Annotated in this window: 42 protein-coding genes and 1 tRNA gene (1 of these 43 running past the window's edge); 18 read left to right on the forward strand and 25 right to left on the reverse strand. The window is 41.5% G+C overall.

What is annotated here, in order from left to right; genetic code table 11:
- From J0X13_RS06545 to J0X13_RS06590, 10 genes are all read right to left on the reverse strand, one after another.
- A partial coding sequence (locus J0X13_RS06545) for an SGNH/GDSL hydrolase family protein (protein WP_493506335.1) occupies positions 1 to 2,385 on the reverse strand: 2,385 nt, incomplete at its 3' end.
- A gap of 105 nt (positions 2,386 to 2,490) precedes the next feature.
- A complete protein-coding gene (locus tag J0X13_RS06550) occupies positions 2,491 to 3,660 on the reverse strand; it encodes an OmpA family protein (protein WP_207070616.1) in 1,170 nt (389 codons plus the stop codon).
- A gap of 114 nt (positions 3,661 to 3,774) precedes the next feature.
- Entirely contained in the window at positions 3,775 to 4,143 is a 369-nt protein-coding gene (locus J0X13_RS06555; RefSeq protein ID WP_207070617.1) for a hypothetical protein, read from the reverse strand.
- Positions 4,144 to 4,238: 95 nt separating this feature from the next.
- The gene (gene bshA / locus J0X13_RS06560) at positions 4,239 to 5,381 is read right to left on the reverse strand and encodes an N-acetyl-alpha-D-glucosaminyl L-malate synthase BshA (RefSeq protein WP_207070618.1); all 1,143 of its coding nucleotides are present in this window, start codon (positions 5,379 to 5,381) and stop codon (positions 4,239 to 4,241) included.
- Between the two features lie 29 nt (positions 5,382 to 5,410).
- The gene (locus J0X13_RS06565; RefSeq protein ID WP_207070619.1) at positions 5,411 to 8,323 is read right to left on the reverse strand and encodes a serine hydrolase domain-containing protein; all 2,913 of its coding nucleotides are present in this window, start codon (positions 8,321 to 8,323) and stop codon (positions 5,411 to 5,413) included.
- Positions 8,324 to 8,414: 91 nt separating this feature from the next.
- Positions 8,415 to 8,897: an ABC transporter ATPase gene (locus J0X13_RS06570; protein ID WP_207070620.1), complete on the reverse strand. Its 483-nt coding sequence runs from the start codon at positions 8,895 to 8,897 to the stop codon at positions 8,415 to 8,417.
- Between the two features lie 55 nt (positions 8,898 to 8,952).
- Positions 8,953 to 9,744 (reverse strand): (Fe-S)-binding protein, encoded by a 792-nt coding sequence (locus tag J0X13_RS06575; protein WP_207070621.1) that lies wholly within the window; start codon positions 9,742 to 9,744, stop codon positions 8,953 to 8,955.
- 10 nt (positions 9,745 to 9,754) lie between these two features.
- Complete coding sequence (locus J0X13_RS06580; RefSeq protein WP_207070622.1) at positions 9,755 to 11,083, reverse strand: 4Fe-4S dicluster domain-containing protein; 1,329 nt, start codon at positions 11,081 to 11,083, stop codon at positions 9,755 to 9,757.
- Entirely contained in the window at positions 11,084 to 12,070 is a 987-nt protein-coding gene (locus tag J0X13_RS06585) for an MlaD family protein (RefSeq protein ID WP_207070623.1), read from the reverse strand.
- Positions 12,071 to 12,135: 65 nt separating this feature from the next.
- Positions 12,136 to 13,332 (reverse strand): N-acetylmuramoyl-L-alanine amidase family protein, encoded by a 1,197-nt coding sequence (locus tag J0X13_RS06590; protein ID WP_207070624.1) that lies wholly within the window; start codon positions 13,330 to 13,332, stop codon positions 12,136 to 12,138.
- A 128-nt stretch (positions 13,333 to 13,460) separates the two neighbouring features.
- On the opposite strand from J0X13_RS06590, the gene J0X13_RS06595 reads away from it, so the two are divergent.
- Entirely contained in the window at positions 13,461 to 16,154 is a 2,694-nt protein-coding gene (locus J0X13_RS06595; protein WP_207070625.1) for a putative LPS assembly protein LptD, read from the forward strand.
- Between the two features lie 43 nt (positions 16,155 to 16,197).
- Positions 16,198 to 16,578, forward strand: a complete 381-nt coding sequence (locus J0X13_RS06600; protein WP_207070626.1) for a RidA family protein — start codon at positions 16,198 to 16,200, stop codon at positions 16,576 to 16,578.
- Here the strand turns inward: J0X13_RS06600 and J0X13_RS06605 are convergent.
- The 4 genes from J0X13_RS06605 to J0X13_RS06620 form a co-directional block, all read right to left on the reverse strand.
- Positions 16,571 to 17,422, reverse strand: a complete 852-nt coding sequence (locus J0X13_RS06605; RefSeq protein ID WP_207070627.1) for an N-acetylglucosamine kinase — start codon at positions 17,420 to 17,422, stop codon at positions 16,571 to 16,573. The genes J0X13_RS06600 and J0X13_RS06605 overlap by 8 nt on opposite strands.
- Positions 17,423 to 17,493: 71 nt before the next feature.
- Complete coding sequence (gene gap, locus J0X13_RS06610; protein WP_207026188.1) at positions 17,494 to 18,495, reverse strand: type I glyceraldehyde-3-phosphate dehydrogenase; 1,002 nt, start codon at positions 18,493 to 18,495, stop codon at positions 17,494 to 17,496.
- A 22-nt stretch (positions 18,496 to 18,517) separates the two neighbouring features.
- The gene (gene pfkA, locus J0X13_RS06615) at positions 18,518 to 19,504 is read right to left on the reverse strand and encodes a 6-phosphofructokinase (protein ID WP_207026187.1); all 987 of its coding nucleotides are present in this window, start codon (positions 19,502 to 19,504) and stop codon (positions 18,518 to 18,520) included.
- 144 nt (positions 19,505 to 19,648) lie between these two features.
- Positions 19,649 to 24,076, reverse strand: a complete 4,428-nt coding sequence (locus J0X13_RS06620) for a translocation/assembly module TamB domain-containing protein (RefSeq protein ID WP_207070820.1) — start codon at positions 24,074 to 24,076, stop codon at positions 19,649 to 19,651.
- A 102-nt stretch (positions 24,077 to 24,178) separates the two neighbouring features.
- Between J0X13_RS06620 and tsaD the strand changes: the two genes are divergently transcribed.
- From tsaD to J0X13_RS06645, 5 genes are all read left to right on the forward strand, one after another.
- Positions 24,179 to 25,207, forward strand: coding sequence for a tRNA (adenosine(37)-N6)-threonylcarbamoyltransferase complex transferase subunit TsaD (gene tsaD / locus J0X13_RS06625; RefSeq protein ID WP_207070628.1), 1,029 nt, complete (start codon positions 24,179 to 24,181; stop codon positions 25,205 to 25,207).
- Between the two features lie 18 nt (positions 25,208 to 25,225).
- Positions 25,226 to 25,933 (forward strand): 16S rRNA (uracil(1498)-N(3))-methyltransferase, encoded by a 708-nt coding sequence (locus J0X13_RS06630; RefSeq protein ID WP_207070629.1) that lies wholly within the window; start codon positions 25,226 to 25,228, stop codon positions 25,931 to 25,933.
- Between the two features lie 64 nt (positions 25,934 to 25,997).
- Positions 25,998 to 26,648, forward strand: a complete 651-nt coding sequence (locus tag J0X13_RS06635; protein ID WP_207070630.1) for a DUF4159 domain-containing protein — start codon at positions 25,998 to 26,000, stop codon at positions 26,646 to 26,648.
- Between the two features lie 3 nt (positions 26,649 to 26,651).
- Positions 26,652 to 27,752: an AI-2E family transporter gene (locus tag J0X13_RS06640; protein ID WP_207070631.1), complete on the forward strand. Its 1,101-nt coding sequence runs from the start codon at positions 26,652 to 26,654 to the stop codon at positions 27,750 to 27,752.
- Positions 27,753 to 27,825: 73 nt separating this feature from the next.
- Positions 27,826 to 28,944, forward strand: coding sequence for a class I SAM-dependent methyltransferase (locus tag J0X13_RS06645; RefSeq protein WP_313786494.1), 1,119 nt, complete (start codon positions 27,826 to 27,828; stop codon positions 28,942 to 28,944).
- On the opposite strand, the gene J0X13_RS06650 is transcribed toward J0X13_RS06645, so the two are convergent.
- From J0X13_RS06650 to J0X13_RS06665, 4 genes are read right to left on the reverse strand one after another with little or no spacing between them, the layout of a single operon-like run.
- Positions 28,941 to 29,867, reverse strand: a complete 927-nt coding sequence (locus tag J0X13_RS06650; protein WP_207070633.1) for an alpha/beta hydrolase — start codon at positions 29,865 to 29,867, stop codon at positions 28,941 to 28,943. The two genes, J0X13_RS06645 and J0X13_RS06650, sit on opposite strands and share 4 nt — an antisense overlap.
- A 16-nt stretch (positions 29,868 to 29,883) precedes the next feature.
- Positions 29,884 to 30,612, reverse strand: a complete 729-nt coding sequence (locus J0X13_RS06655; protein WP_207070634.1) for a M15 family metallopeptidase — start codon at positions 30,610 to 30,612, stop codon at positions 29,884 to 29,886.
- A 5-nt stretch (positions 30,613 to 30,617) separates the two neighbouring features.
- Positions 30,618 to 31,337 carry a carboxylesterase family protein gene (locus tag J0X13_RS06660; protein WP_207070635.1) on the reverse strand — a complete coding sequence of 240 codons (720 nt, stop codon included), beginning with the start codon at positions 31,335 to 31,337 and terminating at the stop codon, positions 30,618 to 30,620.
- Between the two features lie 12 nt (positions 31,338 to 31,349).
- Positions 31,350 to 31,871, reverse strand: a complete 522-nt coding sequence (locus J0X13_RS06665; RefSeq protein WP_207070636.1) for a 5' nucleotidase, NT5C type — start codon at positions 31,869 to 31,871, stop codon at positions 31,350 to 31,352.
- Positions 31,872 to 32,116: 245 nt separating this feature from the next.
- On the opposite strand from J0X13_RS06665, the gene J0X13_RS06670 reads away from it, so the two are divergent.
- Genes J0X13_RS06670 through J0X13_RS06690 form a run of 6 tightly spaced genes read left to right on the forward strand, consistent with a single transcriptional unit; the run spans position 32,117 to position 38,613 of the window.
- Entirely contained in the window at positions 32,117 to 32,995 is an 879-nt protein-coding gene (locus J0X13_RS06670; protein ID WP_207070637.1) for an aminotransferase class IV, read from the forward strand.
- Between the two features lie 11 nt (positions 32,996 to 33,006).
- Positions 33,007 to 34,596 carry an N-acyl-D-amino-acid deacylase family protein gene (locus tag J0X13_RS06675; protein ID WP_207070638.1) on the forward strand — a complete coding sequence of 530 codons (1,590 nt, stop codon included), beginning with the start codon at positions 33,007 to 33,009 and terminating at the stop codon, positions 34,594 to 34,596.
- A gap of 9 nt (positions 34,597 to 34,605) precedes the next feature.
- Positions 34,606 to 35,910, forward strand: coding sequence for a M20/M25/M40 family metallo-hydrolase (locus J0X13_RS06680; RefSeq protein ID WP_242535627.1), 1,305 nt, complete (start codon positions 34,606 to 34,608; stop codon positions 35,908 to 35,910).
- Between the two features lie 7 nt (positions 35,911 to 35,917).
- Positions 35,918 to 36,520, forward strand: coding sequence for a serine hydrolase domain-containing protein (locus J0X13_RS15655; protein WP_262896909.1), 603 nt, complete (start codon positions 35,918 to 35,920; stop codon positions 36,518 to 36,520).
- Positions 36,463 to 37,539 (forward strand): serine hydrolase domain-containing protein, encoded by a 1,077-nt coding sequence (locus tag J0X13_RS06685; RefSeq protein ID WP_262896916.1) that lies wholly within the window; start codon positions 36,463 to 36,465, stop codon positions 37,537 to 37,539. Before J0X13_RS15655 ends, J0X13_RS06685 begins: the two co-directional genes overlap by 58 nt.
- Before the next feature lie 15 nt (positions 37,540 to 37,554).
- Positions 37,555 to 38,613 (forward strand): serine hydrolase domain-containing protein, encoded by a 1,059-nt coding sequence (locus J0X13_RS06690; protein WP_207070640.1) that lies wholly within the window; start codon positions 37,555 to 37,557, stop codon positions 38,611 to 38,613.
- Between the two features lie 2 nt (positions 38,614 to 38,615).
- On the opposite strand, the gene J0X13_RS06695 is transcribed toward J0X13_RS06690, so the two are convergent.
- Both J0X13_RS06695 and J0X13_RS06700 read right to left on the reverse strand, forming a co-directional pair.
- The gene (locus J0X13_RS06695) at positions 38,616 to 42,122 is read right to left on the reverse strand and encodes a VCBS repeat-containing protein (protein WP_207070641.1); all 3,507 of its coding nucleotides are present in this window, start codon (positions 42,120 to 42,122) and stop codon (positions 38,616 to 38,618) included.
- Positions 42,123 to 42,137: 15 nt separating this feature from the next.
- Positions 42,138 to 42,368 (reverse strand): hypothetical protein, encoded by a 231-nt coding sequence (locus J0X13_RS06700; protein ID WP_207070642.1) that lies wholly within the window; start codon positions 42,366 to 42,368, stop codon positions 42,138 to 42,140.
- A gap of 306 nt (positions 42,369 to 42,674) precedes the next feature.
- Between J0X13_RS06700 and J0X13_RS06705 the strand changes: the two genes are divergently transcribed.
- From J0X13_RS06705 to J0X13_RS06720, 4 genes are all read left to right on the forward strand, one after another.
- Positions 42,675 to 45,875: a SusC/RagA family TonB-linked outer membrane protein gene (locus J0X13_RS06705; protein ID WP_207070643.1), complete on the forward strand. Its 3,201-nt coding sequence runs from the start codon at positions 42,675 to 42,677 to the stop codon at positions 45,873 to 45,875.
- Between the two features lie 6 nt (positions 45,876 to 45,881).
- Complete coding sequence (locus J0X13_RS06710) at positions 45,882 to 47,573, forward strand: RagB/SusD family nutrient uptake outer membrane protein (RefSeq protein WP_207070644.1); 1,692 nt, start codon at positions 45,882 to 45,884, stop codon at positions 47,571 to 47,573.
- 131 nt (positions 47,574 to 47,704) lie between these two features.
- Complete coding sequence (locus J0X13_RS06715; RefSeq protein WP_207070645.1) at positions 47,705 to 50,014, forward strand: glycoside hydrolase family 3 protein; 2,310 nt, start codon at positions 47,705 to 47,707, stop codon at positions 50,012 to 50,014.
- A gap of 183 nt (positions 50,015 to 50,197) precedes the next feature.
- Positions 50,198 to 50,782, forward strand: a complete 585-nt coding sequence (locus J0X13_RS06720) for a Crp/Fnr family transcriptional regulator (RefSeq protein WP_207070646.1) — start codon at positions 50,198 to 50,200, stop codon at positions 50,780 to 50,782.
- A gap of 66 nt (positions 50,783 to 50,848) precedes the next feature.
- On the opposite strand, the gene J0X13_RS06725 is transcribed toward J0X13_RS06720, so the two are convergent.
- The 5 genes from J0X13_RS06725 to J0X13_RS06745 all read right to left on the reverse strand — a co-directional run bounded on the left by J0X13_RS06725 (position 50,849) and on the right by J0X13_RS06745 (position 54,642).
- Positions 50,849 to 50,922 (reverse strand) — tRNA-Arg (locus tag J0X13_RS06725).
- 105 nt (positions 50,923 to 51,027) lie between these two features.
- The gene (locus J0X13_RS06730) at positions 51,028 to 51,894 is read right to left on the reverse strand and encodes a sugar phosphate isomerase/epimerase family protein (protein WP_207070822.1); all 867 of its coding nucleotides are present in this window, start codon (positions 51,892 to 51,894) and stop codon (positions 51,028 to 51,030) included.
- A 167-nt stretch (positions 51,895 to 52,061) separates the two neighbouring features.
- Positions 52,062 to 52,661 carry a YceI family protein gene (locus J0X13_RS06735; RefSeq protein ID WP_207070647.1) on the reverse strand — a complete coding sequence of 200 codons (600 nt, stop codon included), beginning with the start codon at positions 52,659 to 52,661 and terminating at the stop codon, positions 52,062 to 52,064.
- Between the two features lie 80 nt (positions 52,662 to 52,741).
- Positions 52,742 to 54,004 carry a hypothetical protein gene (locus J0X13_RS06740; RefSeq protein ID WP_207070648.1) on the reverse strand — a complete coding sequence of 421 codons (1,263 nt, stop codon included), beginning with the start codon at positions 54,002 to 54,004 and terminating at the stop codon, positions 52,742 to 52,744.
- 35 nt (positions 54,005 to 54,039) lie between these two features.
- On the reverse strand, positions 54,040 to 54,642 hold the full coding sequence (locus tag J0X13_RS06745) for a YceI family protein (RefSeq protein ID WP_207070649.1): 603 nt from the start codon (positions 54,640 to 54,642) through the stop codon (positions 54,040 to 54,042).
- A gap of 334 nt (positions 54,643 to 54,976) precedes the next feature.
- Between J0X13_RS06745 and ppdK the strand changes: the two genes are divergently transcribed.
- Positions 54,977 to 57,671, forward strand: the 5' portion of a protein-coding gene (gene ppdK, locus J0X13_RS06750; RefSeq protein ID WP_207070650.1) for a pyruvate, phosphate dikinase. The gene runs 26 nt beyond the window's last position; 2,695 of the gene's 2,721 nt are visible here — the first part of the coding sequence; it begins with the start codon at positions 54,977 to 54,979; its stop codon lies off the right edge, out of view.

The following is a 57,671-nucleotide window of genomic DNA, read 5'->3' on the forward strand; positions in this document are numbered from 1 at the left end:
GTCAGCGGAAACTGCATAAGGGTCGGTGCCGTTGGTGAACTCATCACCGTTGGTCACACCATCACCATCACAGTCGGCAGCGGCCCAAATGGCATTGCTGCTGTCGTAGCCCGTATACCCTGCAGCCTGTACCGGAGAACATGGGTCGTTCTCATCGGTTCCGTTATTGATCTCGTTGTCATCATCGATACCATCGCCATCGGTGTCAGCGGAAACTGCATAAGGGTCGGTGCCGTTGGTGAACTCATCACCGTTGGTCACACCATCACCATCACAGTCGGCAGCGGCCCAAATGGCATTGCTGTTGTCGTAGCCTGTATATCCTGCAGCCTGTACCGGAGAACATGGGTCGTTTTCATCGGTTCCGTTATTGATTTCGGTATCGTCATTGATACCATCGCCATCTGTATCTGTATTACTATAAGGATCAGTACCGTTGGTAACCTCATCTCCATTGATTACGCCATCACCATCACAGTCGGCAGCGGCCCAAATGGCATTGGCGTTGTCGTACCCCGTGTATCCCGCAACTTGGACAGGGTCGCATGGGTCTAATGGGTCATTGGTATCAGCTACTTCCTGACCATCATCGACCCCATCACCATCAGTATCTGGATTCAATGGGTCAGTAGTCAAGCTAGCTTCTTGATCATTTGTTAAACCATCACCATCATCGTCGCATGCACCACTTGTCACTGTATCATCCGTACTGCTTACATCGGCTTGACCAGCACTTGCGATAACTGGAATACCATTGGCATCTACATCACCAACAAGTCTACCATCTCCATCAACATCGGCTAAAGTAAAACCACCATCTCCTTCAATTGCATCGAAACATCCATCGCCATCACTGTCATTATCCAAATGGTCTGGAATAGTATCTCCATCGGTATCAACAACTGCACAGGACCAGGAAATGTCTGAAATAAGAATTGCCATATTACCAGGAGTAGCAGCTGTTGTTGTAGGGTCTACGTTCGCCAACTCAATAAAAATATCATCTACTGGCTGATTCAAATTATACACTACATCACCTATATCAGGGGTCCCATTAACCCAGGAATTACCTCTAAAAAAACCTCCTCCTAAATCAGTAACTGCAGAACCAACTGTATAATCGGTACCGGCAGTTGGTGTAATTACTTGGCCTTGGTTCGAAATAGTCACTTTTACCTGACCAATATATGGATCTCCATCTGCTAACTCCCTTAAATCGATATCCACTATACGGAAGGACACGTCGGTCACCGGTCTATCAAAGCTAACACGGTATCGCAAAATATTTACACTATCCAAAAATTGAGCTGTAGGTGCTTGTAAAAGCAAACCATCTATGCCATTGAAAGCGGTACCCTCAGTGGCAAAAGCAGAATTTTGAAGTTGAGGAAAATCAGTCTGTGAATTATCCGCTGTCACCACGGTACCATCAATGGTCGTGGTAGCTGTTGAGGAAACATCATCATCCGGATCCCCTCCACTCCATGTGGGATTCCCCCAAACTAAAGAAGAACCTCCAACGGCACAATCGGCAGCCTCATCCACATCCAATATACCATCGTTATCATCGTCCAAATCCTGGCTGTCCACGATAAAGTCTCCATCATTGTCATCTGCCGGTGCTATAGGGTCAGGAGGCGTAGCTTCACTATTGATAAAATAGGATGCCCCCTGGCTCATGTAGTCAGAAAGTAATATCTCCCCATCAGGAATTGTTGGATGAATATTATCATCTGAATAGGTTTCTGGATTATTCCTATTGAAATTATATAAATCCACGATTGGATTACCATCCGAATTTATTTGTGCCGGGGTGTTGGCCAATATTTTCGGAATCAAGATATTTTGGTTATAAGGCAAACTACCCAGCTCTTGATTATTGTATACATCATCACCAGCATATTCCCTAAAAGTTATGGGCATTACGATGACATCATCGAGACGACCAGCATCTATAATAGCTTGGTACAACGCATCATAAGCATCACTAATATCTTGTAACTCTTGGGCTGTTGCCGTATCATATGGTCTGGTAGCAGTCACATCATTACCCCCAATATGGATCATAAAGAGCGTATTGGATGTAAAAGTGCTCATGGCTGTTTGTACTTCGGGAATGATTTGGTTAATATTATAACCCGTAAATCCATATCCGTAGACATCCACAGCTACGCCATTATTCTGCCATTCGGTGGTTCTAGTTGCATTTGGAGTGACCAAATCACGTCCATATACTTGCTCCATGATAGAGGCTCCAATGACCACCACCTTGTCATACTGGCTATACGAAAAGGGGGAAATTAAAAGTACAAGTAGCAGTAAAAATTTACCAAACACCTGCTTTTTCTTGTAAATAAAACAGTTTAATAAATTAAGTAGTGTCATTATAAAAAGTTAAGGTTATTTTCCATTTTAACTAGTCTTCCCAATTGTGCTTTTTACAATCAGTTTGTATAATTATTTTTCTTCTATCTTTTAATCAAGTTATTCTCAATCAAAAGCAGTTATCTCAAAATCAGACCTTCTATTCTTGGCATGTTGTTCTTCCGTACAGTAAACCCCATCTCCACACTCATTCACCAATTGGGTTTCACCAAAAGCTTCATGACTTATCCTATCTTCGGAAATTCCTTGGGAAATTACATATTCTACCGTTCGCTCCGCTCTACGTTCAGAAAGCCATTGGTTATACTTTTTGGTTCCCCGGGAATCGGTATGTGCTGTTACTTTTATCATCAAATTGGGCTCATCATTCATAATAGCAACCAGTTGGTCTAACAACTCTTCATCTTTAGAGGTCAAATAGGACGAGTTCAACTTAAAGTAAACATTCCCTAAATCATTGATTTTGTTTTGAAGTGCAGCTCTACGAGCTTCTTCGGCTTCTTTTTTTGCCTTTTCGGCAGCTGCAAGTGCTGCAGCCTCTTTTTCTTTTTGAAGACGTTCCGCCAATCGCTGGGCCTCTTTTGCCTCTGCGATGGAATCTTGGATTCTTTCCTGCTCTTTTTCCATTTCCTGTAATAGAGCCAGTTTTTCCTGTCCTTTTCTCGAGAGTCCTTTTTCAACTTCAAACCTATAAGCTACACCTAGTGCGTGCTGTATATGATTTGTTGCATTCTCCGCGTCCATCGCCCATTTTCCGGTCGAATTGAAATCCAATCCCCAATGGTCCGAGAACCATGTGCGAAAACCGATTATCGCATTATATGTGCCCCTTCCCTGATTGTTGGCATCTGTATAACCAGCCCCAATCCCGATATATGGGTCAAAAAAACCAGTTTCCCCGAGTATCATATTAAGGTCATAACTCAATCGAAAGTCCAACCCGAAATAGTCTACGTCTTCTTGCATAATTACTCCATCGACCCGCTTCCCTTCTTGGTATTGGTTATAACTTCCAATTGCCTCCATACCTATACCATTCTTGAAATAACGCCCAATACTTACCCTTGATGGATATGGCGCTATGTTCCAAGCGTTTTCAATGTCGAAAAGTTTATTGAATTCATGGCCGGAATCATCTACAGCATTGGCTCCAAGGGAAACCAACCAGTAGCTTTGTACAATACTGTCTTTTTTGGTGAGTTCTACATCTTGAGCAAAGATGGAAACGGTACTGAATAGTACAAGAACTGCAAAAGCAGTTTTTAAAGCGTTCATAATTTTCGATTTGAGGTTATCGAAATCAAATCTAAGTTAATCAAAACATAAATTTGACAATGAACTTTTAACTACCGTAAAATTCGATAAGTGGTAATTTCTCCCTTCAATTATCTATTTCCCTACTTTTTGAAAAGCTATGGTTTTATCGATTAAAGGCAGTTTATAGAGATAAAATGGAAAATATAAAGGCTGTATTGTGATTTCCCCCTTTTGCTCTTCATCAAGGATTTCCACTGCTATAGAAACCTCATTATCAGTCTCTTTTATTTTTGACAACCTTGCTGTTTTTTTTCCTCGCTGTTCCCCTAAACAAACTAAGACTACCGTTTCTTTGGAAAAATCGATAATCGGTACAGGGAGTCCAGGTTTACGGGTTTTATTTATCTCAGCATAAAACTTCCGCAACGATTTTACATCTTGTATCACTCGGGTTTCATAGACTTCAATATTGCTAAAATCATCATGATCCACTAGTACCATATCGGCTATTTGTTCACCTACAGGAGCATTTTCTTTCTTTTGTGCCTTGCAGGAAAGTAAGCAAACAAACGATATGAACAAAAGCGACCTGATCACTAAAACGTGTTTTTAAATCGGGATTTGAAAGCTTTCTCATAAAGGTCTTCGTACAAGGGTAAAATATGGACAATATCAAATTTCGATGCTACGTTGAATGCATTTTCCTTGAACTTGTCCAAAACTTCATCATCCCTTAAAATGGCAATAGCTTTTTCCGCCATGGTATCCACATCGCCCACATTTGCCAAATAACCTGACACCCCATCAATATTTACTTCGGGTATACCTCCCGTATTACTTGAAATTACAGCTACTTTATTGATCATGGCCTCCAAGGCAGCCAATCCGAAACTTTCTGTTTCAGAAGGGAGCAAGAATAAATCTGAAAAACAAAGTATCCGATCTATTTCATTGCTGTTTCCCAAGAACAATACCTTATCCTTGATACCCAAGTTATCGCACATATCTTCGGCCCTTTCTTTTTCAGGACCTTCCCCTACCATAATGAGTTTGGCCGGAATTTCTTGTTGAATGCGATAAAATATTTTGACCACATCAGGTATCCGCTTTACTTTTCTAAAATTACTGATATGGGTAATGATCCTTTCATCTTCCTTGGCCATCATCGAGCGTTGGCAATCGGTAAAGCTATTTTTATATTTTGTGGTTTCTATAAAGTTGGGAATCACTTCGATTTCCTTTTCAATGTCAAAAAGCTTCAAGGTATCTTTCTTCAAGGCCTCCGAAACAGAAGTTACTACATCGGACTTGTTGATACTGAAAGTCACCGCTGGTTTATAAAAAGGATGTTTGCCCACCAAAGTAATGTCCGTACCGTGGAGTGTGGTAATCATAGGGATGAAAATGCCGTACTCCTGAAGCATCTTTTTGGCCATATACCCTGCATAAGCGTGGGGAATGGCATAATGTACGTGCAACAGTTCAATATCGTAAAGCTTGATGGTATCCACCAACTTACTGGAAAGTGCCAGCTCGTAAGGTTGGTAATGGAACAAAGGATATTCCGGCACATGTACCTCATGAAAATGAATGTTGTTTCCCAATAGTTCCAATCGAACAGGTTGACGGTAGGTTATAAAATGTACCTCGTGTCCACGTTCTGCAAGGGCAATACCCAATTCCGTGGCCACTACTCCACTACCGCCAAATGTCGGGTAACATACAATCGCTATTTTCATAAGAACAAATCTACTGCAATATTTTATACCTAATTGATAATGGAATCATAAATGGCCTGCTGAATACGAGTCCGCAATCCAGATTTGATCAACAATGTGTTGGTTGCGGACGGATAGGTTCGATTGGAAAGAAATACATAAACGATTTCTTCATCCGGGTCTGCCCAGGTATACGTACCTGTAAAACCACTATGCCCAAAGCTTTTTCTGGAAACACATCCACAGGTGGGGCCTTTTTCCTCCAACTGAGGTTTGTCAAAACCAACTCCTCTTCTCACATTTTTATTACAGAAATAGCACGTATTAAATCTTTTTATAGTTCTAGCGCTAAAAAATCGTTCGCCTCCGTAATAACCGCCCTGTAAATACATCTGCATAATTTTGGCAACCTCATTTGCCGTGCTAAAAAGCCCTGCATGTCCACCAACACCCCCTTGCATGGCAGCGCCCATATCGTGGACATAGCCATGCACTGTCTGATATCTATAATAGTCGTCCTCTTCGGTAGGAACTATCTCGTTCTTAGAAAATTTTTTCAATGGGTTAAAGGTTGTCCGTTGCAGTCCCATAGGCTTGTACAAGAACTCGTCCACCAATTTATCAATGGATTTTTGATAGGTCTTTTCGATATATTCTTTAAAAACATAGTACCCAACATCACTATAGCGGTATCTATTGGATTTAAGACTCTGTCTCCCTATTTTATTATAAATGGAATCTTTATAAGACCTTGTCAGGTAAAGATGCTCGGCCACTTTGTACGGAAAAGCTTCGGATGGGTTTTTCCTGTAAAATTCCGAGGAGGGCCTTCGGTCTTCAGAAAGAGTATCCAGATAAAAGGCTATCCATGAGGGTAAGCGCCCATAGTGGGACAAGGCTTTTAAAACCGATACATCCTTCAAATCAGTGTCATCATATTCTGGAATCAAATCCTTGAAGGTATCGTTCAAAGCTATTTTCCCTTCTTCCTCCATCTTCATGATCATGGGCAATGTGGACAAAATCTTGGTCAAGGACGCCAGGTCATAAATGGACTCTTCTTCAATAACTTTATCCGATTGATAGGTAGGTTTGCCAAAGTTCTTGTTATAAATCACCTTTCCCCTTCTGGCAATTAGTACCTGTGCCCCCGGAAACATTAAGGAATCCAGTCCATCTTGAACAAGGGTATCCACTTCCGCCAACATTTCGGAACTCATCCCAACCCGTTCTGGAATACTGTAACCCAACCGTTGTATCGGATTTACATCCACTCCAGTCCCCACTGGAAACTCGTCATGGGCCGATACAGGTAATTTTCCTGTTGCTCCGATGGCACCAAAAATGACCTCGGCTACTTTTTCCTGGGCAATCTTACTATTCTGATAACCGACCACTACCCCATCAACAGTATCAAAATTGAGGATGTCCAATAAAGCGTAGGGTCTGGCAAATAGGGCCAAAATGGTGTTGCTTGTTCGCAATCGGGATATTTCCTCCAGCCAAAAAAGTTCGTTTTCAGAAAATTTATACCCTTTCCAAGGACTTGAATTATCTTTATGAAAACCGATGATCACCAAATTATAATTGGCCAATTCCTTTTTGTAGGCGGCAATATCCTTGGCTTTGATATGGGTAACTTTATGATATTTGTTCAATGATGAGTGAAACATAGTTCCAGAATCATCACCAAAATGTACATAAGCGATTTTCTTGTTGTCCAATTTTTTGATGGGCATCAACGAAAAGTTGTTTTTTGCGACTGTTATGGCTCCTTCAATGGCTTCCTCGTATACCACATCATTTTCAATTCCATTTAAATCCTCAAGAAGATTTTCCAACTCCACGGGTCGGTAATTGTAAAGACCTGCCTTGTATTTGGCCATCAATATTTTTTTGACGGATTCAGCCAGTCTTTGCTCTGTGATCACTCCATTATTATAAGCTTCCACAAAGGTTTCCTTTGCCTTTAGCACATTTTGGGGCATCAACAGCAAATCATTACCAGCTAAAAACGCTTCCAGTTCTACCTTGCCCTCAGGAGCAAATTCGGAGACCGCCTTCATATTTAAGGCATCGGTAATAACCAATCCTTCAAATTTCAGTTGATTTTTTAAAACTCCGGTCACTATGTTTTTTGATAAGGTTGAAGGGTGCCCTTCCCTCGGCTCCAAACTTGGAACATCCAAATGAGCCACCATGGTGGAGCTCAATCCAGCTTCCATTACTTTTTTAAAGGGATAAAGTTCTATAGAATCCAATCGCTGTAATGACGAATTGATTATCGGCAAAGATTTATGGGAGTCCGTAGCAGTGTCACCATGTCCAGGGAAATGTTTACCGCTGGAAAGTACACCTGCTTTTTCCATACCCCGAACAAAAGCACGCCCCTTTTGAGCCACGTTTTTGGGGTCCTCGCCAAAAGAGCGGTTTCCAATAATTGGATTTTGTGGATTGTTATTCACATCCAAATCGGGGGCAAAATTGATGTGGATTCCCAAACGCTTCGCATGCTTTCCTATCTGATAGCCAACTTTTTCCACAATGGAGCTATCCTGAATAGCTCCCAAAGTCATGTTCCAAGGAAATGCATACGTGGAATCCAATCGCATGGCCATGCCCCATTCGGCGTCGGAGCCAATAAGTAGGGGCACTTTAGCGACAGATTGATACTCGTTGGTCAATTTTGCCTGCTGAACTGGTCCTCCGACCAAAAAGATGACCCCTCCAATGCCTTGCTCCTTTACAAGAGTTTTCACTCTATCGGTGGCTGTTTTATTTTGGTTGGATGCAACGCTCACCATAAACAACTGTCCCATTTTTTCCTGTAGGGACATATTTGCGTACTGGTTTTCGACCCAAGCCATTTGAGCTACGGAGTCTTTAACAACCAATGGACTGTTCTGTCCATTGGCCTGTATACAAAATAGTAGTAAAAAGGTAAGGTAGAGATTTATCCGCATAAAAATCTTGTCTAAGACCTGAACTTAATGCCGATAAAAATATTGCATTTCATCGAGGAAAGCATAGAAATTAAGATAATTTAAGAATTTGCTACACAAATCTGGAGTGCCAACTCTCACTGGCCGGAACCTCCCAATTCTCTAAATATTCTTGTTTGGTCGCTACCAAATTGTTAAAAACTATGGTGTTTGGGGAAACAGATTTGGCCTTGGCCAATTTCTTGAAATCTTTCAGCGGTTTGTAAGCTATATATTCTCCTTGTTTGAAAGAGACATTCATCCTATCCAACAATTGCACATTGTATTTCTGTTCCAAGCTTTGTATAAAATGCACGGAGGCATCTATAGAGCAGCCTGAAGCACTGGCATTGGTCTGATCTAACCCAATTACAATAAATCTCTTGTACTTTATCTCGAATCCTGCGTGCAAATCACTACCGTGGGCCGTCCATTCCTTTAGGAAAGCTGTTAGACTCGCTCTCAATTCCTCCAGTTCTTCATCCGTAAAACTCCTATTGGCTTGATAAATCCAAATTCGGGAGTGATCGGGCAATTCATTAAAATCCACTAGCATATTATTTGTCTAAAATGGCCTAGATCTAACTGGGCCCAACATTCATCACATATTTTTATAAACCTTGGGAGTTTGCCAACAATTCGGCTACATCCATTACCGTAACGCTATCTTCCTTTTCGTGCGCTTTAATACCGTCTGTCATCATGGTATTGCAATACGGACAACCTGTTGCTATTATATTCGGTTTGGTTTCCAAGGCATCTTTGGTACGCATAACATTGATGTCCATATCCCCTTTTTCAGGCTCTTTGAACATTTGGGCCCCACCGGCTCCACAGCATAGAGCTGTTTTCTTGTGCCGTTTCATTTCCACCAACTCGGCATTGGTTTTGGAAAGCACCTCTCTTGGAGCATCAAAAACTGAGTTGGCCCTACCTAAATAACAAGGATCGTGAAAAGTGATTCGCTTTCCCTTGTACCCGTCCCCTGTAATGGTTAAGCGTCCATTATCTATAAGTTCCTTTAAGAACTGGGTATGGTGAACAACGTCATAATTACCTCCTAAACCGGGATACTCGTTTTTAAGGGTATTAAACGAATGTGGATCACATGTTACAATACGTTTTATCTCGTAGCCGTTAAGCAATTCAATGTTCATCATGGCCTGCATCTGGAACAAAAATTCGTTACCTGCTCTTTTGGCCACATCACCAGTTGAACTTTCTTCGGTGCCCAAAACAGCAAAATCAACATTGGCTTTGTTCAACAACTTTACAAAAGCCCTGGAAATCTTTTTGGCACGATCATCATAACTACCGGCAGAGCCAACCCAAAACAATATTTCTGGCTGTTTGCCTTCAGCCATAAACTCCTGCATGGTTTTTACCTTTAATTGCTCACTCATAGTCTTAGATTTATTCGTTTACCCAATTTAAACGGTCCATTTGATTATAGGGCCAAGGGGCTCCGTTATTCTCTATATTGGACATCATGTTGTTCAACTCTGTTGGCGCCGCTGATTGCTCCATGACCAAATATCTTCGCATTTCCATAATAATGGACAATGGGTCTATGCTTACGGGGCATGCCTGCACACAAGCGTTACAGGTGGTGCAAGCCCATAATTCTTCATGACTGATGTAATCGCCCAACAACTGTTTGCCATCCGGAACAAACTCTCCTTTGTTCGCATCCATAATCTTACCCACTTCTTCCAGGCGGTCGCGGGTATCCATCATAATTTTACGTGGAGATAATTTTTTGCCCGTTTGGTTGGCCGGACATTCGGAGGTACAACGGCCACACTCGGTACAGGTATAGGCGTTCAACAATTGGACCCAGTTCAAATCCATAACATCGGAAGCCCCGAACTTTTCGGGCTCTGCAGCATCCTCCTCCTCGGCAGGAGCTGCAAATGGATCGGCATCGGGGTCCATCATCAATTTCACCTCTTTAGTTACGGATGCCAGATTATTAAATTGTCCCTGCGGCTTTATTTTTCCATAATAGGTGTTCGGGAAAGCCAACAGGATATGCAAATGTTTTGAATAATACAGATAGTTCAAAAAGGCCAAAATCCCCAAAATATGCAGCCACCATGCTGTTCTTTCCACCAAAATCAAAGAAGATTCCGAAAGCCCGTCCAGCAAAGGAACAATAAATTGGCTTATAGGAAATGTGCCTGCCCTAAGGTAATGGTCAGCTCCCAATTGCTGCAACTGAAAATCTGCGGCATTCATGGTCAGGAACAAGATCATAAGTACAAACTCGATGTAGAGAATCATATTCCCATCGGTTTTGGGCCAACCTTTCATTTCGGGCTTTATAAATCGTTGTATTCTGATAACGTTTCTTCTGATCCAGAAAACGATTACAGCGACAATTACCAATAATGCCAATACCTCAAAAGACCCTATCAAAAAGTTATAAACGGAACCAAGTGGGGAAAACAGTCTATGTGTTCCCAAAAGTCCATCCAGGATAATCTCCAACACCTCTATATTGATAATGATGAATCCCACATAAACGATGACGTGCATTAAGCCGGCAATAGGTCTCACCACCATTTTGGTCTGACCCAAGGCTATCTTGGCCATATTTTTCCACCGCTGGGATTTGTTGTCGCTTACATCAACATCCTTTCCCAGTTTAATGTTCCTGGATAACTTTTTTACGTTACGGGCAAAAAAGCCAATACCCCCTATTAGGGCTATGGCAAAAATGATATTGGGTATATATTCCATTTATTGATTCTCTTTTTGTTGAATAGAATCCTGCTGCTCCGCCGGATCGTTCTCGGGAAGTGTGTACTCTTTTTGCTTTTTACCAAAAACGGAAACGTTTACATATCGTTTGGGATTGAGCCTAAAGTCTTGTAAAAGAAGGTCCAACTCTCTCGAAGCTTCTGCCAAATTGTTGTAAAGCGCATCATCTTTATGCAATTTACCCAACGAACCCTCTCCTCTTTCAATTTTGGCCAAGATATCGTTCAATTGGCTTACAGTGGTTTGGAACTCTGTCAAGGTTCCGCCCAGATCAGAATTCACTAGAGAATCCGACAGTTTGGAAAAATTTGAAGTGATATGACTGACATTCTTCAAAGAACTATCCAGTTGCATTTTGTTGTTGTCCAATAAAATATTCAAATTATCCGCACTTCCCTTAAAGGATTTAACCAGTTCGTTCAACGATACTATGGTTTGTTTGAGTTGGTTCTTTGTAGGCTCATCCAATATTTGATTTACGTTCATCAACAAAGAATCGGCATTGGATACCGCTCCTTCCACCTTTAGCTGCAATGGAGTAAGTTTTTGTTGGACCAATTCGGTAAGTCCAGGTTTAATTTTTGATGGCAAGGTATCCCCTGATTTTGCTGTGGCGCCATTATCGAAGACTGGAACAATCTGAATTCCCTTACCTCCGATGATACCAGTGTCAAAAAGTTCTGCTATACTATTTTTGGAAAACTCAAAGTCGTTGCTTACCGTTAAAGTGACCAACAATTTTCCCGAACTGTCCTTAAATTTAATATTGGTGACATTCCCCACATTGAATCCGTTTATGGAAACCGTAGTGCCCGGCTGAAGCCCACCGACATCATCGTAAACAGCGTAAAACGTCTTGTTATTTTCAAAAAGAGGAGAGGATTTTAAGTAGCTAAGCCCAAAAATGAAGGCTACGATTCCAGCGACTACGATAATCCCAGTTTTGATTTCCCTGGATAGTTTCAAAAGATTCGGTTTATGGTTTAAACAAAATTAGGAATAATTTTCACAAGAGGCTTTCAGATACAAATCTACTTCATCCTTGCCGTTATTGGCACCCTTTCCCCATTCTTATATGCCACTATATATGAAGTGGTGTATCCCTTGGCATCGGCATTTTTCTTCAATCGCTTTGCCTCTTCATACGTACTTGCATTTCCGTACATATATCGGAAAAGATTTTTATATGGCTCTTTTGACAGGTCATTTAAACCATTAAAGTTGCTTCCCGTCAGCGCTATGCTTTTTCCACTGGCCATCAACTGTACTTTAAACACCAATCCTTTGTTGGAGGCTTGAGAACCATTTTGCACAGGGGTTTCAGTGGAACTGGATGTTTGTTTTGGTGGCTCAACTTCCACAACTTCTTCTTTTGGAGCCTCTTCCTTTACATCAACATCCACCTTAGTATCCTCAATCTTGGGCGTACTGGCAATAGGGGCCGCAGTAAAGCCCATATCATCTTTGTAGGCAAGAACAGCATTTGCAATGGCCTTCCCCATTTCATCTTGCCCCTTTTTGGAATTAAGATAGCTTCCTTCGTTTTTATTGGTCAAAAAACCTGCCTCCACCAAAACACTTGGCATAAAGGTTTGGTGCAATACGATAAATCCTGCCTGTTTTACTTTTCTGTCCTTTCGTTTGAGGCCTTTGGTAAAATTATCCTGTAGTTTTTTGCCCAATTGTATGCTTTGATCGAGAAATTCCTCTTGCATAATTGTTAATCCGATAACGGATTCAGGTGAATTGATATCGTATTCGGCATAGCGTTGTTCATAATCATCCTCCAAATAAATTACCGAGTTTTCCTTTTTCGCCACCTCAAAGTTCTGACGGTTCGCATGCAAACCGAGCACATAGGTCTCTGTTCCGTAGGCATCCGAATTGTGTGCATTACAGTGCACTGAAACGAAAAGGTCTGCATTGGCTTGGTTCGCGATTTCTCCCCTCACGAACAAATCAACAAAAGTGTCGTCATTACGAGTATACACCACTTTAATATCTGAATGCTTTTCGAGTTCCTTGCCCACTTTTAACACTATGGCCAGTGCAATTTCCTTTTCCAAATATCCGTTACCAATATTTCCGGGGTCATGGCCACCATGCCCTGCATCCAAAACCACAACGAATTTATCATTCGGGGAAACCTCGGTATCATTTTTGTTGAACGAGGTCAATGGAAGGACCAGAAGTAGAAAAACTAAAAATGCAAACCGACTTTTATTCATAAGAACTGAGTAATTATAGTGTTCAGTAATGGTTAAAAATATTGTAATCCCCAATTAGTAGAACAAAAAATATATGTAAGTTTGACCCCAAAACTGGGCCGACTAGCACAAAAATAGGATTTATCACGTTGCAACCAAATAAACATCTTTTACTTTTCCTATTTGTTCTTCTTTGTGGCATAGCTACCTTAAGTGCTCAGGAAGACCCAATTACCCCTTTGCCGATCAAGGCGACCAAGGACACGATTTTTGCTCCCTTGCTCCCTCCAAACATTCTTAACGACTCTATCAAAACCGATTCTGTTGAAACAGATACCGTGCCAAAAAAGCAACCTTTACTTTTAGATAAAATAGAATATAAGGCAAAAGACTATGTGAAACTTAGCCAAAAAGACAATAAAATCTATTTGTACAATGAGGCTGAAATCTATTACCAAGATACTGAGCTTAAAGCAGGTGTAATTGTAATGGACTATGTTAAAAACGAGGTTTATGCGGGTCGTATGAAGGATTCGTTGGGAAATTATTCCCAATTGCCATTTTTTAAACAGGGGGACAATGAGGTGCGGCCCGACTCCATTCGCTTTAATTTTGATACGGAAAAGGCACTTATCTGGAACTCACGAACCGAACAACAGGCCGGTTTGGGGCAACTGGGGAGCGATGCCATGAAGGTGTATGCTGAAAAGACCAAAAAAGAGAACGACTCTGTTTACTTTTTGAGTGAAGGTAAATTGACCACATCCAATGATACCGTGAACCCCGATTACTATATCAGGGTCCGAAAAGCCAAATTCGTACCCAAGAAGAAAATTATTGCGGGCTACAGTAATATGTATATTGTGGATGTACCCACTCCCGTTGCCCTACCTTTTGCTTATTTTCCCTTGACGGGAGGAAGAGCACCGGGAATACTCTTCCCTACCTTTGGTAACGACCCCAGACGTGGCTACTTTATACAAAATGGAGGATACTATTTGCCTATCAGTGATTATGTGGATTTGAGTGTTACCGGGGATTATTACACTAACGGGAGTTATGGTTTGCAGGGAAGGTCCGTTTATACCAAACGCTATAAGTTTAGGGGGAATATAAGTATCAGTTATGAGAATTTGGTAAACAGCCAAAAAGGATTCGATGATTACAGCCGAACGAGCAATTATAACATTCGAATATCTCATTCCCAAGACACCAAAGCAAGTCCCAATTCACGTTTTTCGGCTTCGGTGAACCTAGGTTCCAGTCAATACTATACAAATTCCCTCAACCAGGTTAACCGTAACAATTCGCAGACCAATACATTTGCATCGTCCATAAGTTATTCCAAGACTTTTCCAGCCTATCCCTCGGTAAACACCAGTTTAACGGTGAGCCATACGCAAAATTCAAGAACACAGGTAATCAATATGTCCTTACCCACCTTTCAGGCAAGTATGGAACGTATTTATCCATTTGTAAAGCGTGATGAAATCAAAAAAGGAATCTTTGAAAATATCAATTTCCAATACGATGTCAATGCTCAGAACAGTATTACGACCGATGAAGAAAATTTCTTTAAAAGCGGTATGTTCGACGAGGCCCGGGTCGGAGCCAGACATAGAATTCCCGTAGCCACCAATTTTAAACTGGCGAAATACCTAAGTGTTAGTTTAAGTGGTAATTATGAAGATATATGGACCTTGGAAACGGTAAGAAAGCAATATGACGCGGAAACAGAAGAAACTGTGACCGATACCATAGCCGGGTTCGATCGTTTTAATAGATATAGCCTTGGAACCAGTATCGGTACCACCATGTACGGTACATGGAATTTTGGAGAGGATAAAAAAATACAGGCGTTACGACATGTTATGCGCCCGTCGGTAAGTTATAACTATACACCTTCCTTTGAGCAATTTTATGAGTCCTATACAGATGGGGAGGGCGAAGAGGTGGAGTACACGCCTTTTGAGACCAGTATTTACGGAAGACCATCTTTAAACAAAGGGAGCTCATTGAGTTTTTCACTTCAAAACTCGCTCGAGGCAAAGGTAAGGGACAAAGATTCCACGGCCACCGAACCCAGGAAAGTGAAGATTTTGAGCAACCTTACCTTTTCTGCGAGCTACAATTTGGAAGCGGATTCCCTTAAGCTTAGCCCTATTAGTATGAGTGGCGCCACGGAAATCATCAAAAATGTGCCCATCAACTTTGCGGCCACTTTTGATCCTTATGCCATAGACAACAATGGCCGAAGAATAAATACATTGAATGTGAACAATGGTGGTGGTATCGCTCGTTTAACCTCGGCCAGGGTAAACACCAGTTTTTCCCTTAACAGCGAAATGTTCCAAAAAGGTGGGGCAAAGGAAAAGGATGACGAAGAAAAACAATCAGATTTTAGTGAAAACCCATTTGCCATGGACGATGTCCGCGGTGAACAAGGCTCTCGTTTCAATAACAGAGGGAACAGTAATCGGGGCAATCGCAATACCAATAATAATCCGATTTACAACAATAAATTGCCATGGGATGCCCGATTCACCTATGTAGCCACCTACAACAACAGTAATCGACAAGGGGAAATCACCAACCACTCTTTAATGTTCTCCGGAAACGTTCAGCTTTCCCCAAAATGGGAAGTAGGTTTCAACTCTGGCTATGATATAAAAAATAAAGGTTTTGCCGATACCCGTTTTGCCTTTAAACGTGATCTTGGCAGTTTTAACCTGAGTTTTGATTGGACCCCCTTTGGTAGATTTGAACGCTGGTATTTCTTTATTGGAATCAAGAGTTCATTGTTGAAAGATATTAAATGGGAAAACAGAAGTCAGCGCCGATAGCATTGGTATATTTTTTACCTTCAACCAACATAAATTCACCACTATGAAAAAAATAATCAATACCACAAAAGCACCTGCTCCCATTGGCCCATACAACCAGGCAGTTTTTATAAAAGATACGCTTTACATTTCTGGGCAAATCCCAATTGACCCGGCAACAGGCCATCTGGTTGAAGGGGATATCAAAAAGGAAACCAAGCAATCCATGGAGAACTTAAAAGCCATTCTGGAAGAAGCTGGGATGTCTTTTGAACATGTAATCAAGTCCTCAATTTTTATCAAGGACATGAATCAGTTTGCAGAAATCAATGAAGTATACGGAACTTATTTCAATGCCGATACAGCTCCAGCAAGAGAAACGGTGGAGGTTGCGAACCTTCCGAAGTTCGTAAATGTCGAAATATCGATGATAGCCGTTAAATAGTCTCCCTGTGGAATTCCACCAGACCTTCGATAGGTCTGCGGCGGATAACACCCAAAATTAAGTCGTTGCGCTCCAAACACGCGGTTAGCTCGTCTCTTAAGAAATGGGCTATACTGCCCACAAAACTAACAGGTACTTTGGTGGCCAGCTCATATTGCATAATGTAATTGTTAACAAACTGTTGAAGTCCTTTTTCAATTACACCCTTGCAATACGGATGCTCTTTGTTTTCGATAATAAATCGTGCGAATGTGGCCAAATAGGTATTTGGATTAGGTTGCTTGTACAGGTGGTCTTTAATCACGTCTGCATCAAGATCGTATTCCTTGGCAAATTTCATCCCAAGGTCTTGTGGCATTTTATGGAAGTAATAATCCCTGATCAGTTTTCTACCAAAGAAATTACCACTGCCATCATCCATTAAAATATAGCCTAAGGAGGTTACCTTTTGAATGAGTTGATGACCATCATAATAACTGCAATTAGATCCTGTTCCAAGAATACATACAATGCCTTGTCTACCGATCTTGGTGGTAGAATAGATCGCGGCAAATGTATCTTCCCTTACCTCTGCTTTGGCATTGGGAAAGAAATCCTTGAAAATGGCCTTTAAAAAAGTCTTCATTCTATCGGTTCCACATCCGGCACCGTAGAAATATAATTGACGTACGTCTTCTTTATTTTGGGAAAGTTCAAAATTGTTGGCCAATCTGTCCTCTATTACTTCTTTGGTCAACACTTCTGGGCTTAGGCCCAAAGTTTGGGTCACAAACAATTGTTCCCCCTTATCGTCCAGGGCAATCCAATCGGATTTAGTGGCACCACTATCCACAATTAAAACCATACGTCAAGATTTAATACTGAAATCCTGAAGAGCGAAATACGCTCTTCAGGATAAAAATTTATAGCTAAAAATTATAGGCTTGCTGCATGCAGTGCCAAATCAACCAATTTGTTGGAGTAACCTGTTTCGTTATCGTACCAAGATACTACTTTAAAGAAGTTGGAGCTCAATTCGATTCCAGCCTCTGCATCAAAAATACTTGTTCTGGCGTCTCCCACGAAGTCTTGGGAAACAACGTCTTCATCCGTGTAACCCAAAATACCTGCCAATTCACCTTCGGAAGCTTCTTTCATTGCTTTCTTGATTTCATCGTAAGAAGTCTCCTTTTCCAATCTTGCAGTAAGGTCAACTACGGATACATCGGCAGTAGGAACCCTAAATGCCATACCTGTAAGTTTACCATCGAGCTCGGTAATTACTTTACCAACAGCTTTTGCTGCTCCAGTTGATGTTGGGATAATGTTCAACAAAGCGGAACGACCCAATCTGTAATTTTTTCTAGATGGGGAATCCACAGTGAACTGAGTTGATGTGGAAGCGTGGATAGTTGTCATCAAAGCTTCCTCGATACCAAACTTGTCGTTAAGTACTTTGGCAATAGGTGCCAAACAGTTGGTAGTACAAGAAGCATTGGAAATAATCGTATCAGTAGCTTTTACATCTTGATGATTCACCCCCATTACAAACATAGGAGCATCTTTGGATGGGGCGGAGATTACAACTTTCTTGGCTCCACCATCAATGTGGCTCTGTGCCATATCCAAAGTGGTGAAGATACCGGTACATTCAGCAACGATTTCGGCACCTACTGCGTCCCACTTCAAGTTTTTAGGATCGCGCTCTGCAGTTACCCTGATTGTTTTTCCATTTACAACAAGGTTACCATCCTTTACCTCGATAGTTCCATCGAACTTACCGTGCACAGAATCGTATTCCAATAGATAGGCAAGATGTTCTACATCCAACAAATCGTTGATTGCAACAACATCTACATTGTCTCTACTAACGGTTGCCCTGAATACCAACCTTCCAATTCTTCCGAATCCGTTGATTCCTATTTTCAAATTTGACATGTTTTTCGTTTTTGTGTTTAAATTAAGTTGTCATTATATCGGAAACTCTAATGAGTTCTTCGTCGATTTCTGTATGTGCCTTAATGGCTTCGGCCAATGGTGTGAGCACTAAATTTGTATCCCTTATACCCACCATTAAGTTTGATTTGCCCTCTAAAATGCTTTCCACCGCTTTCACTCCCATTCTACTGGCCAAAACGCGATCATAACAAGTTGGGTTACCTCCACGCTGCATGTGGCCCAATACGGATACCCGTACATCGTATATAGGTAAATGTTCCTCTACATATTCCTTTAGTTCAAAAACATTTTTACCGATTTTATCACCTTCGGCAACGATCACGATACTGGAAGATTTTCCAGATGCCTTACTCCGCTTGAGGGAATCGAGCAAACGTTCCAATCCCAAGTTCTGCTCTGGTATCAAAATCTCTTCTGCTCCTGCTCCTACGCCGGCGTTAAGAGCGATATGGCCAACATCCCTTCCCATTACCTCAACAAAGAACAAGCGGTTATGGGAGCTTGCTGTATCACGAATCTTATCGATGGCATCTACAACAGTATTGATGGCCGTATCGAAACCTATGGTAAAGGATGACCCCAAAATATCGTTGTCGATCGTACCTGGAATCCCAATTACCGGAAAATCGTATTCCTGGGTGAATAAAAGTGCTCCTGTAAAACTACCATTTCCCCCAATCACAACAAAGGCATCTATTCCTTCTTTGGTTAATTGGTCGTAAGCTTTCTTCCTTCCTTCCTTGGTTCTAAAATCGTCGCAACGGGCAGACTTTAAAATGGTTCCTCCCTTATTGATAATGTTATTTACACTACGTGCATCCAGGGTTTTAAAATCACCTTCGATCATCCCTTGATAGCCACGATATATACCTACACATTCAATTTTTAAGTATGCACAAGTACGGACAACGGAACGGATTGCGGCATTCATTCCAGGAGCGTCTCCTCCTGATGTAAAAACACCTATTTTTTTAATTTCTGAAGCCATTCAAATTTTTAAGGGGTCAAAGCTAGGAAACTTTATTCAAATTTTGAATATCTTAATAATTTATTTGTTTTCCAGAACTTTCTCAAACGTTTTCGTAATAAATTAATACAAAAACCCTTAAAAATATAAATTTTATTAAATTGATTATGGGCGGTTTACAGACTTTTCCGAAAAACGGATCAAGCTATCTTTTCCCATTACTTGCGTAGGCTGTTTTCTTGGTGATGGTTCCGTTTGCTCTTCTGCCTTTTCCTTTTTATTGAACACTTTTTGCATTAGCTCCCTAAAGCTATTAAAATCCACTTGGTAAGATAGTCCAACTCCTTGCGTGTAGCCCTGTCGTTCAGATAAGAATTGTTGCGCCTGTAATTGGTTTTCCCTATTGAATATCTTGGCACTCAACGTTCCTTGTTCATTCAACAGTATTTGTACCTCAACATCCCCCGCAACAACAGTTTCGGATACACCGCCCACTGGCACCCCTACCCTTCCGTTCACCAAAATACGATCAGATAGTTGCGTAGAAACCGTTACCCCGATCCTATCTTCCGTTGTAATGTCCGCATTAGGATCGTTATAGCCCTGCTCGTAGGATAGCCCTAAATTAAGTTTATCGTTATTTCCCGATAGTATCTGATTAAACAGTCCGGAAGCTGTTTGAATCAGGTTCCCTGTAACGGCCTGTTGATTGATTCCTCCCGACTGTGGGTTGACGAAGGTTCCCTGAGCCAATAAGAAGAAAGCATTTCTCTCTTTTATTGTGGGATCTTGCAAACGATATTCCAATTCTGATTGCACGACAGAACTAGTACCTGGAAACTCGATGTCAAAATCTATATTCGGGCTTTCTAGTTCCCCTGTCAACCTGACCACCACATCTGTTCGTATTCTTCCCGTGTACCCTGCGTTGTCTAAGAGCGGAGCAGGATTAGCATTGAGCTCATATACCGCTTCTAAATTCAACTGTGCGGCCAAAGGATCACGCTCCCAAAGAATAGTGCCTTCGGGACGGACCTTGAATTTCTTGTCAATTACACCACCATACTTAAAATTATACTCTCCAGTAACCACCACAAAATCTCCATACATATTAAATTTTCCATTGGTATTGATTTCCATTAACAAAATACCCTCCCCAGTTCCCTTCAAAGAGCTACCGGAATCCTGATCCACAACAATCTCCACCTCGGCATCTCTGGTAACGGCAAGGTCAAATTTCATTTCCAGACCTTGGTATTCCTCTAGCACCCGTTCTTCTTGAAAGGAATCCGTTTCCTTCTTTTCGATAAAGTTGATAAAAGAATAGTCTCCAACGCTGGTTACATCACTCAAAGGAATCTTTAGAGAGGAACCGCGTGCCGTAGTGGCATCAACAGAAATGGTCAGTGCATCCACCGGCCCATAAATACTTCCCGTACCATTTATAAATCCGGTTCCGTAATACAAAGCTTCTTCATCGTATTCGGTATTCAGAATCATAAAACGATCGTTCTTTGTATCCACATCCAATCCCAAATACCAATCGTCAAAACCTGTATGACTAATGGTACCATCCAAAGTAGCTGTGGTTCTCTCTTCCACATCGGACAGTTCCACATTTTCAAAATAAAATGTCTGGTCAAAAAGTCTCACCTGGGAATATGGTGCAAAATCATAGTCTACATTGAGGTAGGGAATTCCTATACCTGCCTCGTTCAAGCTCAAAACTCCGTTAATGGATGGGTTGCTCACATCTCCTGTAATAGTGGTGTTTCCACTTAATTTACCTCTAATATTGGAAATAATATCCTCTCCCAAGGGTCCAAACGGTTCTAAAGCAAAATCGGAAAAATCGGCCACTAGATTTAACTCTTGTTTTTCATTGACATTGGTAATCTTACCGTTAATGCTCATTCGCTCCTTACCATCATCATTAAGCCAACTGCTCACCCCAAACTCCGTAAGATCGTTGTTTCCATATATGCCCACTTCCAGATCGCCCATGCGCATGTCGTTAACGCTAAAGTTTTTGATCTTCAAACTTGATGTTGGCAAGTAGTTCCCGTCTTTTTGCAGGATATTGAGAAAACCATCCACTTCGCCGTTCATTTTTAAGCTGTCTATGGACGGTGTAATTTTATTAAGGGATACCAAGTTAAACTGAAGGTCCAGATCTTTATAAGTGGAGTCTGCAAATTCACCTCTCAGTCGAATCTGCTCTTTGTTGTTATTGTCCATTACCACATCCTCAATCTTGATACTGTCCAAAGAACTGTTGAAAATAACCTTGTTTTTACTATTCCCATCCTTATTGAGGATCCAAGTGTTTCCTTTAAAACTTACATCCGATTTTTTAAGTCCGATCACGGACCTGTTGTTTTCGTTAAAAGTGTGGTAAAAGTTTAGGTTATAGCTATCGTCGTATTCACTTCCCCCTTTAAATTCCGTTCTAAAGAAAAGTGTGTCCTTGAGCGTGGTATTGATAAGGTTAAAGTCTTTGATATCGTAATATACGGTTGACATATCCTCCACCGAAACAAAGGTGTTGAAAAGGGGATTCTTGTTATCTATCTTCAACTCTATATTATCGAACTTGTTTCCAAAAGCTTCAATACTAGGAGATTTAAAAGTGAGTTTAAAATCACTCTGGTCCGCTTCAATCGCCCCGCGAATAAACGTATTGGCATCGAATGCCATCTCTGGAACAAATACATCAACGATTTTATTGTAAATCTTGAAGTTAAAGTCCAAGTATTGACCTTGGGATATTTCGAAAGGCTGATAGTTGGTATAAATACTACCAACGGAATTCTGAACCAATCTTCCCAGTTCCTGTACTTTGAAACTACCTCTCATGTATCCCGTAATGATATCCGGAGAATTGATTTCGATAGTACGTATGGTATCCTTTTCAAAGGAAGACGTAACCGTAAAGTCTTCGAAATAATACGTGTCGTTCACATTTTGATAGGTGGTATTGGAAAATTGAAGCTGACCCGCCATATCATCAAGGTTGTTGCCTTCGATATCCATGTCCACGTGTCCTTTAAAAATAGAAATGGTATCGTTGATAAAGTTCAGCTTTTTGAGATCGGCATAGTCGACCGCGGCAACAAAATTAAATTTGTTCTCACGGGCCCCAAAGTTGGCCAGCCCTTGAAAATCGAACCTGAAATTATCGTCGTTACAAAGCAGGATACCATCAAAAAGTTCGTTCCTAAGTATACCGGAAACCTTTATTTTATTGTATTCATAATTATTGAATTCAAATTTGTAGATGTCACCGGAAACCTCGGTATTCAAACTTTCGGCCACAAATCCCTTGCCCTCAACATTCATGTCCATGGAGGCGAGCCCAAGATCATTGTTTTCTATGAACTCACCCAAATCAAAATCTATCAATGAGATAAAACCGATATAGGATGCATCTTCCATGGTCTGTACATTGGTCATCTGCAGGTCCACATAGCTATCCCCAACTGCAGTATTCAAATTAACGGTTACATCTATGGATGTTTCCGTTATCTCGGCATCTCCCCGAACAGTAAACTGACCTAGTTTTTGAACCGATTCAGGAATATTTCTCCCCAGTATTTGTGGTAAAATACTTCTAAGCTGATAATAGCTTGAAGTGAGATTGTCTATATCTCCCCGCAAAACAAAAGGAGCTTGCTCGCTGAATATATTATCGAACCTAAAATCCCCACGAATCCCGGTATTGTCAGTAAAAAGAAACAGGTTGTCCACCTGAAGCTGGTTAAGCACCCCACTAAAATCACCTGTAAATGTAACGGTCTTGTCTTGCCCGAATTCATTAAAGAAGGCATTTACCTCATTAAGGGCCACGGAAGATTCAGTAAAGTTGGCATCAATGTTGACCAAATCGACAAAATCGGCCAAATCCTCTCGTTCATAATTGAACACCAAATTCCCTTTGAGTGCAGATTGTTCGGTGTCGATCAACAAGGAATCAAAGCGCATTTGCTGTTTGGTGTATTTAAAATCCGTTGTCAATTTTTTAAGGCGTATTCCTCGCTTGGCCAAAGTAGAAAGGTCATCGATTTTGAGGGACACATCAGGGCCCAGAATTTGGAAATCGTGGGCTAAAATTTCTATTTCCGAAAAATTTAAAACTTCTTCGGCCTCCAGGTTTTCATCAATCAACCTAAACCGCCCCGTATTGATTTGAATCTCGTCCGAAGACATGAAAAATGGAGGGGTTCCCGGTGCCCTGGGCTGGCCATCATCCAATTTCGCCACAAAAACATCCAAATTGGTATCCGTTTCCCCTTTGTATGTTTTTAAATTGAATATTAGTCCATCCAATTCAATATCGCCAAACTCCATCTTGTTATTGGCCATATTGCGCAGGTTTAATATAGATGTGGATAATTTATGGATATAGATAAGGGTATCCTTTTTGTAATCTTCCACATAAATCCCCTTAATTCCGGTATTTAAATTAAAAAGGGACATGCTCACCCGATCGATTTGGATATGGGTGCCAAACTCCTCGTTCAAAGAATCCATTGCATATTTGCCCAATCTTGTTTGCACAGCTGGTATCGAAAGAACCAATGATCCCAAAACCATAATTAGGATAATGGCCAAAAGGAAACGCAATAGTATTTTACGAAGTTTTTTGATAGGGCTTTTATGTTTTACCTTTGACAACCAATTTTTGTTCCAAAACCTGTGGAAAATTCAAAAAAATATATTCTTGCAATCGAATCATCCTGTGATGATACGTCTGCCGCTGTACTGAGCAATGCAAAAGTACTGAGCAATGTGGTAGCTACACAAGAAATCCACAAGCAATATGGGGGCGTTGTCCCAGAGTTGGCTTCAAGGGCGCATCAACAAAATATTGTCCCTGTGGTACACCAAGCCTTGGCCAAGGCAAATATCGATAAAAAACAACTATCTGCCATAGCTTTTACAAGAGGGCCCGGACTTATGGGTTCTTTGTTGGTAGGTACCTCTTTCGCCAAGTCGTTGGCCTTGGGATTGGATATCCCGCTCATTGAGGTCAACCATATGGAAGCCCACATCCTCGCCCATTTTATTGAGGACGCCGACCAGACCGCTCCCAAGTTTCCATTTTTGGGAATGACGATCAGTGGAGGACATACACAAATTGTGAAGGTAACCGATTATTTTACCATGGAAGTCTTGGGCGAAACATTGGACGATGCCGTGGGCGAGGCATTTGACAAAAGTGCCAAATTGATGGGACTACCCTACCCTGGCGGACCGCTAATTGACAAATACGCGAAGCTCGGAAATCCCAAAGCATTTCCATTCCCAAAACCAAAGGTTGATGGACTTAACTTCAGTTTCAGTGGACTGAAGACGAGTATCCTCTACTTTTTACAACGGGAGACCCAAAAGAACCCAAATTTTGTTGAAGAGCACATGAACGATATTTGTGCTTCGGTACAGTATACCATCTTAGAAATTTTGATGGATAAATTACAATTGGCTGTAGACCAGACCGGCATCAAACAAATTGCTATTGGCGGAGGGGTCGCGGCCAATTCAGGAATTCGTAGTCGATTAAGAGAAGCAGAGGAAAAGTTGGGCTGGCAAACCTTTATTCCTAAATTTGAGTATTGCACGGATAATGCAGCCATGATCGGAATTGTGGGTTACCTTAAGTTTACAAAGGGTAAGTTCACAGATCAAAGTATTGCCGCAAAGGCAAGATATGCCATAGGCAGCTAACTAATCTAAACCTTAACTATGCAGCTTTTTTACAATGCCAAATTGGACTACAGTGCCAAGCAATTCATTTTCCCGCCAGATGAAAGCAAACATATTGTTAGGGTACTCCGTAAATCGGAAGGGGACATTGTGCAAATAACCAATGGGAAAGGTTATTTGTTCGAAGCTGAAATATTGGAGGCCGATCAAAAAAAGTGTAAAGTACGTATTGTTTCACAACGCAAATCGATTCCGAAGAGATATCAACTGCACATGGTCGTCGCCCCTACCAAAATGAACGACCGTTACGAATGGTTTTTGGAAAAAGCAACAGAAATAGGTGTTGATGAGATCACCCCTGTTATTTGTGACCATTCCGAACGAAAAACCATCAAACAGGAGCGGATGGAACGGGTGCTTCAATCTGCTATGAAACAATCTCTACAAACCGTACTTCCAAAACTCAACCCCCCTATTTCGTGCAAGGAATTTTTGGAATCCGACCGATCTACTGGTTTTAAATTTATCGCCCATTGCCAAAATGGGGACAAAATGGAGCTGAAAAGAAAGGTTATTGCCGATAACGATGCCACTATCCTTATTGGACCGGAAGGGGATTTCTCAAAAGATGAAATAGATTTGGCCAAAGAAAAAGGCTATATCCCAATTTCCTTGGGAAGAAATCGACTGAGAACAGAGACTGCAGCCATTGTAGCGTGTGCAACGGTAGCGATAATCAATAGCTAAAGGGAATCCGAATCATTTTTTACAAATGATTATTTTATTTTTAAGGATGATAAATCACTCCCACATGAAAAAGAAATTGCTTTTGGTCATTACGATGTTGTTTTTCGGAGCAACCACGACCAACGCCCAACAGATTGCCGTACTCAAATACGGTGGTGGTGGGGATTGGTACTCCAACCCAACAGCACTTCCCAACCTGATCAAGTTTTGCAATACCAATATCGATACCAAGATAAATCCAGAACCAGAGACTGTCGAAGCTGGAAGTGTTTCCATCTTTACATATCCATTTTTGCACATGACCGGACACGGAAATGTCTTTTTCAGTGATGAAGAAGTTCAAAATTTACGAACCTATCTCCTGTCTGGAGGTTTCTTGCATATTGATGATAATTATGGAATGGAACCTTACTTAAGGCGGGAGCTGGAAAAAGTATTTCCGGATAAGTCATTGGAAGAACTGGGTTCCGACCACCCTATATTTGAACAAAAGTTTAATTTTCCCGATGGATTGCCCAAAATTCATGAACACGATGGCAAGCGGCCGCAAGCCTTTGGAATTTTTGACAAGGGAAGGCTTGTCCTGCTCTACACGTATGAATGCGACCTTGGAGATGGTTGGGAGGACCCCTCGGTTCATAACGACCCCGAAGAAGTTCGGCTCAAGGCCTTACAGATGGGGGCCAATATTGTGGAATATGCCTTTAAAAGTTAATACATGAACTCAAAAACAATAGCCAATGGAATCTTACGCGCCGTAGCAATTATGGTGGGCGTAGTGCTTTTGGGGTGGTTTTTCTACAAGATACAATCCGTTCTGGCATATTTGGCCATTGCCGCTGTTCTGGCTTTATTGGGCAGGCCCATTGTTTTGTTTCTGCGAAGAAGGCTAAAGTTTCACAACACCTTGGCTGTTGTGGTTACCATGGTTATAATGTTGTCCATCTTTTTGGGGATTTTGGCCCTGTTTATTCCACTGATTGCCGAACAAAGCAAAAACCTTTCCCTTTTGGATATTGAAGCGCTCAAAGGAGACCTTACCACCCTCTATTTGCAAACATTGGACTATTTTGGAGCTTCAACAGGAAGCCTAACTAGTTTATTGGATGAGTCGCACATTGAGGAAAATGTACTCAAAGGATTGGATTTAGGATTTATTCCCAACCTTCTTAATTCTTTCGTAAATGCACTGAGCAATTTTAGTGTCGGCCTTTTTTCCGTTCTGTTTATTTCCTTTTTCTTTTTAAAGGATAGTAAATTGATGCAAAATGGAATTTTGACATTTGTTCCCAATAACAAGGAAAGCAACTTGGTAAAATCTATTGAAAAAATCAATAATCTACTCTCAAGATATTTTGCGGGCATACTGTTACAGCTTTTTATTCTGTTCGTAATATACACAGTGGCACTACTTATTGTTGGCGTGGAAAATGCCATAGTGATTGCTTTCTTGTGTGCGCTGTTCAACATAATCCCATACATTGGTCCGATCATAGGGGGAGTAACCATGATCACCCTAACAATGACCAGTTTTATCGATGCGGATTTCAGCAGCGTTATCCTACCAAAAGCTTTGTATGTATTTATAGGTTTGACCATAGGTCAACTTATCGATAATTTCTTTTCCCAGCCCTTTATTTTTTCTACTAGTGTAAAGTCGCACCCCTTGGAAATCTTTTTGATCATCATTATTGCGGGATTACTTTTTGGAGTGGTCGGAATGGTGGTCGCAGTACCAGGATATACCGCCATAAAGGTTGTTCTAAAAGAGTTTTTAGCAGATTATTCGTTTGTGAAAAAATTGACCAAAAACTTATAGCATCAGTTTGAATAAAGTTATTTTAAATACTGGTGTACAGGATTTTATAAACAAAAATTTGTTATCTGACATCATGACAGTTTTGCTATCAAAACCTGTTTTTGATGGAGTTTCACAAAAAGAATTGGCCGAACAGATTGAAGCAAAGAAAAAATGCAAGGACAAGCTACCAACATGGTTTAATTCATCCAAAATATACTACCCCAATAAACTCAATATTGAGCAAACCAGTTCGGAAACCACAGCAGCGTACAAAGCCGAAATTGTAAGTGGAAAATCCTTGGTCGACCTTACAGGAGGTTTTGGTGTGGACAGTTATTTTTTTTCCAAAAAAATCGACCAGGTTTTTCATTGTGAAATCAATCAAGAATTAAGTGGCATAGCCAGTCATAATTTTAAAGTTTTAGGGCAGGAAAACATACAATGTTTGTCCGAAGATGGTATCGAATTCTTAAAACGTTCTACCGATAGTTTTGATTGGATCTATGTTGACCCCTCAAGAAGAAATGATAAAAAAGGTAAGGTCTTTTTACTGGAGGATTGTCTACCAAATTTACCTGAACATCTCCCCTTACTTTTTGAAAAAAGTCATCGTATTCTGGTAAAAACTTCCCCGCTTTTGGATATTAAAATGGGAATCACGGCATTAAATTTTGTGAAAGAAGTGCATGTGGTCGCGGCTCAAAATGAAGTAAAGGAACTGCTTTTTGTTTTGGAAAAAGGATATGTCGGAAGCATCCAGGTTAAAACGATCAACTTGTTGCCAGAGCAAAGGGACATGTTCAATTTTGAACTGGAACAGGAACAAGATGCCCAAATTCATTATGGAGAACCATTGTCCTATTTATATGAACCCAATACGGCTATTTTAAAGTCTGGAGGATTTAAGTCGGTTGCAAAAGCTTATGACCTTGTAAAATTACATCCACATTCCCATTTATATACTGGTGATAAAATTATTGACTTTCCCGGGAGAAGATTTGAAATTCATCAGTTGCTCCCCTACTCCAAAAAATCGCTGAAAACCATAGCGGTCAGCAAGGCAAATATCACTACCCGTAACTTTCCGTTGTCTGTGGCCGAAATCCGTAAAAAACACAACATAAAAGATGGTGGAAATAGATATCTGTTCTTCACCAAAACCATAGATGATGCCTTATTGGTTTTGGACTGCGAAAAAGTAATGGACTAGTCCAAATGCACCATCCAATCAAAAAACAGGTTCATCCAATTCTTCAATTTTTCATCGGTTAAAGCCAAAGAAAAACCATGTCCGCCCGTAGGATACACATGCATGGTTGCAGGCACGTTGTGAGCCTTCAAAGCATCAAAAAACAAGATGGTATTTGCTACAGGAACCACATCATCGTCCATGGCATGTAATAAAAAAGTCGGAGGGGTTTCGGCATCAACATGTTTTTCGTTGGACAAATAATCCACAGCATCATCCGTGGGGTTCTCACCTACCAAGGAAACCCTAGACCCTGTATGGGTGCTTGGAACTCCAAGCGTAATCACAGGATAGATAAGGGCCATAAAATTGGGGCGTGCAGATATATCGTCCGCATCATCCTGTCTTTCGTAAACTTTGTCATCATAATGGGTTCCCAAAGAGGAAGCCAAGTGGCCGCCTGCGGAAAATCCCATGATACCAACTTTGTCTTCAGAAATATTCCATTCCTCGGCATTTGACTTTACTATTCTGATGGCACGCTGTGCATCTTGCAAGGGAACCACATTTTTACCTTTGGCAATGGATTTGGACCATGGCAATCGATATTTCACTACAATACCCGCAATTCCCTTGACCGTCAATGTCTTTGCGATATCCGTCCCCTCCCAATCGTATGCAAGACCATGGTAGCCGCCTCCAGGAAAAATAACAACAGCCTGTCCCGTTGCATTCTTTTTGGCAGGCAGGTACACCTCCAAGGTCGGCTTTTGGACATTGGTGATCCAAATGATACCATCCTCGGTATGTTCCACAACTTCTTGCTCATTGGTCTCTTTCTGGTTGGGGATTGTATTGGGCCATAAAGGCATTGTTGTTTGCTGTGCGGACATTCCAATTGAAATTAGAGCAATAAGTAAAGTTGGTTTTTTTAATAATTTCATAGGGTTGAGTTTTAGGTCATTCATTGCACTCCCATTTAAAATTGGCCACAGGGTCATTAGTGGCTGCCGAAAGATTATAATGCCACCACTCTGTTCTAATGGACCAAAACCCGTGTGCTTCCATGGTCTCCTTCAGTAATTTTCGATTGTCCAATATCTCTTGAGGTAAATCCAAGTTATCGTGGTAGGCTCTTTTTCCGAAGTAATCAAAATCGGTGCCCATATCAAGTTCATTGCCCTCCATATCCACTAAAGTAATATCAACGGCACCCCCTTTGTTATGGATGGAACCCTTATCGGGATTGGCCACATACTGAGGATTGGGAACTATTTCCCACATTTTATATTGTACAGAATTGGGGCGATAGCAGTCAAAAAACTTGATTTTTACGCCCTGTTCCCTAAAATCCTTATTGGCTTCTATCAAAGCTTTAGCAGTTTTTACTCTTGTGTAACATTCTGCACAATCATATACTTTGGCCTTCAAAAAGTTGTTTTCGGTGGCATAACGCATATCATAAGCGAAATCTTCGCTAAAGTCGGCCAATCTAACAAAAGTAGTGTCGGCCAATCCTTCAAAGGATTTCAAAATAGGCTTACTTTCTTTTATTGTTGAAACTTGTTTAACGGAATCTGTAAAAACCTCCGTCACTTCGACTTCTCTGGTATCCTGTTGGTCTGTCTCAGCCTTTTGCTTACAACTCACGGCCATAAAAAAAGCCAATAAAACAATGTTGTATTTCATTTAAATCAATCTATTCGTTTCTGTTTGGCGAACCAGGTATATAAAGAATCGGTAGTGTATGCCCTGCCCCAAGCATTATGACCGACATCCTTATATCTTGTATATCGGACATCGTGTCCCATTTCACGCAATTTCTTCACCATTTTATCCGATTCTTCCACATGGATCACATCGTCCTGATCTCCATGAAACACCCAAATAGGCATATCCTTATCTATCCAATGTGCGTAGGGCAAGGGCGTCATGCCACATACTACGGCCATCGCAGCAAATTTATCGGGGTATTGGGTCGCTAATTCCCAAGAGGCACTTCCTCCCCTGCTCAACCCGGTCAAATATATTCTATGCTTATCCACACGATTGGAATCCACAACGGAATCCAGTAATTGAACCACCGCATCCGTATTCCACCATTTTTTGGCATGGGAATTTTGGGGCGCCAAGATCAAAAATGGAAATTGTTTGCCTTCAACCAACATTTTGGGCGGCCCTGTATCTTTGATTTCTTCCACATTCCTGCCAGATTCACCTCCACCGTGCAAAAACAGCAACAGACCAAATTCATCTTCAGTATCAAAATAATCCTCTGGATAGTAGAGGTAATATTTTAAGTTTTCCTTGGTCACTGTTTGCAGCTCATCCTGAACCAAATGGGATTGTGCGGCACAAGCTTGAAGCAGCAGCATGGCAACTAAAATTGAAAATCCGGGTAAGGTCTTTTGCATTCCGGTTACAAGTTACAAAAGTTTATCGGCGATATCCTGCCAGGTATGGGCACGTTCAAAAGTGTTGACGTGGGTATTGTGCGGGGAGGTGAACATAATGGACCTTCCATCAAACGGTTCGAGGTTCTTACTGCGGTCATCAATCAGGATATCTCCTTTTAAAACATGCTTGTTCCCGCACAAAATCCGGTTTTGCCATGGGATAAATGGAAAAAATTCGTCCAACCAATCCGATTTTTCACGTAGGGATTGTGGAAACTCCATGGCTGCAGAGGCGATATATACATCATGCTTTCGGCTTAGCTCCTCAAGCACTTCTTGACTGCCTTCGATCAATTTCAAATTCTTAAAAAAACCATCCCGTCGCGTATGGTTTCTAATGGATTGCTGATGCGCTTCGGGTACACATTGCCAAAATTCCTTGCCCAAACACTCTTCCGCCCTGATTTCGGCCCCGAATTCTTTATTATAAATATCTATATGGGCCTGATATGCGTCTGCAATGACCTCGTCCATATCCACAAAAATGACCATGTTCTTTATTTTTGGTTAAGTACGCTAAAACTCCTTAAAAATTAAAACTTCCCATTACAATCTATTGTTAAGAAAAGTGAATTTCTTAAGAGGGACAGCTACTTTTCTAAAATTTAAAAAAAATCATGGAGCACTTTATCAAACTCATTGGCTAAATTTTAATTTCAAGAAATAACAGTTAACTTCACAGCTCAAGATTTTTGGGAAGTACATTTTTTGTGCTTTTCGACTAAAACCAACCTTAAATGTTGCCCAAAGGAAACTTTCCTGAAAAAGTGTATGTAAATGGTGAGATTGTATCACCTGAAAACGCAAAAATATCGGTTTTTGATCGTGGATTTTTATTCGGAGATGGTATTTACGAAGTTATGGTGCAATTGGAAAACGGTGTTTTCTATAAAAAAGCACACTTGGACCGGTTGCAAGACAATTTGAAAAAAATCGGTATTGATTACAATGTAAAGGAAATTGACAAACAGTTAAAACCTCTCCTCAAAGCTTCTGATTTGACGGAATCCTCTTGTTTGATTTACATACAAGTAACCAGAGGAACGGCCCCACGAAAACATTCATACCCAAAAGGCATTCCAGCAAGTGTGATGATGTACGCTCTACCTTACTCTCTTCCCGCTGTAAACCCCAAACACATGAAAGCCATTTTAGAACCAGATTTCAGGTGGCATCGATGCGATATTAAATCCATCTCATTATTGGGCAATATCATGGCCAACGAAGCAGCGATTAGCTCAGATAGCGATGAAGCAGCATTAGTGCGTGACGGGATGATTTCGGAGGGCTCACATACCAATATCTTTTTTGTGAAAAATGGGACGGTTATAACCCACCCTGCCGACAAACATATTTTGAACGGCATCACAAGAATGATTGCACTTAAGCTTTGCGATGACCTGGGTATTCCAGTAATCGAAAGACCCGTAGCTGAAAATGAAATAGAACATATGGACGAGGCCTTTTTTACTGGTACGACAACCCAGGTGGCCTCCATTGCACAGTTGGGCGACCATATTTTTTACAACAACGACCAGGTTGGGGACATAACCAAAAAGCTACAAGAATCTTTTGCCCAGCTCAGAAAAAAAGACACTGCCAATAGTATCTTATAAATAACCATATTATGACCAAAACCAATTCCAACACACTTCTTAAATCATTATTTGCATTATGCTTGTTAGGGATGTTTTCCTGTGGAAGCCAGGACACCTATGACATTGTTATTTTAAACGGAACCGTATACGACGGCAAAGGTGGCGACCCCAATATTACGGATATCGCCATAAAAGATTCCATGATCGTGGCCTTGGGTGAGTTCGATAAGGCAAAGGCAGATAGAGTTATTGATGCATCCGGTATGGCCGTGTCACCTGGCTTTATTGATATGCATACCCACCTTGATCCCATTATGGAACTCAATTCTTGCGAGAGCCATGTTCGGCAAGGAGTCACTACATCTTTGGGTGGACCCGACGGAAACTCTCCTTACCCGCTTAAACCTTATATGGACAGTCTTCAGCAAAAAGGCATTGGTATGAATGTTGCCTATTTGGTTGGGCACAATACCGTTCGAAGAAATATCATGGGACTCGAAAATAGAGCGCCCACGGCAGAGGAGCTCAAAGCCATGGAAGCAGAAGTGGACAGTGCCATGAAAGATGGTGCCTTTGGTATTTCAACGGGTTTAAAATATTTGCCCGGGGCATTTTCAGAAGTCGACGAGGTTATCAGTCTTTCCAAGGTCGCTTCCGGCTATGGAGGTATTTACACCTCTCATTTAAGGGAGGAAGGTTTAGGGCTGTTCGATGCCGTTGCCGAAGCTATTCAAATTTCTGAACAAGCAGATATTCCTGTCGTACTCACCCATCATAAAGCTATTGGAAAACCAATGTGGGGAAAGAGTGCGCGCACTTTGGCGATGGTCGATTCTGCTAGGGCCAAAGGTCTTGATATTAAAATGGACCAATACCCATACGCGGCAAGTTATACCGGTATTTCGGTGTTGATTCCAGCCTGGGCAAGAGCAGGCGGACAGGAAGCTTTTGAGAAACGTGTTGCCGACCCCGTACTCAGGGACAGTATTAAAAATGGCATCGTTTTCAATATCCTTAATGATCGTGGAGGGTCAGATCTGGATAGGGTACAGTTTGCCAAAGTGGCATGGCAGCCCGAGCTGGAAGGAAAAACCTTGAAATACTGGTGCGAACAAAACGATTTGGAACCATCAGTCGAGAATGGTGCCGACATGGTTATAAAAGCTCAATTGAACGGCGGTGCCTCCTGCGTTTTTCATGCCATGGCAGAAGAAGATGTGGAGCGCATCATGAAACACCCTTTTACCATGATCGGATCGGACGGACGCTTGGTTGAGCCCGGTATGGGCCATCCACACCCCAGATGGTACGGAACCTTCCCTAGGGTACTCGGACGTTACGTACGCGAAAAAAACACCTTGGAGCTCACTGAGGCCATTCGAAAAATGACCTATCTGCCTGCACAAAGTCTTAACTTGACGGACAGGGGCCAAATCAAAGAAGGGATGAAGGCGGACATCACCATATTTGATCCAAAGACCGTCATAGACAAGGCTACCTTTGAAAAGCCACACCAATATTCCGAAGGCATTGAGTTTGTAATCGTCAATGGAGGCGTAGCAGTTGACAACGGTGAATTTAAAGATATCAAATCAGGAATAGTATTAAGAAAACAATAGACCCATACCATGAAAATACAACATGTCACATTCAGCATTTTGATGATTTCAGGACTCTTTGCCCATACCGTAACGGCACAGGAAAGTACCGAGATCGATAAAAAATACACCAAGGAAGTAGAGCGGTTGGTGAAGAAAAAAGAAGTAAAGGAGGCATTTGCGCATATCAAGTCGCAAATGGACCAGACCACAAAGGACCTGATAACCTTGACCGAAGTACTGGCTCCTCCCTTTATGGAAGATGAAAGAGGAAAGGTATTTGCCAAAATGCTTGAAGATGCCGGGGTGGATAGCCTTTGGACGGACAAAGTGGGAAATGTAATTGGTTTACGTAAAGGCACTGATGGCAAATCGGGTTATGTAGGTGTGGACGCGCATTTGGACGTGGTATTCCCAGAAGGAACCGATGTAACCGTTAAAAAAGTTGGGGATACCCTAAAGGCACCAGGTATTGGAGACGACACCAGGGGCCTTGCCATGTTGATCAGTATGCTCAAGGCCATGAACAAAGCTGACATTAAGACCAAAAAAGATCTGTTGATTGTTGGATCGGTAGGTGAAGAAGGGCTTGGTGACCTCCGTGGCATGAAATATATGTTCAACGAATCTGGATTGGACATTGACTCATGGATTGCCATTGACGGGGGCAGTTTGGGCCGAATCAGCAATGCTGGATTAGGCTCCAAACGCTACAAGTTGCTGATTAAAGGACAAGGCGGGCACTCTTGGGGGGCATTCGGACTGGCCAACCCGCATCACGCTCTTGGAAAAGCCATTGATGTGTTTTCCAAAGCGGCTTGGGAATACACCTCCAGCAATACTTCGAAAACCAGTTTCAATGTGGGTAGAATTGGTGGGGGAACTTCGGTGAACTCCATTCCTTTTGAATCTTGGATGGAAGTGGACATGCGGGCCATAGACCCAAAAAACTTGGATGAAATTGAAATTATATTCAAAGAGTCTGTGGAACAGGCCATATCGGAATACAATGCCAGCGGCGTGCGTGGCAAAGTAACGTACGAACTTATCAAAATCGGTGATAGGCCATCAGGAGAACTACCCGCTTCCCTACCTTTGATTCAACGCTCCATGGCGGCCACCAAACTATTTGGGGTGACTCCAAATCTGGGTCGTGGGTCTACCAATATCAATATTCCCGTTGCAAAAGGAATCCCCGCCGTTTGTATTGGCCGGGGAGGGCAAGGTGGTAAAGCCCATTCCCTGCACGAATGGTATTTGAACGATGAAGAAGGTGATGAGTCCATTCAATTGGCGCTATTGATCGCTTTATCGCAAGCAGGATTAGGTAAATAAGGTGCTGATGAGATTGTTTCCAAAAATATGTTGCATCCTGACCCTTGTTGTTTGCACCTATGCAAAAGCCCAATTAAGTGAGGAGAAATGGGCAAATATTGACAGTTTGTTCTTGGAGTGGAACCGACCCAATCATCCAGGGGGCGCCATTGCTGTTATGCAAGGGGATAATATAGTCTTCTCCAAAGCCTATGGGCTGGCCAGTATGGAATATTTGGTGCCCAATAGCACAGGAACCCGGTTCAATGTCGCTTCGGTCTCCAAACAGTTTAGTGCATTGGGCATTGTAAAGTTACACTTGGCGGGCAAACTGTCCATAGATGATACTTTGGACACATACATTGATGGTCTCGCCCCATTTGGAAGCAAAATCACGATCAGGCATATGCTGCATCATACGAGTGGTCTACGAAGCCTTCATGCTCTTTTTGGACTAGCGGGTTGGCGTAGCGATGATACGAGGACCAATGCCGATCTGACAGGATTATGGCAAAGCAGACCGAACTTAATTTTGAGCCAGGTTCTGAATATATGTACTGCAACACTGGCTATATGTTCTTGGCCAATATTATCGAAAAAGTCACGGATACCCCTTTTGTTGATTATATGAAGGAAGAAGTTTTCATCCCTTTGGGAATGAGTGACACTTATGTTGAGGCCAATTATGACCGTGTTGTTCCGGATAATGCTACTTCTTACTACCGAACATCGGAAGGTTTTGACAGGGCTGTTGAATATTGGGGGTATGTTGGTTCGGGAAATATGCACACTACAACGGATGACCTGCTCAAATACTTAAAAAATTACTATGATCCATTACCTGGGTGGAAAGATGTATTCAACACCATGCAAACCCTTGACCTCTTGAACGATGGAAGCTTTAACAAGTACGCTTTTGGAGTTAATGTTGATACGCTATTGGGCAAAAAAATAATTGGTCATGGTGGTTCCATTGGTGGTTTTAGGGCCAATATTGCTGTTTTCCCAGAGGATAAAACCAGCATTGCCATTGCAACCAACTTTTCAACTGCAGGGCCTGCTCGAAAGTCCAACCAGATTGCAGCCATCCTTTTTGATAGACAACCCTCGAATAAAGATGTGAAGGTCGCCAAGGTTGCCAAAAACAAAATGGAATCATATGGGGGCACCTATTGGGATGATGAAACTTATACCGAACATATGTTGACTATAGGTGGAGATACGGTATACATTGGCAGAAACGCTTATTTGCCTATTCAGGATGATGAATTTGTTGCTATCGAATCAGGTAACAACACCAAAATCAAGTTTAACAATCAAGGTATGACCCTCTATCCCGATAGCGGAAAACCCATGGTTTTTTCAAAATTTGAAAAAGAGGAATTAACCAGAAAATCAGCCAATGAGTACACAGGCTCTTACTACAGTCCTGAAATTGAAACAGCCTACACGATTCATTATGAAGAAGGCCAACTGTATGCGCACCATATCCGACATGGAAAAATACGATTGGAACAAAAGAAAACCGACCTTTTGGAGGGTAATTATCCTTTATCCTTTTTCAAATTCAAACGAGAAAATGGAGCAATCAAAGGCGTCTGGATTTCCAATGGAAGGGTCCGTAACCTTTGGTTTGCCAAAACTGAATAACAAAAACCAATTATTATGAGATTGATCGTCATCCTTTTTCTACTCTGCTCCTTAAGCATAGGAGCACAAACATTTCCCGATAGAGTCTGGCATTCCGCCAATGAGGAAGAAGCCCGTTCATGGCAAAACGATAAGGCCCAAGCATTCCGGGAATACTTGATCGATAGTACAAAAATCACGGGGCTTATGATCGTGCATAAAGGAAAAGTGGTTTTTGATTTTGGTGATTTGGAGGAGTTGAGCTATATCGCCTCCTGTCGAAAAAGTGTGCTTTCCATGCTTTATGGCCAATATGTGGAGGATGGTACCATCGACCTGGGCAAAACAATCAAGGAATTGGGTATTGATGATGTGGAGGGTATACTCCCCATTGAAGAGAAAGCTACCGTAAAGGATATCATCTCGGCCAGATCGGGCGTTTACCATCCCGAAGGCTATCCAGGGGGCATGCAGGAATATGCGCCTGAAAGAGGCTCCGTAGAGCCTGGCAGCTATTGGTTGTACAGCAACTGGGATTTTAATGTTGCCGGATATATTTTTGAACAAGAAACGGGCAAAAACATCTACAACGAAGTGGAACGTCAGTTGGCAAACCCTCTTCACATGCAGGACTGGGACCGGTCCGTCCAACACAAACAAGGAAACACCAAAATTTCCAAATATTTGGCCTATCCCATGTGGTTTTCGACCAGAGACATGGCCCGTTTAGGCCTATTAATGCTCAACAAGGGCAAATGGAAAGATGTACAGGTCGTGAGCGAATCGTGGGTAGATGAAATGCTCAAAACAAGAACCACGCACGAAGAGTTAAACAGCAATGTTCCCGTATTTGAAGGAAGCGGGGTAAATTATGGATATGGCTATATGTGGTGGCTATGGCAGGATGTTGATGACAAACGATTTGAAGGTGCGTATTCTGCCAAAGGCGCGATGGGACAAAACATTACCGTTTACCCGGCCATTGAAACCGTTCTGGCCTTTAAAACGAAGGCTGCATATCGAAGAGCCAACCCTTCGCAAGTAAGAATCAACATTGCGAAAAAAGCAGCTGAAATCTTTGAGGTGAACCAATAAAATTATTGCAACCCAACAATTTTCAGGTTCCTTGTGTTGCCCTGGTAATCTGTTATTTTTATTTCTGACGTATTGGATTTGTCGTACTTCAGTTTTCTGGATGAATTTCCCAAATAAGTGTCTCCATAAGGGAACTCCTTTTTACGCTGTTTACCATCCGTCATGGTGATCACCGCAAAAGCATCGTTGGGTTTCAGTGATACGGAGGCCATGCCTACATTGTCGTACCCATAAGCCGACAGTTTTCCTGAATTCATTCCGATAAGCATGGCAGAACTGCCATCTTCCAGTTCTATGATAGCCGAGCCTTTTGCACTACCTGTTATCAAAAGACCGCTCTTGTCAGGGTTTACTACTTTAAAACCACCTTGTCCATCACCCAACAAGCAGTATCCGATGGAAGCATCACTTCTACCGATAAATGGCTCAATATCATACTGGTTGCCGGATACCAAAAGGTCTAAATTTCCATCACCGTTGAAATCATCGGTCAACATTCCAAATACAGGTGAAAACTGAACCTCTTTTGGCAACTGCGTCATTGCAAACTTGCCATCACCTAAATTTTCTATGTAACTGGAAGCAAAATCATAGACTTTCAATTGACCTGCGTCATTTAATCCTGCGGCTTCCTTCACATCATCAAAATCTGCCCTAGCATACGATTCATAATCCTTGAATTTGCCTTTCATGGCACTGATCTGGTCTACCAAGATATCCCTTGTATGGATGAGGTGCTCTTTGCCTTCTCGATAACAACTGATCAGGGGGTCTATTGTTCCATTTCCATCCACATCTTTGGTATAGATGGTTATGGGTTGCTCAGGAGAACATTTAAAGTCACTGTTCAGGCCAAAATTCCCGACCACATAATCCATATCGCCATCGGAATCAAAATCTCCCGAAGCAATACTGTTCCACCAGCCGTTGGTATATTCCAAACCGGTATCCTTGGTGATATCATTGAATTTGCCATTGTCGTTCTTTAAGAAAGTAACCTCCATAAACTCACCCACCAAAATCAGGTCAAAAAGTCCATCGTTGTCAAAATCGGTCCAAATGGCATCGCTCACCATACCCAGTTCTTGGTTGTCAAATGCTTCCAAGCTAATGTCCTTGAATCCATCAGGGTCATTTCTAAGCAGGTAACTTTTTGGACTTTTGGGGTAAAAACCATTGATGACCCTACCTCCAACAAAGATGTCGAGGTCTCCATCATTGTCAAAATCTGCCAATTCCGCAGTGGAACCCCTAGATTTTCGGGTCAAGATATTACTACAGGTGAAGTTTCCATCACCATCGTTATAATAAATCACGTCGGTATAATCTTGACGTGCCATTTCCTCAATTCCTCCCCCATCTATGGATAAAAGGTCCAAATCACCATCATTGTCCAAATCGGCAAAAACCACCCCCATATCTTCTCTTAACCCTGCACACTCTATGGATTTTTCTTCAAATTCGCCACCATTGACCTGTACATAGAGCTTTCCTGGTTTTTCCTTGGTACCACCGATATAAAAATCCTCCAAGGAGTCCCCGTTGATATCACCAACGGCGATTCCCGGGCCTAGGTTGGTATTCATTTTTAGTAAAGTGGTCTGTAATTTAAACTCATCAAAATCATCTTCCACATGTCTGTAATCGATACCCATTTCCTGTATGATCTCCCGAAACAATTTTGGAGATTTTTTTGAGCTGCCTTCTTTATCAGTCGGTTCTGCATCGTTAATGTCCAAGGTCAATTTTTGATTTGCCCCTACATTATAAAGAGTCTGTGAGTTTCCATTGGGCCATGTTACCAACAAGGAATCTATCTTATCTGAATTTCCAAGTCCAAAATGCATTTCAGCATCCATGGTAGACAGATATCCCCTAACAGTGGACGCCAACTTATACTGGGATTTACCATCATGATAAATTCGGACTTCCGTTCCGGTCACGTCTTCGTTTGCTTCTCCTTTAAGATCAAGATTCAAGAAAAACGATTGGTTTTCGGGAGTTGAGAATTCTATGGTATTGTTTTTATAAATGCTCGCGGGGTCGTCAATATTATTGATGACAAGATCTAGGTCTCCATCATTATCCAAATCTGCGAAGGCAGCTCCATTGGAGTAAAGTGGTTTCTCCAACCCCCATTCCTCAATCTTGTCCGTAAAGGTCAGGTCACCATTGTTCTTATAGATATAATTAGACAGTTTCACTTCCGGAAGGTTGCTTACTCTTTCCAGTTCCCCTTGAATCAACTCATCTTCGGTTTGGTATTTTGCCGGTCTTTGGGTGTAAGATTGATAATCCAAATTGGTAATGTCCCGTCTGTAGCCATTTGTTATAAAAATATCGTTTAGCCCATCGTTATCAAAATCGGCAATTAAAGGAGCCCAACTCCAATCGGTATTATAAATGCCGCTAAACTGTCCTATCTCACTAAAAGTTTGGTTCCCGTTGTTCAACTGCAGTGTATTCCTAACGTATTGTGGGGCATATCCAATATTAATATTATGGGAGAAAACATCAAGACTTGGTTTCATCATGGTCTGTTTTATCCTTTCGTTACTGTTGGGGAACATATCCACCGTAAAAAGTTCAGGGTTGCCATCGTTGTTCAGGTCACCTACATCGTTACCCATGCCATTATAGCTCAAATGCCTAAAATAAGTGGTGAGCTGATCGGTAAAGGTTCCATCGTGATTATTAATGAACAAAAGGTCGTCGGTAAGAAAATCATTAGAAATATAAAGGTCCAACCATCCATCTTTATTTATGTCGCAAACAGAAACGCCAAGACCAAAACCTTCCATAGTAATACCTGCATCCAATGAAATATTGGTAAAAGTTCCATCTCCATTATTTCTATACAACCGATCGGTACTATCTGCACTACCGTCGCTGGTTTTGTATTTAGAAGTATTTCTATTGTAATCTACCAAGGCATTGGTAAGAACATATAAATCGCGGTCTCCATCCTTATCGTAGTCAAAAAAAATAGCTTGCACACTATATCCCGTATCAGCAATCCCATATTCTTCTGCCCTATCGGTAAAAGTACCATCACCATTGTTCACAAACATTCTATTGGCCCAATCTTCCCTTGGCCATTCACGAGTACCGCCACGACTTACATAAATATCCAATAATCCATCTTCGTTAATATCCGTCATAGTTACCCCATTGGACCAGCCAGTAGTAACAATATTGGCGGACTCACTGATATCTTCAAATTCAAGGTTACCTTTATTAAGGTAGAGCTTGTCCACCACCTGGTTACCTGTAAAATAAAGGTCCTTTAATCCATCATTATTGATGTCTCCCACACCTACTCCAGCGCCATTGTACATATATTCAAAGCCAACAATGTTCATCGTGTCGGATTCCACTAAACGATTGTTAAAGTCTACATGGGTGGTATTGGGTTCCAGTAATTCAAATAAATGTTTGTTATCCTCCTTTTTACCACAAGAAACAATGAGTAATAAAAGTAAAGGGAGTAATGTTCTGGATATCTTCATTGGTTAAGGCGTACTTTATTGTTGGGTTGAGATAATCGATAATTGCTTTTTGACGATATGACAAAAAACTTCTTTTACCGTTATCGATACCGCAATATTATAAATTCTTGAGCTTTTTACATCATTTTTCTTTTTTTTGAAAAAAATCACTTTTTCCATCCCAATTGTTATTAACAACATATCTTTTTTCCAAAATTCAACGCTTTCCTTTTCTCTCCGAACAAGCGCAAAACCTTTAAAATCCAACTGTTAAGGAATTGTTAAGCAAATCTTAATTGATTTTATCGATTATTCCTTGTTCTAAATTGTTTACTTTCGAAAACGTTTGCGATAACCATAATATATACTGGTAATTTTGTGGATATAACAAAAATCTAGTTATCAATTTGTTTTTTCGAGAAAATAATGTTTTAATTTGCATTGACAGGTGTAGTGTTTTTTTAACATTATTTCACTGTTATCATAAAAAATTAACTTAAATTTTAACTATTTAAACTAAATCTTGTATTTAAATCTTGTACGTATTAACTAACTAGACAAACCACAACAATTATGATTGAAAACAGTTGTTCATGGCCCAAACATGGAAGGCCATGTCTATCTTTTGCTCTAGGTTTTTTATTGATGCTGTTCAGCAGCACAGTAATCAGAGCCCATGAAAACCCATTGGATTTCACTCAGAGTCCAGACCAAACACAAGTTACCGGTACAGTAACCGATCAAAATGGGGAACCATTGATCGGTGCCAACGTATTGGTAAAGGGTACTACCAACGGAACACAAACAGATTTCGACGGTAATTACACCATTAGCGCAGATGGAAATGCCACTTTGGTCTTCAGTTATGTTGGATTCTCAACACAAGAAGTAGCAATCAGTGGCAGGTCCGTAATCGATGTTTCGCTTATGGAAGACGCTAGTCAGCTTGACGAAGTGGTTGTACTCGGGTATTCTACGCAAACAAGAGGAGACCTAACAGGTTCCGTTGCTTCCGTAGATCTTTCCGAAGCGACCAAAGCGCCAATTGTGAATGCCGCAGAAGCATTGGAAGGTAGGGTTACAGGTGTATCCCTTATAAACTCTGGTGTTCCAGGTTCCTCACCTACCATTCGTATTCGTGGTTTTGGTTCCACTAACGGTAACGACCCGCTTTTCATTATTGATGGGGTGCAGACCACGGATGGTTCCATTTTAAATGCTATTGACCCAGCGGACATCCTTCAAATGAACGTATTGAAAGATGGTGCAGCATCTATCTATGGTGCAAGGGCATCCAATGGTGTTGTTATTGTAACCACTAAAAACGGGGGCTACAATATGGAATCAGCTGAAGTATCTTTAGATATGTACACTGGTTTTTCCAGAGCAGCTAACCTTCCAGGTCTTTTAAACCCACAACAACATGCCCAAATGTTTTGGGACAGTTTCAACAATGTAGGTCAAGCGCCAACGCATGCGCAATATGGCGACGGAGCTTCTCCTGTAGTACCATCAACTATTTTAGGAGCACCAGAACCAGTAACTGCAAGAACAGGTGGTTCATGGTTTGATGACATTTTTAGAAGTGCACCGACACAAAACGTTTCCTTGCGTATGGAAAACGGTAACGCGGCTGCAAAGTACTCCATGACCGCTTCTTACTTGAATCGTCAGGGTATCCAATTGGAATCCTCTTTCAAAAGAGGGCTTACCAGGGTAAACTCTGAATTTAAGATTGGAGAAAAATTGAGAGTGGGACAACATTTAAATGTGTCCTTTGCCAACAGTAGCGCACCAAAAAATCCAAACACAAGTCTTGGTGGTAGCCCTGTGATGCTAGCGATGAGGAACTCCCCTCTTCTACCTGCATACACGGATGCTGGCAACTATGCCGGTACCTATTCCAACGCATTGGATTTGTCCAACCCTACCAACCCGGTAGCCGACCTTAGAAGAGCTGGTGATGATTTCTACAAGACTTTCAGAATCTTGGGAGACATTTATGCGACTTATGAGATAATGGATGGACTTTCCGTTAAATCATCGATAGGTGGAGATGCAGAGCTTTTGAGTACAAGGGCTTTCTTGCCAACCAACCCAGAGCATTCAGAAGCTAGATCATCGAATTCTTTGACAGAATCTGACACAGACAGCTTTAACTGGATCTGGACAAATACATTAAACTTCAACAAAACCTATGGGAAGCATAACGTAAATGCACTTGTAGGTCTTGAAGCAGTTGAAAACAGAAGTAAGTTTAAGTCTGTGACTGTTACGGATTTCTTGTTCGAAACACCAGATTATTATCTTCCTAACACCGGTACGGGAGACCCAATTGTGGGTGCAGGTGATAATACCACCTCTCTTTTCTCTGTTTTTGGAAGTGTAAACTACTCTTTCGACAACAAATATTATCTAACGGCTACGCTACGTAGAGATACTTCCTCTAATTTCTTGGGCAACAATCAAAGCGATACGTTCCCTGCGATTAGTGCAGGTTGGTTGTTGAGCGAAGAGGATTGGTTCGATTTGGGTATCTTAAACCGTGTGAAGTTAAAAGCTTCTTATGGTGAGTTGGGTAACCAACAAGTTCCTGGATTCAACCCAACAATTACCCAAGCTCGTATTGATGTTGGACAATCCAACTACGCCTTTAACGGTTCGGGTGCCCCTACAACAGGTGCAATTGTATCGGCCATTGGTAATCCAAACTTGAGATGGGAAACCTCTCAAACAAGCAATGCTGGTATTGAATTGGGCTTTTTGGATAATAAGTTGAGCGTGGAATTCGAATTGTTCAAGATTACAACAGAAGATTTGATTGCACAGGATTTACAGTTGATCAGTACAACTGCTCCAGATGCGAACGCTCCTTTTGTAAACTTGGGAAGTATTGAGAACAAAGGTTTTGATTTGGCCATTGGCTATAGGGACCAAACCGATTCTGGATTCTCCTATGGTGTTGATGTAAATGTTTCCTCTTATAAAAACGAGGTTACCGATCTTATCTACGATCAGCAATTTGGTAACCCTGGATTTAGGGGTGGTGCCATTACCGTTACCGAAGTAGGTCAACCTATTTCTTACTTCTACGGTTTTGATGTCATTGGTATTTTCCAGAGTGAATCAGAAGTAGGTTCATCTCCAGACCAACAATTTGAAAACGATGCCGACGGTGTTGGCCGTTTCAAGTATAGAGATGTAAACGATGATGGTGTGATCAACGATTCCGATAGAACTAGAATTGGTTCTCCTCACCCAGATTTCACCTATGGTATCAACCTTAATCTAGGTTATAAAAATTGGGATCTATCTGCATTCTTCTCAGGTGTACAAGGAAGGGATGTTTATAACTATTCCAAGATCTTTACGGACTTCCCAACGTTCTTCTTCGGTAACAGAAGTACCAGAACATTGGATTCTTGGAGTTCCAGTAATACCAACGCAACACTTCCTGCTCTTGGAACGTCTGTTGTGAACCGTGAAACAAGTCCAAACTCTTACTTTGTGGAGGATGCCTCGTACTTAAGGTTGAAAAACCTACAAGTGGGCTATTCGCTTCCAGACTCTGTTTTGGACAAAGTTGGTATGAACCAAATTAGATTGTACCTTCAAGCATCCAACCTGTTTACTATAACAGATTACAATGGATTAGACCCTGAAATTCCAATTCTTGTGGCAGGTGGTGCCGTGGACAACCTTACACAGGGAATCGATACAGCTCCTTATCCATTGGCTCAAGTTTATACGTTTGGCGTTAACTTAAAATTCTAAAAAAAAATGATAAAGAGAATATTTCTTATTGCTTTACTAATAGGCACAACATTTGCGTGTAAAGATGATTTTACAGAGCAGCCTGCCGTTGGTGTATTGTCCGAAGAGGCAACCGCCAATGAAACAGGAGTGAATCTTCTATTGACGGGTGCCTATTCTGCTCTAGACGGTGTACGATTGAACCAATTGGGTAATGGTTTTGCCATTTCCCCGGACAACTGGTGGTGTGATGCCATGTCAGATGATGCCCATAAAGGTAGTACCGATGGGGATCAAGTTGAGTTGTTCCAGTTGGAAACCTATGATATCCAAACAAGTAACCCATATATTTTAGGTAAATGGATGTCTTTATATGCCGGTGTAAACCGTGCCAATGCAGTTATCTCATTGGTTGCCTCCATAGAAGAAGGTGATTTCTCCGCCCAATTGGCAGAGGCCCGTTTTCTAAGAGGATATTTCAACTTTGAGCTTCAGAAAATGTTCGGTAATCCAGCATATATTTCTGAAGAGAACTATGCAAATGTTGAATTCAATCAACCCAACTCAGGAGCTATCTGGAGTCAGGTTGAAGCGGATTTCCAATATGCAATCGATAATTTGCCAACTTCTCAATCAGAAGCAGGAAGACCAACTTCCTGGGCCGCTAAGTCCTTTATGGGTAAAACACAGCTTTACCAATCCAATTGGGGAGCTGCACTTACCTTGTTTCAAGATGTGATCAACAATGGTCCATATAGCTTGAATGCTGAATTTGTAGACAATTTCAATGCTGCAGGTGAAAATTCGCCAGAATCCATTTTTGCAGTACAATATGCTGCTGATGGTGGACAATCCCTAAATGGTAACCAAGGTGGAACATTGAACTTCCCTGGTGGTGGACCAATCAATACCTGCTGTGGTTTCTACCAACCGACTCAGGATTTGGTAAATGCCTTCCAAACAGATGGAACCGGTTTGCCTTTGTTGGACACATATAACCAAACAGATGTTACAAATGATCAAGATGTTGCCACTGACGAACCATTTACACCACATACTGGGCCGTTAGATCCTAGATTGGACTATACAGTAGGTCGTAGAGGAATTGATTACAATGGATTTGGTATCATGCCCGGTCAAGAATGGATTCGTGCAACAGATGCTGATATTTCAGGACCTTATTTAGCTGCAAAGAACATGTATCAGGCCGATGAGCTGGATGCCAGTCAAGGAACTGGAGCATGGGGGCAACAGCACTCAGGACTTAACTATGCTATAATGCGCTATGCAGATGTATTGCTTATGGCTGCAGAAGCTGCGGTTGAGACCGGTGACTTACCAACAGCTCTAACCTATATAAACGAAGTAAGGAACAGAGCCAAAAATTCTTCATATGTATTAAATGAAGCTGGTGATGCCCCTGCTGCTAATTACCAAATTGAGCCTTATGGGGCTTTTGCAAATGCTGATGAAGCAAGAAAAGCTGTTAGGTTTGAAAGAAGATTGGAATTAGGAATGGAAGGCCACCGTTTGTTCGATTTGAGAAGATGGGGCGTAACTGTTGATGTATTGAATACATACGTTGTCAATGAAACCAGAACCATTTCAACACTAGATTCCAAGGTAAGAGATTACCAAGCGTTTATGGACTTGTTCCCAATTCCGGTTACGGCCATTGACCTTAGTGGTAATGTTCTTACTCAAAATCCAGGGTATTAAATAGTTTAATTGAGTTTAGTTAAGCGTTTTTCGTTTAGTACCTATGGCCTTGTATTGCTACAAGGCCATTTTTTGTTTATAAAATGCTTGATTACCTTTAAATAATCCAAAACAATAAATAAAACAATACTATGCAACCTGTAAAATATACCCTCCGGATAAGTGGTTTGCTTATAGCGACCTTATTTGTGGGATGCGGTCCGAAATTTACCGAAGAAAGCAAGGAAGGTTTCAACTTGGTCCATAACGAAAACGGAGCAACCTTGGGGTACAGTCCCAATTCTGAAGTAAATATTTTAACCGTAGATCGATTGGCCTTTAAAGACCTAAACAAAAATGGTTCTTTGGATATGTATGAAGATTGGCGACTTGCTGTGGATGACAGAGCAAAAGATCTTGCTTCAAAAATGAGTGTTGAACAAATCGCTGGTCTAATGCTCTACAGTGCGCACCAATCCATTCCAGGAGGAGGAAACAGCTTTTTTGGACCAGTGACCTATAATGGAAAACCCTATACAGAAAGTGGTGCCGAGCCTAGCGACTTATCGGATGCACAAATAAAGTTCCTTCAAGAAGACAACCTAAGGCATGTACTGATTACAAGTGTAGAATCACCGGGCATTGCGGCAAAATGGAACAATAATGCACAGGTATTGGTAGAGGGTATTGGTTTGGGCATACCTATAAATACCAGTTCAGACCCCAGGCATGGTAGTGATTCCTATGCGGAATTTAATGCCGGGGCAGGTGGTCAAATTTCCATGTGGCCGAGTACACTGGGTTTGGCAGCCAGTTTTGATCCATCCCTAATGCAAGAATTTGGGGAAATTGCCTCTAAAGAGTATAGGGCGTTGGGTATTGCCACTGCACTTTCCCCTCAGATTGATTTGGCAACCGAACCCCGGTGGTCGCGCTTTGATGGAACCATGGGTGAAGATCCAAAACTCGCCGCGGACATGGCAAGAGCATACGTAGAAGGCTTCCAGGCCTCTGAAAATGGAGATTGGGGCAGTGAAAGCGTCAATGCGATGGTAAAGCACTGGCCAGGGGGAGGTCCAGAAGAAGGTGGCCGTGATGCACATTTTGGATATGGTTCCTATGCGGTATATCCGGGAAACAATCTTGAGGACCATCTAAAACCTTTCACAGAAGGTGCTTTTGACCTGGAAGGGCCAACCAAAATGGCTGCAGCGGTAATGCCATACTATACCATCTCCTACAATCAAGACACAAAAAATGGGGAAAACGTTGGCAATGCTTACAACAAATATCTAATAACCGACCTTCTACGTGAAAAATATGGGTACGATGGTGTGGTATGTACGGATTGGGGAATTACAAGCGATGCCCCAAATGTCTATGAATTTAGAGGCAAACCCTGGGGTGTTGAAAATTTAAGCGTAGCTGAGCGGCATTATAAAATTATTGAAGCCGGCTGTGATCAATTTGGAGGCAACAACGAAATGGGACCGGTTATAGAAGCATATCAGTTGGGGGTAGAAGAACATGGAGAGGAATACATGCGCAACCGTTTTGAAACGTCTGCAGTCCGTCTTTTGAAAAATATTTTCAGAACCGGTCTTTTTGAAAATCCCTATTTGGATGTTTCGGAAACAGAACAAATCGTGGGAAATGCTGAATTTATGCAGGCAGGTTACAATGCACAGCTAAAATCTGTGGTCATGCTTAAAAACAATCAAGAAACATTGCCCATGGAGACCAAGAAAAAAGTTTATGTACCCCAACGTTATGTTGCACCGGCAGTAAATTGGTTTGGAATTGCCACACCAGAGCGTACAGAACATCCTTTCAATATGGATGTGGTAAGTAAATATTTTGAAGTGGTTGAAGAACCTTCTGATGCTGATTTTGCCTTGGTAGGCATACAAAACCCCAATGGTGGTGTAGGTTACGACATTAAAGACAAAGAAAAGGGAGAGAACGGCTATGTGCCCATTAGCCTACAGTATGGGCCTTATACGGCAACCCAGGCCAGAGAAAGCAGCTTGGCGGCAGGAAGCCCCCTGGAGGACGTTACCGATCGTTCCTACAAGAATAAAACAATTACAGCTGCAAATATTGCAGATATGGCCTTGGTAACCGATACCAAAAGAAAAATGGGCGATAAACCGGTTATTGTTATTGTTAAAGTAGCCAAGCCATTGGTTTTTGCTGAAATTGAACCCGCTTCGGATGCCATATTGATCCATATGGGGGTTCAAGATCAAGCCTTAATGGATATAATATCCGGCAAGGTGGAACCGTCGGCATTATTACCCTTTCAAATGCCGAAGGACATGATGACCGTTGAAACACAGTTTGAAGATGTACCAAGGGACATGGATCCATATAAAGACACCAATGGAAACAATTATGATTTTGGCTTTGGTCTCAATTGGAAAGGAGTAATTGATGATGCCCGTGTCGAGCAATATAAATAGTTGAACTTATTGAACAAAAAAGCCTCCGTTGAACGGGGGCTTTTTTTATAATAGCATGTGTCCCTTGCACTTCATGTGATAAATCAAACAATTCCACTACTTTATGATCCATATCATTTCAAGTTTAACCCAAAATATTATTTTTGAGCGGCAATCAATTTTTAAACCAAACCAACTTTTTACATGCTCCACGAGAAAAACCTGTTTATTATTTCCTTTCTCAATTCCATTCATCCCTTAAGCCCAGAGCTTAAATCTTTTCTGTTTAAAAATATTGAGACCTGCACTTTCGAGAAAAATGAAATCATTAATAAGGCCGGGGATATTTGCGATAGACTTTATTTTATAAAAAAGGGAATGGTTCGTGGCTATTTTGTAAGCGAATCTTCTGAAATAACGACCTGGGTAGATTCCGAAAACGAAGTTTTTACTTCAATCACCGGCTTTTTTAGAAATGAAATAAGCCAGGAATACATTCAAAGCCTAGAAATTACCTATTGTGATTATTTAAAATATGATGATTACAAATACTGTTTGGACAATTTCTCGGAAATGCGGGAAATAAACCGTATGCTGCTGGAAAATTATTATGTCATGGCGGAGCATAGAGTATACTTGGCCAGAATACCAAATGCCAGCAAAAGGTTGGAATATTTTATGGGAAATAGCAAACCGCAGATTGTTGATAGGATTCCCAAGAAATACTTGGCATCTTTCTTGGCAATGCGACCAGAGACCTTATCCCGACTTATGAAGGAAAGAGGCTAAATTATTGTTGGTGGTTTGTTTTTCTGCTAATAAAAAAGCCCCTTTTAAAAGGGGCTTTTTTATTTGTGATCGCGGAAGGATTCGAACCTTCGACCGTCTGCTTAGAAGGCAGATGCTCTATCCAGCTGAGCTACGCGACCAAACTTTGCGGGTGCAAAGATACTAATGTAACCGATTGTAAAAAATATTTTTTCGATTTCTTGTCAATTTTATGACAAGGGGCTTACCAGAGTCACCCGAAGTTTTTATTTGAATCCAATCTGTTCCAGTCCTTTATGGCTGATTTTGATCACTTCCAGAGGTTTTTTGTCCCAGGTCATATCCTGCTCCACAAAATACTTGACCATGCCAGAAGTTTCTTTTTCTTTTAAAATACGGGCAAAATCAATAGTTCCTTCGCCTACTGGAGCAAATTTACCTTCCTCGTCCATATCCTTTACATGCCACAACTTGAATCTACCGGGATATTCTTCAAAATAGGCAACAGGGTCTGCCCCTGCTCTGGTCACCCAATATAAATCCATTTGAAAGTTTACATATTTTGGGTCCGTGTTTTCCAATAGATATTCAATAGGTTTTATTCCATCTTCATTGTCCTTGTATTCAAAATCATGATTGTGGTACAATAATTTTAATCCTGCAGCTTCGCACTTTTTTCCCAAAGTTGTAAGAATATTGGCAAAATCCTCCATGGTACCTTTCATCCCCATGGTTCGGTTTTCCCTATTAAATGTAAACATGCCCATTGGTGGCACTGGAACAGTGAAGTATTCAAATCCGGCAGCCTTCGTATCTGCAATCTGTTGGTCTGCATTTTCCATGGTTACACCCCCCATGTGCGTACTAACAGGGGTTAAGCCAATACTTTCCAAGTAAGACTTGAACTCCTGTGGTTCCATCCCATAAAATTTACCTTCGTTGTATCCTGCAGCTTCAATATAGGCATAACCCGCATCGGCTACTTTTTGTAAGGTAGCCTTAGCATCTTCACCCATGTTGTCCCTTACGGTATAAAGTGCCAGCCCTCCAAAGTTATCCTGTGCATAAAATGTAATTGTAAATAGCGCAAAGGCCAAGGTTAACACGCCTTTTGCAGATAGCATCCTGTTCATCATTATTGTTTGTAGTTAATTTCGGTTTAAATGTTTTACAATATAGGATTTTCCCCTTTAATATTTTAAATGGAAAATGTTATAATCCCCAAGGAACCCTACATAAAAAAACCCGTTGGAGCTAAAAAAATCGCAACGGGTTAAAAAATAAATGAGTACTCAGATTCTTAAATTTCATTTAACTGCAAAGCTACTCGAACCTTAATTTCATCATGTACTTTGATCATACCCATAACCTTTCGTGGTGGCTCCAGTCCAAAGTCCGTTAATTTTAAGGGTATGGTACCATCCACACAAATATTGCCCTGTTGTTCACAGTACAATGTGGTTTGATAGTTTCGGGTAACACCTGCAATCTTAATTTCCATTCCCACACCAATTTCTTGATTATCGGGCTGAGGAGGGTCTACATAAAGCAATTTAAGCTCTACTTGCGGGTGCTCTTCGGTTTGTAATAGTTCCCTAAAATCTTTGTTGATCGCTTTGCCTCCGCAATCGAAACAGTCGTTGGCCAGCTTTAACTGGGCATTCCTAAACTGTATCTGCTCGGCTTTGTTGTCATAGGTCAACCGAATAGGCAGCTCCAGTTCTTCTAGATTATATTTACAGGTAAATTCGTTCACATTGGTTGTTCCGGAAATCACCACTTCACTTTCCGGGGCTACACGGACCTTGGTCTCCCTTTCTGGGTCGGTAAAACCAAAACCTATTAAAAGAACGGTGATACCCAAAACAATTTTAGTGATATGTGGATTTGTGGACAACATGTGCTACTAAATATAATATTTTTACGGTTAAAGACCTAGGGCATTGCTGCCCTAGGTCCTAATCATTCATCAATCATGTTTTAGAAACTGATCACAGCTTCCAATAAAAGTCCTTTAAATTGGCCCTCATGGAAGATACTTGTGGTATCGTATCCATCGTATTGTTGGTTCACATATTCTATTTTGGCCAAAATATTTTTGGTCAAGAACACTCCACCTCCAAGTTGAAATCTATCTATGGTTACTTCTGACCCTGAAGGATCGTCGGAAGTTACAGTGTTGTAACGAGTTGCCAAGTAGAAGTTTTCGTTGTTTCCAAATCTATAGATCAACTCACCCGCCAATTGGGTAGCATTTCTATTGCTTGTCTCAGCGTCTGTTTTTCCAGAGGCAGTCTCAAAGGTTCCGAAGAACTCCAATCCTTTATATTTCACAAAAGGGTTGATCATAAAGGCAGTGATCTCATTGTCAAACCCAGGATTATATCTACCTGATCTAAAATTGCTGGATGCTCTTGCTTCGGTATTCTCCATTACCAAATAATATCTAGATCCAGCTCGGTCAGCACTGTACAAGTATACTCTACTTGATTTTCCTGTGCTGTACATAGAACCTGTAATTCTCAATCTCAAGTCCTCATTGATTTGACCATCATATCCTAATTTAGCAAGTATGGAAGCTCCTGTAGTTTCTGGGTTACTTACCGCTTGGTTCAATTTACCATTGGAAAGTCCGAACATACCGATGAATCCGTTTTTTCTAAAGTAAACTTCTCCTCCTACCTCTGTGGTAAAGGCGTCCATGATCAAGTTACCAACAAATGGATTGTGCATGGCTTGTGAGTTGTCACTTCTTCTAAAGTGGGTGTCACCATAGTTGTTTTCCATATGCCCTACCTTAATGGTAAGGTACTTCATGGCATCTTCCAAGAACCCAGGGCTAATGAAATCCAAATTATCCACTTGGAAATATCCTCCTTTTACATAGGGTTCTGGGTGGTGACGAGAAGACAAATATGTTCTTAAGTGCATTCTCACACCTTTGGCCAAGGCCACATCCAAATCCAAGTTGGCAGTAGCCAAGTTAAAGTTATCGCCAATGGGAATAAGTTCTACCGCGCCAGAGTTTTCATGGTTTAATGCTTGAAACTGTAAGGTTGAGGAGCCCCCTACCCTTACTTTTACTCCATCAAAAGTTAGGACAGAGTCTTTAGGAGCTTCAAAAACATTGATTCCATTTTTATCCGGTGAACGGAAATTATCGAGTTGACGATTTTGGGAATATCCCGATAGGCCTACTAGGAAAGCGGCAGCTAATAATCCGTATTTTGCGTATTTTTTCATTGTTGTAGATTTATTTAGTTGAGTATTAAGATTAATTATTTCCAAATTGTATTAAAGTGAACCTCGATTTCATCACCAGTTGTGATGGTACCTAAAAGTGCCTTGGGAGGTTCTATATTAAAATCGGTCATTTTCAAGGCTTTTTTTCCTTCCAACAATACTTTGTCGCCATCAAGGGTTAAATCAAAAGGCAAATCAATAGTATTTGAGTATCCCGAGATGGTCAGGTCTCCAGTCGCAATAACTTTATATTTATTAGGAGAGGAGCCTACCGGAGAAACACTTTTCACGTTTTTCAATTGAAATACGATTTCTTTGTGTTTTTTTGTATTCAAGGCTTTGTACGTGTTCTTGTCCATCGCCCCTTTCCCACTCTTTAAACTTTCGGCTTCCACCGTAAACTTCAAAGTGTTGATTTTTGGGAGATCACCTGTGTTGTCCAAAGCGATAGAACCAGATTTCTGTTCGGCCACTTCTTCCCAGTCATGCAAGGTAGAAGTTCCTGTCACCATAACCTCACCTTCACTTTTGCTTATTTGATAGCTCTGTGCGGCAAGTGCGATCGGAATCAATCCGAATGTCATCAACAAAATGACTGACTTGATCGAGAACGTCCTTTTTTTAAATTGTGATTGCATAATATTTCAGTTTTGTTGGGGACAAAGTTCTAATACGGAACAATTGTAAAAGATGATAAATGTCAGTATTTTTGTAAGCACCTGATTTTCAGTAACAAATGTTACAAAAAAGTTGTATTTACTTGGTTTCTAATGCCCTATTCCGTGTAATTTTAATTTAAACGATCTATTCCGAGTTCATGGAAAACCGTTTAATTCCAAAATGTTGGTGAGAATCCCTTCAGAAACTCAGAAAACAACTGAAACACTGACTTTTATCATGTTATGGACCGTCAACACCATCTAATTTTACATGCAGATTTTAGCATTTATCAATCTCTTAATAGATATACAGATGGAAACACTTACAGAAAACCAACTCAGCGTTTATTCTTTCGGCAACAAAAAGGCCGATGGAGGTCGAGACATGAAGGAACTGCTTGGTGGTAAAGGAGCTAACTTGGCCGAAATGAGCCGAATTGGTATTCCTGTCCCCCCAGGCTTTACGATAACAACTGAAGTTTGTACACAATACAATGCAGAAGGCAAAGATGCTGTAATAGAACGTATAGAACCAGAAGTACGTAGTGCTATCAACAGTATTGAAGAAACCATGGGAACCATTTTTGGCGATGATGAAAACCCATTGTTGATATCGGTGCGTTCAGGAGCCAGGGTTTCAATGCCCGGTATGATGGACACCGTGCTCAACCTAGGTTTGAACGATGAATCCATTAAAGGTGTCATTAAAATGACAGGCAATGAACGTTTTGCCTGGGATTCCTACCGTAGATTCATCCAAATGTACAGTAGCGTGGTGATGGGGCTCAAACCAGAGTCAAAAGATGACCTAGATCCTTTTGAAGAAATCATCGACCATTTAAAGGACAAAAGAAGAATCGAACAAGACACCCAATTCACCGTTCAAGATCTTCAAGATTTGGTTTACGACTTTAAGGATATTGTCAAAAAAAGAACAGGAAAGCCATTCCCAAGCAATCCATGGGATCAATTATGGGGCGCCATAACAGCTGTTTTTGATAGTTGGAACGGTGACAGAGCCATCTACTACAGAAAAATGCACGGATATCCCGAAGATTGGGGAACGGCTGTAAACGTTCAGGCCATGGTATTTGGCAATATGGGCGAAGATTCCGGAACCGGTGTGTGTTTTACCAGAGATGCCGGAACCGGTGAAAATAAGTTTAACGGTGAATACCTCATCAATGCACAAGGTGAAGACGTGGTTGCCGGAGTCCGTACACCACAACAAATTACCTTATTGGGGTCACAGCGTTGGGCCAAACTTGCTCAAATTGAAGAGGAAGATCGTAAGGAGAACTACCCTTCTTTAGAAGAGTTGATGCCCAATATATACAAGGAACTATTTGAATATCAAAACAAACTGGAAACGCATTACCAAGATATGCAGGATATGGAATTTACCATTCAACAAGGTAAACTCTGGATTTTGCAGACCCGTAATGGTAAGCGTACCGGTGCCGCTATGGTAAAAATTGCCATGGACTTGCTCAAAGAAGGATTAATAGATGAGAAAAAGGCCCTGATGCGCATAGAGCCAAACAAACTGAACGAACTGTTGCACCCCATCTTTGATCCCAAAGCTTTGCAAGAAGCCGAAGTAATTGCCCAAGGTTTGCCAGCATCACCTGGTGCTGCCACCGGCCAGATTGTTTTCTTTGCCGATGAGGCCGACAAGTTTAAAAACAGCATATTGGTACGCGTGGAAACCTCTCCGGAAGATGTAGAGGGTATGAACATTGCCAAGGGAATCGTCACCGCACGGGGTGGTATGACCTCACACGCAGCGGTTGTGGCAAGAGGTATCGGTAAATGTTGCGTTTCCGGTGCAGGGGCACTGAAAATCAATTATAAAACCCGTACCCTTAAAGTAGATGGCCACGAATACCACGAAGGCGACTGGCTTTCCATCAATGGATCTACCGGTAACATTTTGGAGGGTAAAGTAGGTACCAAAGAGCCCGAATTAAGCGGAGAGTTTGCCGAACTTATGGATTTGGCCGATTCCTACGCACAAATGGAGGTCCGTACCAATGCCGATACTCCCAAAGATGCTGAAGTTGCCCGAAGCTTTGGAGCAAAAGGTATTGGGTTGACCCGTACTGAGCATATGTTCTTTGAGGTTGACCGCATTAAAGCCATGCGTGAAATGATCTTGGCCGACACCGTTAAAGGTCGTAAACAAGCACTCAAGGAACTGCTACCTATGCAGCGTGGCGACTTTGAGGGAATATTCCGTGCCATGAAAGGCTATCCAGTGACCGTTAGGTTGTTGGATCCACCTTTACACGAATTTGTTCCCCACCAGTTGGCCACACAGAAAGAGCTTGCCGATGACCTTCACATTTCCTTGTCATCTGTAAAAAGTAAAGTGGCCGAATTGGAAGAGTTCAACCCCATGTTGGGTCACCGTGGTTGTAGATTGGGAAATACCTATCCCGAAATAACCGAGATGCAGACACAAGCCATTTTGGAAGCTGCACTCAACCTTAAGAAAGAAGGTATAGAAACAAAACCTGAAATAATGGTTCCCTTGGTCGGCACAGTGGAAGAGTTTAAACAACAAAAAGAAATAATTGACACTACAGCTCAAGCACTGTTCAAAAAACGTAAGGATACCGTGGAATATTCCGTGGGTACCATGATCGAAACACCAAGGGCCACCTTGGTTGCGGACGAGATCGCAGAAATCGCCGATTTCTTCTCCTTCGGAACCAACGACCTTACCCAGATGACCTTCGGATACTCCAGGGACGATTCAGGGAAATTCCTGCCCGTGTATCTTGAAAAAGGCATCTTAAAAGCTGATCCTTTTGAAGTATTAGATCAAAAAGGTGTGGGACAATTAGTGGAACTTGGAACCAAACGGGGCCGTGAGTCACACCCTGGCCTTAAGGTTGGAATCTGTGGTGAACATGGTGGAGAACCAAGTTCAGTCGGGTTCTGTCAAAAAGTAGGAATGAATTATGTTAGTTGCTCTCCTTTTAGAGTCCCTATCGCACGGGTAG

Origin of the sequence: [Muricauda] lutisoli (nom. illeg.) (assembly GCF_017313105.1) — a bacterium.
Taxonomy (GTDB): domain Bacteria; phylum Bacteroidota; class Bacteroidia; order Flavobacteriales; family Flavobacteriaceae; genus Flagellimonas; species Flagellimonas lutisoli.

What these genes read in the sequence shown, in the direction of transcription:
- J0X13_RS06550 (WP_207070616.1), bottom strand. Translation starts at nt 3,660, where the DNA reads ATGAACGCTTTAAAAACTGCTTTTGCAGTTCTTGTACTATTCAGTACC.
- J0X13_RS06555 (WP_207070617.1), bottom strand. Translation starts at nt 4,143, where the DNA reads ATGGTACTAGTGGATCATGATGATTTTAGCAATATTGAAGTCTATGAA.
- bshA (WP_207070618.1), bottom strand. Translation starts at nt 5,381, where the DNA reads ATGAAAATAGCGATTGTATGTTACCCGACATTTGGCGGTAGTGGAGTA.
- J0X13_RS06565 (WP_207070619.1), bottom strand. Translation starts at nt 8,323, where the DNA reads ATGCGGATAAATCTCTACCTTACCTTTTTACTACTATTTTGTATACAG.
- J0X13_RS06570 (WP_207070620.1), bottom strand. Translation starts at nt 8,897, where the DNA reads ATGCTAGTGGATTTTAATGAATTGCCCGATCACTCCCGAATTTGGATT.
- J0X13_RS06575 (WP_207070621.1), bottom strand. Translation starts at nt 9,744, where the DNA reads ATGAGTGAGCAATTAAAGGTAAAAACCATGCAGGAGTTTATGGCTGAA.
- J0X13_RS06580 (WP_207070622.1), bottom strand. Translation starts at nt 11,083, where the DNA reads ATGGAATATATACCCAATATCATTTTTGCCATAGCCCTAATAGGGGGT.
- J0X13_RS06590 (WP_207070624.1), bottom strand. Translation starts at nt 13,332, where the DNA reads ATGAATAAAAGTCGGTTTGCATTTTTAGTTTTTCTACTTCTGGTCCTT.
- J0X13_RS06600 (WP_207070626.1), top strand. Translation starts at nt 16,198, where the DNA reads ATGAAAAAAATAATCAATACCACAAAAGCACCTGCTCCCATTGGCCCA.
- J0X13_RS06605 (WP_207070627.1), bottom strand. Translation starts at nt 17,422, where the DNA reads ATGGTTTTAATTGTGGATAGTGGTGCCACTAAATCCGATTGGATTGCC.
- gap (WP_207026188.1), bottom strand. Translation starts at nt 18,495, where the DNA reads ATGTCAAATTTGAAAATAGGAATCAACGGATTCGGAAGAATTGGAAGG.
- pfkA (WP_207026187.1), bottom strand. Translation starts at nt 19,504, where the DNA reads ATGGCTTCAGAAATTAAAAAAATAGGTGTTTTTACATCAGGAGGAGAC.
- J0X13_RS06620 (WP_207070820.1), bottom strand. Translation starts at nt 24,076, where the DNA reads ATGGTTTTGGGATCATTGGTTCTTTCGATACCAGCTGTGCAAACAAGA.
- J0X13_RS06630 (WP_207070629.1), top strand. Translation starts at nt 25,226, where the DNA reads ATGCAGCTTTTTTACAATGCCAAATTGGACTACAGTGCCAAGCAATTC.
- J0X13_RS06635 (WP_207070630.1), top strand. Translation starts at nt 25,998, where the DNA reads ATGAAAAAGAAATTGCTTTTGGTCATTACGATGTTGTTTTTCGGAGCA.
- J0X13_RS06640 (WP_207070631.1), top strand. Translation starts at nt 26,652, where the DNA reads ATGAACTCAAAAACAATAGCCAATGGAATCTTACGCGCCGTAGCAATT.
- J0X13_RS06645 (WP_313786494.1), top strand. Translation starts at nt 27,826, where the DNA reads ATGACAGTTTTGCTATCAAAACCTGTTTTTGATGGAGTTTCACAAAAA.
- J0X13_RS06650 (WP_207070633.1), bottom strand. Translation starts at nt 29,867, where the DNA reads ATGAAATTATTAAAAAAACCAACTTTACTTATTGCTCTAATTTCAATT.
- J0X13_RS06655 (WP_207070634.1), bottom strand. Translation starts at nt 30,612, where the DNA reads ATGAAATACAACATTGTTTTATTGGCTTTTTTTATGGCCGTGAGTTGT.
- J0X13_RS06660 (WP_207070635.1), bottom strand. Translation starts at nt 31,337, where the DNA reads ATGCAAAAGACCTTACCCGGATTTTCAATTTTAGTTGCCATGCTGCTG.
- J0X13_RS06665 (WP_207070636.1), bottom strand. Translation starts at nt 31,871, where the DNA reads ATGGTCATTTTTGTGGATATGGACGAGGTCATTGCAGACGCATATCAG.
- J0X13_RS06670 (WP_207070637.1), top strand. Translation starts at nt 32,117, where the DNA reads ATGTTGCCCAAAGGAAACTTTCCTGAAAAAGTGTATGTAAATGGTGAG.
- J0X13_RS06675 (WP_207070638.1), top strand. Translation starts at nt 33,007, where the DNA reads ATGACCAAAACCAATTCCAACACACTTCTTAAATCATTATTTGCATTA.
- J0X13_RS06680 (WP_242535627.1), top strand. Translation starts at nt 34,606, where the DNA reads ATGAAAATACAACATGTCACATTCAGCATTTTGATGATTTCAGGACTC.
- J0X13_RS15655 (WP_262896909.1), top strand. Translation starts at nt 35,918, where the DNA reads ATGAGATTGTTTCCAAAAATATGTTGCATCCTGACCCTTGTTGTTTGC.
- J0X13_RS06685 (WP_262896916.1), top strand. Translation starts at nt 36,463, where the DNA reads ATGTTCTTGGCCAATATTATCGAAAAAGTCACGGATACCCCTTTTGTT.
- J0X13_RS06690 (WP_207070640.1), top strand. Translation starts at nt 37,555, where the DNA reads ATGAGATTGATCGTCATCCTTTTTCTACTCTGCTCCTTAAGCATAGGA.
- J0X13_RS06695 (WP_207070641.1), bottom strand. Translation starts at nt 42,122, where the DNA reads ATGAAGATATCCAGAACATTACTCCCTTTACTTTTATTACTCATTGTT.
- J0X13_RS06705 (WP_207070643.1), top strand. Translation starts at nt 42,675, where the DNA reads ATGATTGAAAACAGTTGTTCATGGCCCAAACATGGAAGGCCATGTCTA.
- J0X13_RS06710 (WP_207070644.1), top strand. Translation starts at nt 45,882, where the DNA reads ATGATAAAGAGAATATTTCTTATTGCTTTACTAATAGGCACAACATTT.
- J0X13_RS06715 (WP_207070645.1), top strand. Translation starts at nt 47,705, where the DNA reads ATGCAACCTGTAAAATATACCCTCCGGATAAGTGGTTTGCTTATAGCG.
- J0X13_RS06720 (WP_207070646.1), top strand. Translation starts at nt 50,198, where the DNA reads ATGCTCCACGAGAAAAACCTGTTTATTATTTCCTTTCTCAATTCCATT.
- J0X13_RS06730 (WP_207070822.1), bottom strand. Translation starts at nt 51,894, where the DNA reads ATGAACAGGATGCTATCTGCAAAAGGCGTGTTAACCTTGGCCTTTGCG.
- J0X13_RS06735 (WP_207070647.1), bottom strand. Translation starts at nt 52,661, where the DNA reads ATGTTGTCCACAAATCCACATATCACTAAAATTGTTTTGGGTATCACC.
- J0X13_RS06740 (WP_207070648.1), bottom strand. Translation starts at nt 54,004, where the DNA reads ATGAAAAAATACGCAAAATACGGATTATTAGCTGCCGCTTTCCTAGTA.
- J0X13_RS06745 (WP_207070649.1), bottom strand. Translation starts at nt 54,642, where the DNA reads ATGCAATCACAATTTAAAAAAAGGACGTTCTCGATCAAGTCAGTCATT.